The organism is Thermosynechococcus sp. PP555 (assembly GCF_031583225.1).
Lineage (GTDB): Bacteria > Cyanobacteriota > Cyanobacteriia > Thermosynechococcales > Thermosynechococcaceae > Thermosynechococcus.
Window position 1 is genome coordinate 229,468 of sequence record NZ_CP134168.1, and the last position, 57,671, is coordinate 287,138.

The 57,671-nt window shown below is 54.3% G+C and carries 48 protein-coding genes, 2 tRNA genes and 1 pseudogene (2 of these 51 only partly in view); 22 read left to right on the forward strand and 29 right to left on the reverse strand.

Features of this window, described 5'->3' with window-relative positions:
* The 4 genes from RHH27_RS01040 to RHH27_RS01055 all read right to left on the reverse strand — a co-directional run.
* Positions 1-1,252, reverse strand: partial view of a BPTD_3080 family restriction endonuclease gene (locus tag RHH27_RS01040; RefSeq protein WP_302678618.1) — the 5' portion only. Its footprint begins 1,637 nt before the window's first position; the window shows 1,252 of its 2,889 coding nt (coding positions 1-1,252); its start codon is at positions 1,250-1,252; its stop codon lies off the left edge, out of view.
* Positions 1,252-3,189, reverse strand: coding sequence for an ATP-dependent endonuclease (locus RHH27_RS01045; RefSeq protein ID WP_302678619.1), 1,938 nt, complete (start codon positions 3,187-3,189; stop codon positions 1,252-1,254). Before RHH27_RS01045 ends, RHH27_RS01040 begins: the two co-directional genes overlap by 1 nt.
* Positions 3,186-6,122, reverse strand: coding sequence for a site-specific DNA-methyltransferase (locus RHH27_RS01050; protein WP_302678620.1), 2,937 nt, complete (start codon positions 6,120-6,122; stop codon positions 3,186-3,188). The genes RHH27_RS01045 and RHH27_RS01050 overlap by 4 nt, the downstream gene beginning before the upstream one ends.
* Positions 6,123-6,559: 437 nt before the next feature.
* Positions 6,560-9,403, reverse strand: coding sequence for a UPF0182 family protein (locus RHH27_RS01055; RefSeq protein ID WP_302678621.1), 2,844 nt, complete (start codon positions 9,401-9,403; stop codon positions 6,560-6,562).
* A gap of 102 nt (positions 9,404-9,505) precedes the next feature.
* On the opposite strand from RHH27_RS01055, the gene RHH27_RS01060 reads away from it, so the two are divergent.
* Positions 9,506-10,045 carry a peroxiredoxin gene (locus RHH27_RS01060; protein ID WP_302678622.1) on the forward strand — a complete coding sequence of 180 codons (540 nt, stop codon included), beginning with the start codon at positions 9,506-9,508 and terminating at the stop codon, positions 10,043-10,045.
* Positions 10,046-10,049: 4 nt separating this feature from the next.
* On the opposite strand, the gene RHH27_RS01065 is transcribed toward RHH27_RS01060, so the two are convergent.
* Positions 10,050-10,895, reverse strand: coding sequence for a lipopolysaccharide assembly protein LapB (locus RHH27_RS01065; protein WP_206200691.1), 846 nt, complete (start codon positions 10,893-10,895; stop codon positions 10,050-10,052).
* 135 nt (positions 10,896-11,030) lie between these two features.
* Here RHH27_RS01065 and RHH27_RS01070 point away from each other — a divergent pair, with 135 nt between their 5' ends.
* The 3 genes from RHH27_RS01070 to RHH27_RS01080 all read left to right on the forward strand — a co-directional run bounded on the left by RHH27_RS01070 (position 11,031) and on the right by RHH27_RS01080 (position 12,813).
* Positions 11,031-11,258, forward strand: a complete 228-nt coding sequence (locus tag RHH27_RS01070; RefSeq protein ID WP_206200692.1) for a hypothetical protein — start codon at positions 11,031-11,033, stop codon at positions 11,256-11,258.
* Positions 11,259-11,279: 21 nt separating this feature from the next.
* Positions 11,280-12,305 carry an ABC transporter permease gene (locus RHH27_RS01075; RefSeq protein WP_206200693.1) on the forward strand — a complete coding sequence of 342 codons (1,026 nt, stop codon included), beginning with the start codon at positions 11,280-11,282 and terminating at the stop codon, positions 12,303-12,305.
* 70 nt (positions 12,306-12,375) lie between these two features.
* Positions 12,376-12,813, forward strand: coding sequence for a peroxiredoxin (locus RHH27_RS01080; protein WP_206200694.1), 438 nt, complete (start codon positions 12,376-12,378; stop codon positions 12,811-12,813).
* A gap of 60 nt (positions 12,814-12,873) precedes the next feature.
* On the opposite strand, the gene RHH27_RS01085 is transcribed toward RHH27_RS01080, so the two are convergent.
* Positions 12,874-12,960, reverse strand: a tRNA-Ser gene (locus RHH27_RS01085).
* A gap of 94 nt (positions 12,961-13,054) precedes the next feature.
* Here RHH27_RS01085 and RHH27_RS01090 point away from each other — a divergent pair.
* From RHH27_RS01090 to RHH27_RS01100, 3 genes and pseudogenes are all read left to right on the forward strand, one after another.
* Positions 13,055-13,324: a hypothetical protein gene (locus RHH27_RS01090; protein WP_302678623.1), complete on the forward strand. Its 270-nt coding sequence runs from the start codon at positions 13,055-13,057 to the stop codon at positions 13,322-13,324.
* An 83-nt stretch (positions 13,325-13,407) separates the two neighbouring features.
* Positions 13,408-13,533, forward strand: a pseudogene (locus RHH27_RS13345) (hypothetical protein); the annotation flags it as partial.
* A gap of 48 nt (positions 13,534-13,581) precedes the next feature.
* On the forward strand, positions 13,582-13,737 hold the full coding sequence (locus tag RHH27_RS01100) for a hypothetical protein (RefSeq protein WP_302678624.1): 156 nt from the start codon (positions 13,582-13,584) through the stop codon (positions 13,735-13,737).
* Positions 13,738-14,132: 395 nt separating this feature from the next.
* On the opposite strand, the gene cbiD is transcribed toward RHH27_RS01100, so the two are convergent.
* The 4 genes from cbiD to RHH27_RS01120 form a co-directional block, all read right to left on the reverse strand.
* Positions 14,133-15,236 carry a cobalt-precorrin-5B (C(1))-methyltransferase CbiD gene (gene cbiD, locus RHH27_RS01105; protein ID WP_302678625.1) on the reverse strand — a complete coding sequence of 368 codons (1,104 nt, stop codon included), beginning with the start codon at positions 15,234-15,236 and terminating at the stop codon, positions 14,133-14,135.
* A gap of 5 nt (positions 15,237-15,241) precedes the next feature.
* A complete protein-coding gene (locus tag RHH27_RS01110) occupies positions 15,242-15,922 on the reverse strand; it encodes a HEAT repeat domain-containing protein (RefSeq protein ID WP_302677043.1) in 681 nt (226 codons plus the stop codon).
* 107 nt (positions 15,923-16,029) lie between these two features.
* Positions 16,030-18,468, reverse strand: coding sequence for a phosphoenolpyruvate synthase (ppsA, locus tag RHH27_RS01115; protein WP_302678626.1), 2,439 nt, complete (start codon positions 18,466-18,468; stop codon positions 16,030-16,032).
* Between the two features lie 360 nt (positions 18,469-18,828).
* Positions 18,829-20,124, reverse strand: a complete 1,296-nt coding sequence (locus RHH27_RS01120) for a glutamate-5-semialdehyde dehydrogenase (protein WP_302679139.1) — start codon at positions 20,122-20,124, stop codon at positions 18,829-18,831.
* 121 nt (positions 20,125-20,245) lie between these two features.
* On the opposite strand from RHH27_RS01120, the gene glgA reads away from it, so the two are divergent.
* The 5 genes from glgA to RHH27_RS01145 all read left to right on the forward strand — a co-directional run bounded on the left by glgA (position 20,246) and on the right by RHH27_RS01145 (position 26,301).
* The gene (glgA, locus tag RHH27_RS01125) at positions 20,246-21,670 is read left to right on the forward strand and encodes a glycogen synthase GlgA (RefSeq protein WP_302678627.1); all 1,425 of its coding nucleotides are present in this window, start codon (positions 20,246-20,248) and stop codon (positions 21,668-21,670) included.
* A 20-nt stretch (positions 21,671-21,690) separates the two neighbouring features.
* Positions 21,691-22,989, forward strand: a complete 1,299-nt coding sequence (locus tag RHH27_RS01130) for a recombinase family protein (protein WP_302678628.1) — start codon at positions 21,691-21,693, stop codon at positions 22,987-22,989.
* 136 nt (positions 22,990-23,125) lie between these two features.
* Entirely contained in the window at positions 23,126-24,184 is a 1,059-nt protein-coding gene (hrcA, locus tag RHH27_RS01135) for a heat-inducible transcriptional repressor HrcA (protein ID WP_302678629.1), read from the forward strand.
* A gap of 93 nt (positions 24,185-24,277) precedes the next feature.
* Entirely contained in the window at positions 24,278-25,426 is a 1,149-nt protein-coding gene (carA, locus tag RHH27_RS01140; RefSeq protein ID WP_206200704.1) for a glutamine-hydrolyzing carbamoyl-phosphate synthase small subunit, read from the forward strand.
* Positions 25,423-26,301, forward strand: coding sequence for a carbohydrate ABC transporter permease (locus tag RHH27_RS01145; protein ID WP_206200705.1), 879 nt, complete (start codon positions 25,423-25,425; stop codon positions 26,299-26,301). The genes carA and RHH27_RS01145 overlap by 4 nt, the downstream gene beginning before the upstream one ends.
* On the opposite strand, the gene RHH27_RS01150 is transcribed toward RHH27_RS01145, so the two are convergent.
* The 8 genes from RHH27_RS01150 to RHH27_RS01185 form a co-directional block, all read right to left on the reverse strand.
* Complete coding sequence (locus tag RHH27_RS01150) at positions 26,294-28,321, reverse strand: IMS domain-containing protein (RefSeq protein WP_302678630.1); 2,028 nt, start codon at positions 28,319-28,321, stop codon at positions 26,294-26,296. The two genes, RHH27_RS01145 and RHH27_RS01150, sit on opposite strands and share 8 nt — an antisense overlap.
* A 224-nt stretch (positions 28,322-28,545) precedes the next feature.
* Positions 28,546-29,004 (reverse strand): hypothetical protein, encoded by a 459-nt coding sequence (locus RHH27_RS01155; RefSeq protein WP_302677050.1) that lies wholly within the window; start codon positions 29,002-29,004, stop codon positions 28,546-28,548.
* A gap of 25 nt (positions 29,005-29,029) precedes the next feature.
* A complete protein-coding gene (locus RHH27_RS01160; RefSeq protein ID WP_302677051.1) occupies positions 29,030-29,560 on the reverse strand; it encodes a hypothetical protein in 531 nt (176 codons plus the stop codon).
* 42 nt (positions 29,561-29,602) lie between these two features.
* Complete coding sequence (locus RHH27_RS01165) at positions 29,603-30,196, reverse strand: 2OG-Fe(II) oxygenase (protein WP_206200709.1); 594 nt, start codon at positions 30,194-30,196, stop codon at positions 29,603-29,605.
* Positions 30,197-30,229: 33 nt separating this feature from the next.
* Positions 30,230-31,459 carry an LPS export ABC transporter periplasmic protein LptC gene (gene lptC / locus RHH27_RS01170; protein ID WP_302678631.1) on the reverse strand — a complete coding sequence of 410 codons (1,230 nt, stop codon included), beginning with the start codon at positions 31,457-31,459 and terminating at the stop codon, positions 30,230-30,232.
* A gap of 15 nt (positions 31,460-31,474) precedes the next feature.
* The gene (locus RHH27_RS01175; RefSeq protein ID WP_302678632.1) at positions 31,475-32,140 is read right to left on the reverse strand and encodes an NYN domain-containing protein; all 666 of its coding nucleotides are present in this window, start codon (positions 32,138-32,140) and stop codon (positions 31,475-31,477) included.
* 65 nt (positions 32,141-32,205) lie between these two features.
* Entirely contained in the window at positions 32,206-33,795 is a 1,590-nt protein-coding gene (metG, locus tag RHH27_RS01180) for a methionine--tRNA ligase (protein ID WP_302678633.1), read from the reverse strand.
* Between the two features lie 13 nt (positions 33,796-33,808).
* On the reverse strand, positions 33,809-35,875 hold the full coding sequence (locus RHH27_RS01185) for a hypothetical protein (RefSeq protein ID WP_302678634.1): 2,067 nt from the start codon (positions 35,873-35,875) through the stop codon (positions 33,809-33,811).
* Between the two features lie 60 nt (positions 35,876-35,935).
* Here RHH27_RS01185 and pxcA point away from each other — a divergent pair, with 60 nt between their 5' ends.
* Positions 35,936-37,321 carry a proton extrusion protein PcxA gene (pxcA, locus tag RHH27_RS01190; protein WP_302678635.1) on the forward strand — a complete coding sequence of 462 codons (1,386 nt, stop codon included), beginning with the start codon at positions 35,936-35,938 and terminating at the stop codon, positions 37,319-37,321.
* Here pxcA and RHH27_RS01195 read toward each other — a convergent pair whose 3' ends face one another.
* Positions 37,322-37,738: a heavy metal-responsive transcriptional regulator gene (locus tag RHH27_RS01195; protein WP_302678636.1), complete on the reverse strand. Its 417-nt coding sequence runs from the start codon at positions 37,736-37,738 to the stop codon at positions 37,322-37,324.
* Between the two features lie 123 nt (positions 37,739-37,861).
* Between RHH27_RS01195 and RHH27_RS01200 the strand changes: the two genes are divergently transcribed.
* Positions 37,862-37,942 (forward strand) — tRNA-Leu (locus tag RHH27_RS01200).
* 4 nt (positions 37,943-37,946) lie between these two features.
* Here RHH27_RS01200 and cax read toward each other — a convergent pair.
* On the reverse strand, positions 37,947-39,017 hold the full coding sequence (cax, locus tag RHH27_RS01205) for a calcium/proton exchanger (RefSeq protein ID WP_302678637.1): 1,071 nt from the start codon (positions 39,015-39,017) through the stop codon (positions 37,947-37,949).
* Positions 39,018-39,029: 12 nt separating this feature from the next.
* On the opposite strand from cax, the gene folB reads away from it, so the two are divergent.
* From folB to RHH27_RS01225, 4 genes are read left to right on the forward strand one after another with little or no spacing between them, the layout of a single operon-like run.
* Positions 39,030-39,413 carry a dihydroneopterin aldolase gene (gene folB, locus RHH27_RS01210; protein ID WP_255521478.1) on the forward strand — a complete coding sequence of 128 codons (384 nt, stop codon included), beginning with the start codon at positions 39,030-39,032 and terminating at the stop codon, positions 39,411-39,413.
* Positions 39,397-41,433: a thioredoxin domain-containing protein gene (locus RHH27_RS01215; protein ID WP_302677058.1), complete on the forward strand. Its 2,037-nt coding sequence runs from the start codon at positions 39,397-39,399 to the stop codon at positions 41,431-41,433. The genes folB and RHH27_RS01215 overlap by 17 nt, the downstream gene beginning before the upstream one ends.
* Positions 41,426-42,502, forward strand: coding sequence for a glycine cleavage system aminomethyltransferase GcvT (gene gcvT / locus RHH27_RS01220; RefSeq protein WP_302678638.1), 1,077 nt, complete (start codon positions 41,426-41,428; stop codon positions 42,500-42,502). Before RHH27_RS01215 ends, gcvT begins: the two co-directional genes overlap by 8 nt.
* 49 nt (positions 42,503-42,551) lie before the next feature.
* Positions 42,552-43,094, forward strand: coding sequence for a hypothetical protein (locus tag RHH27_RS01225; RefSeq protein WP_302678639.1), 543 nt, complete (start codon positions 42,552-42,554; stop codon positions 43,092-43,094).
* Here the strand turns inward: RHH27_RS01225 and RHH27_RS01230 are convergent.
* The 9 genes from RHH27_RS01230 to RHH27_RS01270 form a co-directional block, all read right to left on the reverse strand.
* Positions 43,091-43,558 (reverse strand): EVE domain-containing protein, encoded by a 468-nt coding sequence (locus RHH27_RS01230; RefSeq protein WP_302677061.1) that lies wholly within the window; start codon positions 43,556-43,558, stop codon positions 43,091-43,093. The genes RHH27_RS01225 and RHH27_RS01230 overlap by 4 nt on opposite strands.
* A 23-nt stretch (positions 43,559-43,581) precedes the next feature.
* On the reverse strand, positions 43,582-44,529 hold the full coding sequence (locus RHH27_RS01235) for an NAD(P)-dependent oxidoreductase (protein WP_302678640.1): 948 nt from the start codon (positions 44,527-44,529) through the stop codon (positions 43,582-43,584).
* A complete protein-coding gene (gene hemE, locus RHH27_RS01240) occupies positions 44,529-45,560 on the reverse strand; it encodes a uroporphyrinogen decarboxylase (RefSeq protein ID WP_206200720.1) in 1,032 nt (343 codons plus the stop codon). Before hemE ends, RHH27_RS01235 begins: the two co-directional genes overlap by 1 nt.
* Before the next feature lie 158 nt (positions 45,561-45,718).
* A complete protein-coding gene (locus tag RHH27_RS01245) occupies positions 45,719-46,297 on the reverse strand; it encodes a hypothetical protein (RefSeq protein WP_302678641.1) in 579 nt (192 codons plus the stop codon).
* 105 nt (positions 46,298-46,402) lie between these two features.
* Entirely contained in the window at positions 46,403-47,002 is a 600-nt protein-coding gene (locus tag RHH27_RS01250; RefSeq protein WP_302678642.1) for a hypothetical protein, read from the reverse strand.
* A gap of 305 nt (positions 47,003-47,307) precedes the next feature.
* On the reverse strand, positions 47,308-49,011 hold the full coding sequence (locus tag RHH27_RS01255) for a R3H domain-containing nucleic acid-binding protein (RefSeq protein ID WP_302678643.1): 1,704 nt from the start codon (positions 49,009-49,011) through the stop codon (positions 47,308-47,310).
* Positions 49,004-50,032 carry a circadian clock protein LdpA gene (ldpA, locus tag RHH27_RS01260; RefSeq protein WP_302678644.1) on the reverse strand — a complete coding sequence of 343 codons (1,029 nt, stop codon included), beginning with the start codon at positions 50,030-50,032 and terminating at the stop codon, positions 49,004-49,006. The genes RHH27_RS01255 and ldpA overlap by 8 nt, the downstream gene beginning before the upstream one ends.
* 19 nt (positions 50,033-50,051) lie before the next feature.
* Entirely contained in the window at positions 50,052-50,837 is a 786-nt protein-coding gene (locus RHH27_RS01265; RefSeq protein ID WP_206200725.1) for an RNA polymerase sigma factor SigF, read from the reverse strand.
* A 233-nt stretch (positions 50,838-51,070) separates the two neighbouring features.
* Positions 51,071-51,892 carry an undecaprenyl-diphosphate phosphatase gene (locus tag RHH27_RS01270; protein ID WP_302678645.1) on the reverse strand — a complete coding sequence of 274 codons (822 nt, stop codon included), beginning with the start codon at positions 51,890-51,892 and terminating at the stop codon, positions 51,071-51,073.
* Positions 51,893-52,049: 157 nt separating this feature from the next.
* Here RHH27_RS01270 and RHH27_RS01275 point away from each other — a divergent pair, with 157 nt between their 5' ends.
* The 4 genes from RHH27_RS01275 to folE form a co-directional block, all read left to right on the forward strand.
* Positions 52,050-52,898 (forward strand): hypothetical protein, encoded by an 849-nt coding sequence (locus RHH27_RS01275; RefSeq protein ID WP_302678646.1) that lies wholly within the window; start codon positions 52,050-52,052, stop codon positions 52,896-52,898.
* Between the two features lie 15 nt (positions 52,899-52,913).
* Positions 52,914-55,301, forward strand: a complete 2,388-nt coding sequence (gene recG / locus RHH27_RS01280; protein ID WP_302678647.1) for an ATP-dependent DNA helicase RecG — start codon at positions 52,914-52,916, stop codon at positions 55,299-55,301.
* A gap of 61 nt (positions 55,302-55,362) precedes the next feature.
* Entirely contained in the window at positions 55,363-57,258 is a 1,896-nt protein-coding gene (gene ftsH2, locus RHH27_RS01285) for an ATP-dependent zinc metalloprotease FtsH2 (protein WP_302677071.1), read from the forward strand.
* A gap of 183 nt (positions 57,259-57,441) precedes the next feature.
* On the forward strand, positions 57,442-57,671 hold the start of the coding sequence (gene folE / locus RHH27_RS01290) for a GTP cyclohydrolase I FolE (protein ID WP_310437911.1). Its footprint extends 421 nt past the window's final position; the window shows 230 of its 651 coding nt (coding positions 1-230); it begins with the start codon at positions 57,442-57,444; the stop codon falls past the right edge of the window.

A 57,671-nucleotide genomic window follows, 5' to 3' on the forward strand; every position in this document is an offset into this window, starting at 1 on the left:
GGAGGTAGTAGGCGTTCAGCACTAGGTCGGGCAGCGGTTCGTGTGGTTCGGCGCGGCGGTTCAGGTCGTCTTTCACGTCCGGGTCGTTGTAAATGTGATAGAGGCGCGACTTGTAAGTTTTGGCATCGGGGACGGCATCGTCGCGCACCACCACGCGCGGGGTCTTGACTAGGCCAGACTCGATGGCGTCATTCAAGCCGAAGTCGCTAACGATCCAGTCGAAGAGCGCCTCTTCGCTGCTCTTTTTGCCCGAAGGCGTGAAGGGAGTAGCGGAAAAATCATAGCACCTGAGGATGCCCCGCGAGCGGTGCAGGCGATCCAGCCCGCCGATCCACACCGTGGCCTCCGCGGCGCTATCCTTGAGATCCCGCTGCCGCAAATACTTTCCTTCCGCCTCCCAGTTCACACGCCAGGCGTGGTGCGCCTCGTCGTTGATGACCAGAAGGTTGCGCGCATTGGCCATCTCGCCCAGCACCTCGCGCGTGTAGGCCTCGTCGCTTTTGACCCCGCGCTTGTCCACAGACTTGCGTTTCTTGATCTGTTCTTCGCTCTCCCAGGCGAGGGCGTGCCAGTTGCGCACCAGCACTTTGCCTTGGCGCAATTTCTCGAGCAAGGACGAGGGCACGATGTCGAGGGCTTCGTAGTAATTGCCGTCCGCGGCGGGGTAAAGCACTTCCAGACGCTTTTTGACCGTCAGCCCCGGGGCGATGACCAGCACGTTTTTGGAGAAACGGGCATCCTGCGGGTTGGCCACCTTGTTCAGGACCTGCCAAGCGATGACCAAGGCCATGACGATGGTCTTGCCCGAACCGGTGGCCATCTTGCAGCATTGGCGGATGTACTCGCCGCCATCGCCGGGGATTTCGATGCCGGTGCGCTCAGCGGGGGCGGCCTCGGTCAGCCAGATGAGCGTCTCCACCGCCTCCAGCTGGCAGAAGAAGAAGCGCCGCCGGTCAAAGTTTTCGGGGTCGGTCCAATGTTCCAGCAGCCGCTTGGTGATGCTGGTGACGCCCGGATAGCCCGCCTCGCGCCAGGCCTTGACGCGCGGGCGGATCTGGTTGACCAGCGGAATCTCGACGAAGATGCCCGGGTCATCGAAGGCTTTTGAGCCGGGCGTCGCCACCACGTACCCCGCCGGGCGGCGGCCCTCCACCAATTCGAAAATACGCGTCTCGCGGTCGTAACGCCAGTGCCGCTGCGGCTCCTCGTAGGGCGAGTTGATGATCAGGCGGTCAATGGTGGTGCTGGGCATCAATTTTCCTCTCTATTTTCATTCTTATTAGCAAACTCCATGATCTTATTGCAAAGCTTCTCGAGAGAATCCGATTTCTTGCCAGCATCCCAAGCTATCTGGAGTCTCGATGCAATGTGCAACGCGTTCTTCTGTAGATTCCCGGCAAACCCGTATTCAGCATCTGCCTTAGATCGAAACTCATCCCAGTTCTCTTTTCCAATCTCTTGCTCAACCACCTTCCCGATGTCTGAGGACCACATGACTACAGCGGCCCCCCAGAACGTACTGGTCGGGAACGGCTCAGGATCAGATACACCGCATAACTTGAGGATTGCGCTGTTGTTTCTGCGGTGTTTCTCCCTGCTTCCGTTTTTGTCCGGCTTGTCGCCGTCCGAATCCAGTACCGCGAGAGTCGGGATCTGCAGGCACTTGGCTACCGCGAGAGGTTGAAGCATCCGACTTTTTCCACCGGTGGGGACAATGTGACAGCCGAGTCGTCTGAACTCATCCCACCGGTTGAGCAAGTGAAGGTAGGTGGTCAAATATGCAGTATCCTCTAGCCCCTCGACGAATACGATCCTAGACGCGAAGAATATTTCGCTGAGCTCAGGCTGGAGTGCTTGATGGATCTTTGCCAACTGCTCGCTCGGTTCGACAGGTTGCTGGCCTTTCACAGCCGCAATTTGATTTGCCACCTCTTGATGGGTGGTCCTAGTAATAGACGAAGCACCATTGACCTTGCGGACCATCCGGACACTCTCGAATCTCTCACCTGATATGAAGTATGGACTGTGGGTTGTAACCAAGATTTGAGAGTTCTGTTCGCTCAGCTTCACGAGCACGTTATAAAGATGCCTTGCTTGTGGGGGATGCTGATAGAGCTCCGGCTCCTCACAGGCGAGAATCAGCCGTGGATCTGCGTCGTCTCTGTCAGAGAGTTCTTGGAGCAGTGCGAGAATAAACGAACGTTGAAGCCCGTGCCCGAAACGTGTAAGCTCCCCTTCAAACCCTGCCTCACCGAGAATGGCCTGAGCAAAAGGCTCATCAACACGTACCGCCTTTTCGGGGTCCTGGTACCATTGCACTCGAAGCGTTGCGTCTTGATGCGCCCACTGCACAAGCCGATTTCGCAGAGCTGTAGATATTTCGGTTAGCTGTGCCTGACTATCGGCAAGGAGTTGTCTGTACTTCTCCTGCATTTCCTTGCGGATGGGATCAAATGACTCCTTGAGGTTGACTTTGGACCGAACCGTGCGGCTCAAAAGCTTCCCTAGGGCTGTGTCCTTAGACTCTTTCTGCTCGCTAGCCGCTTCCTTCACTGCGGGCACGTACACCCACTGGATGTATTTCTCGAGAAGGTTTTTACCCTTTGATACACCATAGAACTCGTCCGCACTAGGGAGTTCTTCGCACAATTCCGGGTGCTTTTCTTCATACTCACGAAGTGCTTGGACCATTGCATCCTTTGTGCCAGGATGCGGAAGATCAGGGTACTTCTCTCGCACCCTGGTGTATATATCCTTCAGCTCAGCAACCTTTTTCCCAGCTTTTTCGGCTTCAAAAAACAGCGCGAAATCCTTGATAACCATCCGGCGACCGTACTGCTTTACTTCGGCTGTGTTTGCAACAGGATCAAATTGTGCCTCAACTGAGACAACCAATTGATCATGGCGCACATAATGCTGGAGTTCATTCTTAGCTTCCTCTGAGAAGTCTGTAAAAGTGATCGTTATCTCGATAGGATCCGTTGTGTTTTTGGCATGGAAATCCTCCTCACTGAGCGAACGCGTGTTGAGACCGGGTATCCCTGATTCACCAAAGAAGACGTTGAGGGCATGCAGGACACTTGACTTCCCTGAGCCGTTGGCTCCGACGAAGCACGTGTAGTCATCAAGTTCGATAGTCTGTTCCTTTATCGAGCGGAAGTTTCGAATGCGGACGGATTTGATCTTCATGTGTCAATCTCCATAATCTTCAAACTCTCGATCCCCCGGTCGTCCACGATCTTGACCGCGATGCGCTTGTGCTCGCCCGGCTCGAATGGCAGCGACACCGTGCCGCGATAAGCCTCAATCAGTTCCTCGTCGATCTCGGCCTTGAGATTGCGCGCCAGTTTCGCCCAGCCTTCGCCCTCGCCCGCCATCGGGAAGAAGACTTGACGCGGGTAGAGGCTGCGCCCATCATAGTCGGTATCCAGCATCCAGACGGCAATCTTGTCCGCCCCGCCCGATTCGACCCCGCCCGTTTTCGTGTTGTAGTAGTCGAAGCCATGCACGGCTACGACGTACTTGCCGTCTTTCTCCTTGCGCACCTCCACATCCGGCTGGCCGATGAGCCAGAAGGAGTCGTTGCTGGCGCGCTTCTTCTTGAGATCGTCGGTGAGCAGATCGGCGTTCATCTGCACCTTGAGCAGCGTCACCCCTGGCCAGTGGGTCTCGTCAATGTCTTTGGCCGCCTCGGGGTCGAACTGGAAGGCGGCGAAGACGATGAGCTTCGGCCTGGGCACCAGCGTATGCGCTTCTTCGATGGCCTGGGCCACCTGCCGCTGCTCCAGCGGTGCGTGCTCGGAACCAAAGGAGACCACCACGCGCATCGGGCTGTCGGCCGGGCCGGTCTCGCGCACCGAATCGGCACCTTCGTCGCTGGGGCGCGTCTCGCCGTCGGCGTGCAAAAAGCGGCAGCCGGGCAGCGGCTCTAGGCGCGCGAAGCGGATGTACTGCCCCGCCTTGCCGCGGATGCCGGCGCGCAGCAGTTCGTCGCGCCATTCGGCCTGGCGCAGCGTCTCGCCCGAGCGGGCGATGGATGTGTCGGCTGGTTGGGATCTGGCTTCGAGAATCTCCTCCGGCGACTTGACCGCAATCTCCTCCGGCGACTTGACCGCCGGCGCGGGCACGGCCTCCACCGTGAACGGGCCAGTGACGCGCACCTTCTTGCGGTCTACGAAGGGCTGGTCGTAGAGCGTCTCCTGCGACGCATGGCGGGCGATCGCCTTATCCATGGCCTTTTGCATCGCGCGGCGGGCGGCGTGGAAGGCGTCAAAGGGCTTGCGAGCCGCTTCCGGCCAGTCGGCAGGGAACTCAAAGGGCACCTCCCACTCCACCAGCTCATTGACCTTGACCGCCTGGCCGGCGGGCATAGTGAAGGTGGCGCTGTCCGGCGCGGCAAAATCCACGAATTGCCCGGCGCGGCCCCCTTGCGTGACCTTGAAACGGGGATAGCCCTCACCCCCGGCCCATCTCCCAGGGGGAGAGGGGAGACGCAGCGCGGCGTTGAGGTCCGCCAGCGCCTGTTCGATGGCCGGATGCATGCGGGCGTAGATGCCGTCGATCTCCGGGTTGTTGGCGATGGACTTGAGCGTCACATGCGGCACGGTCTTGTACTTGAAGCCGCTGCCCACGCCTTCTTCGGGATGCGCCAGCTCGTAGTAGTCGAAGACCGCGGTCATCAGGCGCTGGCGGGCGAGCGTGAGCGCCACGCGCGAGGTGTCGCAGGTGATCCAGCGCCGGCCCCATTGCTCGGCCACGTAGGCCGTCGTGCCGCTGCCGCAGGTGGGGTCGAACACCAGGTCGCCCGGGTCGGTGGTCATCAGGAGACAACGTTGGATGACTGTAGTTGTTGTTTGCACCGCATAAGTCTTATCTATCTCCCCTCGCGTATCGTTCCAAACGTTCGGAATCTCCTGAACGGGGTAATCCTCATGGAACAGCACGTAATAAAGATTGTTACCGATTGGGAACAACCTATTTGCTGTAACAAGACTTTTCATGCCTTCGAGATTTGTCTTCCAGCTTTTGCCTCTCGTCGGGCGAAAAACACGGCCTTCATACGCAAAATCGAACACGCAGCTTTCGGTACGACCGGCAGAATTCAAATTCTCCGCAACATACGGCCTTGCGCCGTTCGGTATGCTTGCTTGCCCACCTTTCTCTTCGCGTGTCATATATCGGCGGGATCCATCTGGCATTTGAAGCAAGCTGAAGCGCCCTTCATCTCCAATGCCTTTGTCAGTATATAGCTTCCTAAATTTCAGCCGCCCCTTGCTGCGCGCGTACCACAACAAGTAATCGTGCACATTCGCAATCAACGTCGTTCTAAGCGGTATCTTTGTTCTGAACGAAATCTGACTCACAAAATTCCCCGCCCCGAACACCTCATCCATCAACTCCCGCACGTGGTGCACGTTCTCGTCACTGATCTGCACGAAGATGCTGCCGCTCTCGGTCAAGAGTTCCCGCGCCAGAAGCAGCCGGTCGCGAAGATACGTGAGGTAGGAGTGGATGCCCAGCTCCCAAGTATCGCGGAAGGCGCGGATCTGCTCCGGCTCGCTAGTTAAGTCCTCGTCCTTGCCGTCCTTCACGTCGCGTTTGTTGACGAAGGGCTGGAAGTTGGAGCCGTAGCGGATGCCGTAGGGCGGGTCAATGTAGATCATCTGCACCTTGCCGGCCATGCCCTCCTTTTCCAGCAGCGAGTTCATCACCAGCAGCGAGTCGCCGGCGATGAGGCGGTTGCTCCAGTCGTGCTTGTGTTGGTAGAACTCGACGACCTTGTGCAAGGGTTCTTGGCGCTCGACCTCGAACAACCCCAGTTGCACCGGTTCCTGTTGCCCATTTTTCTTGCGCACCGCCTCGATAATTGTGCGCGGGTCAATGCGCTCGTGGACGTGCAGGGAGACGGTAGGAACTTCAAACGAGGTATGCTCGGCTTTGCCCGCCCAGACCAGTTGCGGGTCGAGGTGCGGGTCGTAGGCGTAGCGCTTTTTCTGCTGTCCGGTGTCGGGGTCGGTTTCGGGCGTGACCAGCCCAACGGGCGGGTTGTTGACGCGCGCTTTGTCCCGATGCTCGTAGGGTGCGATCGGACGCTTGGTCTCGGTCTTCTTTTTTCGGGCCATCAAGTCCTGTCTGCAGATTGGTGGTTTTGAAAGCTAAACAGTAATTAAACTGCAATAGTAGATACGTATGCAAGGACTTAATTTGTAACGATAAACAGCATAGAGACCCCATACTTAACCTGCTATCTAAGCAAAATACCCAAACAGAACAATGGCCTGAGTATCGAAAGTGGGTGCGCTTTTACCTGCATTTCTGCAACAAGTATGGGTCGGATTCTGGCAGCCTGCACTAGCTTCCAAGAGACAGACGGTGAAATAACAGGCCGAAGCCCAGTAGTCGATTGGTTATTACAGACCCCTCCTCTCGCCATTTAGTCAACCAAGGGGAAAAGCCCACTCCGAAACCATGGAATCTGTCACTGCTGATGAGAAATCAGGTGCTCCCATTACGGAAGTAATACCAATTAAACTATCTTTCAACGTTTCTGCGATGAAAGTTAATCAGGAAACAGTTTTTGCAAAGCCTCCTCTAGGGTAGGTGCCATCACAATCCGCTGATTGTCCATAACAATGACCCGTGCCAAGGTGGGCAGTTGATTTTGATCGGCTTCGAGGTAAATGGGTTCGACGTAGAGGAGCGATCGCTCGATGGGGATAATGAGGAGATTTCCCTGCACCGATCTTGACCCTTGGCGATTCCAGAGGGAAATTTGCTGTGAAATCATTGGGTCTTGATTGATCCGCGCCTCCATTTGTTCAGGGCCAAAGACCAGTTCTTGCTTGGGAAAGACGTACAGCAGGAGCTTGCCATAGTTTTGACCATCGGAGCGAGCCGCTAGCCAACCAATGAGGTTGGGACGATTCACGGGCGTAAAAGGAACAAGCAGAATAAACTCCTCAGTGTAGCCAATGGGCAGCTTGGTAATCAGATAGTAAGGGGCAACGGCTTGGGGCTTTTCGCGGTAAATCTCCTTGGGAATTTGCCAGAGGTCTTCGCGGTTGTAAAAGACCACGGGATCCGTCATGTGGTATTTCAGGAGTTGTTCCGACTGCACCTGCATCAAATCAATGGGATAGCGAATGTGGCGGTAGAGGCGGTGGGGCATGGCACTCAGGGGATGAAAGAGGGTTGGAAAAACCCGCTGCCACGTGCGAATTATGACATCGTCGGGTTCCACCACATAAAACGTGACATCGCCGTTATAGGCATCCACCACCACTTTGACAGAGTTGCGAATGTAGTTAAAGGAGTGCTCGCCGGGATCGCCATAGGGATAGTAGCGACTGACGGTATAGGCATCAATAATCCAGTAGAGATAGCTCACCCCTGTGGCGCTAGGACTGGCAGCAATGTCCTGTTCAGAGCGTGGATCGGCGACCACAAGGTAGGGTTCACTGTCAAAACGTAAAAAGGGGGCGATCGCCCGCACCCGCTCTTGAATTAAGCGACGAAAAAGTACCCGTGAGTCCGGTCGTAAATTGGGGGTCAACAGCAGTTGCCAGTCACCAAAATAGACACCGTAGACCAAGCGCCGCCACCAACTGGCAATGGGAACCCCCCCCGTACCGTCGTAGTGGTTATAGACATTTTCGGCGCCACGGGGAAAATCCAGCTCTAGAACCGCCGAAGGGGCAAAGACATAGGTATGGGTGAGTTCACCGTAGTAGATCCGGGGGTAGAAAAAGGGAATGCTTTCACGGATTTGCGGCGGATCGACCAGTAGCTCACCCGTATCGCCAATATCGCGGACAAAGTATTTGGGCAGACCATTGGCTTCGGCGGTATTCACGGGACTCATGGTGAAGCCATAGCCGTGGGTAAAGACCAAGTGCTCGTTAATCCAAGTACGGGCAAAGCGCTGAACCGCACTGTAGTCCACTTCGCGAGCGGCAATGAGGACTTGGCGAATTTCTGATTGGTCTTGCTCAGGGGATAGTTTGAGATAGTAGCGATCCAAAAAGGCCGCTGGAAACCGATAGTAGGAGCGCAGTTGTTGCAGTTGCCGGTTCGTTTCTAAAAGGGGGCGGGTATCCCAAAGGCGGATATTGCGGGTGGTGGCGGCGTTGGCAGCAATGATCTCGGCGTTGAGGTTATTTTCCGGCTGAAAGGGTTCGACCCGCATTTTTTCAAGGTTAAAGCCTTCGCGGGTGTGGGTAATGGTGCGTTGAATGTAGGGGAGTTCCCGTTGCAGTTGATTGGGTTGAACAATGGCCGCTTCAATGGCTGTGGGCAGGAGCCAATCGGCAATCAGGATGACCACTAAATAGCCCAATGTAAAGCCAAAGAGGCCGGGGGCGATCGGTCCTAGCCGCCGCTGCCCTTCGCCGCCCCGTCGAATTGCTGACCAAGCCAGTAAACAGGCGACGCCAAAGGCCGAGGCTGAAAGCCAACCATAGAGGGGTAAGCGTACAGTGACGTCGGTATAGCCGGCGCCAAAGGCAGCCCCATTGGTCGAATAAAGAAGTTTGTAGCGTTCTAGCCAGAAGCTAAAGGCCACTGTGGCAAAGACAAAGGCACTTAAGCCCTGTAAATGCCGCCGTTGCGATCGCACGAAGCCGAGGAATTTGCCATGACTGAGACTTTCATTGGCAAGGAGATAACCCAAGGCCGTTCCCCCTAAGCCGACAACACTGAGGTTCACCAGCCATAGGCGCAACAGTTCCCACAGGGGGATTTCAAACAGGTAAAAGCTAATGGAATGGCGAAATAGCGGTTCCGTATGGGGATCACTGGCGGCAAACAGTCCCTTGAGCACCACCGGCCAGCTCAGGCAGGCGATCGCCCCCATGGCAACGCTCAAGAGAATTGCAACCCCCTGAAAGAGGCGCAGGGGCAACCACAACCCCAGTACCAATGCCGCCAAGCTCGGCACGAGTAGCCAAGGATTCTGCACCACTAGAAGTGATAGCTCTGCCACCCGCCAGACACTCAATTGCGGCAGCAGAGGGCTGTTAAAGGTGATTTCTGAACGCTGTTGCCACAGTTGCAGCGCGATCGCCCCAATGTGGTAAGTAGCAACAATTAGCAGCCAAATGAGACCACTGGCACACAACAAAAGCCGCCACAGCCCCAGCCCCCGATAGGTACTCTGGGCGGTCAGGGTGGGATCGAGGGTCACGGTGCGTTGCCGCAGGAGCCAGTGTTGCTGCCAGCCATAGAACAGTGCCGATGCCCCCGCAACCGCCAGAAACAGTAAAGCTTGGACACTCCAGCGCTGCCAGACCACCGCCAAATAGCCCAGTTGATCAAACCAGAGGCTTTCGGCAATGAAGCGACACAAGCCAACCCCAAGGGCGATCGCTAGAACCAGACCACCCAGCCAGCGCAGCCAGCGGGGCATCAACTGTACAAGAGGGAGTGACGGCATCAACCTCGAAAAATCGTTAAAACTACGGTACAGTGCAGCTAGATGCTTTCCTAAGGCCAGTTTAGCGATTTAACTATGTGCTTGCGCTCCCTACTTGTTAGCCTTTTGAGTATCATTTTGCTTCTTGGCGCCCCTGCTCCAAGTTTGGCCCTTGGCGGTGAATTGCCGCCCCTCAATGCCCCAGCACCCGACTTTTCTCTTCCCAGCAGTGTCGATGGCCAGCCCATTTCCCTGAAGGATTATCGCGGCAAGTGGGTGGTGCTGTACTTCTACCCCAAGGACTTTACCTCTGGCTGTACCCTCGAAGCCCAACGCTTTCAGCGGGATATTGAGCAATTTCATGCCCACAATGCTGAAGTCATTGGCGTCAGTGCCGACTCCGTGGACTCCCATGAAGATTTCTGTGACAGTGAAGGCTTGACCTTTCCCCTCCTCTCTGACCCCGATGGCCGCGTCAGCAAGGCCTATGGCTCTTGGTTGGGGTTTGTCTCGCTGCGCCACAGTTTCATCATCGATCCTGAGGGGATATTGCGCGAGCGGTTTGTCAAAGTGAATCCCGCGATCCACAGTCAGGAGGTACTGGCTCGCCTAGAGGAACTGCAACAGCAAGTTTAGGCCTCTATTGCTGTGGCGGGGGTTCAGGGGTTGCTGGAGATTCCTTTTGCACCTGCTGCGCTGCCTGCTGAATGGCATCTTTATATTTGGCGGGTGCAAGTTCCACGGCTTTGGCATACAGAGGCGCAGCTTCTGTCTTTTTCCCCTGTTCCGTCAGTGCCATCGCTTGGGCAAGCACCGGGCGAAAATCGTTGGGGTTTTCTTTGCCCAGATTTTGGAAGAGGGTCAGCGCCTCATCGTAGCGTTTTTGCGCCATATAGACATCGCCAAGGAGAAGTTGTACCGCCGTGACATCGACGCTCCCTGGTTGGACTTTGTTGGCTTGCTCTGCCCCTTGCAGGGTCTCTTCAATGAGGCCAATGGCCGCTTGGGGGCGATTTTCCTTCAAGTAGAGATCCACTAAAGCCCGCAGGGCATTGAGATTGCCGGGGGATTTGGCCAGAACCCCTTGAAAGGTTTGGGCAGCCCCCTCGCGATCGCCCGTTTGCTGCTGTGCCTGTCCCAGCAGAATCGCATAATCGGTTTGTTCGGGGCGCTGAGCAGCTAAGCGGCGCAGGGGGTCAATGACGCTAGCAATTTCTCCTTTGCCCAGTTGAATCAGTTGCAGCCGAGCCAGCACCAACCCTTCTAAGGCTGTGGCATTGTTGGGTTCACGCTCCAGCACCAGTTGGTAGCCTTTTTCTTGGGCTTGCAGTTCGGCAACTTTGTCAGTGGCGGCAGGACTGGTCACGGGGCTTGGCGTGGGTTGCGCTGGGCTAAAGGCACTGCTGAGCAGGGGCATCACCGAAATGGCAATGAAAGGAACCACGCCCAACAGCAAAACCAAAAGGGTGAGCCACTTCTTGCGCATTGTGCCTCCTTGAGGGTGCCCAGCATTTCCAGTGCCAGTATGATTCTAGCCTAGGAGCCGAGGGGAATCACGGCCAATTTTCAGGTCGGCCACCTTCCCCCTGTTAAAATTTGAGCAATTCCTCGGAGAGCTGCCATGGGTGAACTAACGCCAGAAACCATCAATTGTGCAGAGGCCTGTGTCAATGGCTGTGTCTTGGGCGATCGCTGTCCCAACCGTGAGTACATTGCTGCCGCCACCAAGTTTATGAATGATACGCCCCTCGATCAAATTCTGCAAATTGCAGCGGATAGCTATCCCAAACGTCTTTTGGCCGCGATTGAGCGCGATCGCCAGCGAGCGGCGAACCCACCCCAAGAATAGCTATTTCCAGATGCTGTGATCATGTCTCGTCTGCGTGCATTGCAGGGGTACCTGCTCCTGCGGCTTTTACTTGCGCCGCTGATGCTGTGGACGATTGTCACCGTCGTCTTTTTGCTGCTGCGAGCCACGCCGGGGGATCCCGTGGATGCGATTTTAGGTCCCCGTGCCCCGGTGGCTGTCAAGGAAGCCTTGCGAGAACAATTGGGCTTGGCTCAACCCCTGTGGCAGCAATACTTGACTTACTTAGGGCAACTCCTGCGATTTGATCTGGGAACCTCCCTCACCAGTCAAGGGGAAGCCGTCACGAGTATCATTGCTCAGCATTTCCCTGCAACGGCAGAATTAGGCCTCGTCAGTCTAGCGATCGCCTTTGGTTTAGGGGTGCTCATTGGCAGTCTGGCTGCGGTCAAATCTGGCACTGCTTGGGATATCGGAGGGCGTCTCTTTGGCATCATCACCTATGCCTTGCCCCTCTTTTGGCTGGGGATGCTCTTGCAACTGCTCTTTGCGGTGAATCTGCGTTGGCTTCCCTTGGGTACCCGCTACCCAATCACGGAAACACCCCCCCAAGGTCCTACAGGGCTGTACCTGCTGGATGCGCTCCTGAATGGTAATCTCCACCAACTGGGAACTGCTTTTAGTTACTTGCTCCTGCCTGCGTTGACGCTGGCGATCGTCCTCAGTGGTATCTTTGAGCGCATTGTGCGGGTGAATCTCAAGCAAACCCTAGTGGCCGATTATGTGGAAGCCGCCCGTGCCCGTGGTATCCCTGAGCATCGGATTCTCATTCACCATGCCCTCAAGAATGCCTTGATTCCAGTGATCACGGTTTTGGGGCTGACCCTTGCCAGCCTCTTGGGGGGAGCCGTGTTGACAGAGGTGACGTTTTCTTGGCCGGGGCTGGGTCAGCGACTCTACGAGGCCATTGCTCTGCGGGACTATCCAACCGTACAGGGCATTGTGGTTTTCTTTGCCGTGATTGTGGTTGCCGCCAGTATTCTCATTGACTTGCTCAATGCTTGGATTGACCCCCGCATCCACTACTAACTTTTTGGCATCTGCCGATAAAATAAAGAACAAGCACGTAATAAAACTTAACATTAGGAGGTTATCCCCCATGGCTTTAGCCGTTGGTACACCCGCCCCTGCCTTTACTGCCAAAGACACCCATGGCAATACGGTGTCCCTCAGCGACTTTGCGGGCAAAACTGTGGTGCTCTACTTCTACCCTAAGGATGACACCCCCGGCTGCACCAAAGAGGCCTGTAGCTTCCGTGACAACTATGCCGCCTATCAGGGCAAAGAGATTGTCGTTTTGGGGGTGAGTACCGACGACGAAACCTCGCACCAAAAGTTCACTGAAAAATACAACCTCCCCTTTCCCCTCTTGGCAGATGTGGATAAATCCATTATCAAGGCCTACGACGTGGATGGTGGCGGCTACGCCAAGCGAGTTACCTATGTCATTGATGGCAATGGCATTATTTCCCACGTCTATACCAGCGTCAAAACCGATACCCACGCCACCGACATTTTGGCAGATCTTGGTCTGTAAGGGTTTCCAAGAGTGATGTTTCGGCGGCTAGAGCAGTTCTAGCTGCCTTTTTTCATCCAACGGAGAGAGAGGGATTCGAACCCTCGGTGACATCACTGCCACACTCGATTTCAAGTCGAGCGCATTCGACCACTCTGCCATCTCTCCCAGTATCCTATATTGTAACCTCAGCTAGGATAAGGTAGAGCCACAAGAAGTCGCTGCCGGAAATACTCCCATGAGTTTTAGTCCAGAGTACCTAATGACAACAGAAGCCTTAGCCCATAACCAGAAAAGAATGGACGGCTATTTTGGGGATTTTTTTGGCCTGATGCGGAAGGCACTCGTTGCTGGTGGTTCAGAGCTGGGGTTGGGGATGACACTTTTTTCTCTGGCGGTGAGTATTCGTGCTACTCGGATCATTGAAATTGGACGTTTTAAGGGCTTTTCAACACTGTGTTTAGCAAGTGCACTAAGATTTATTGATATTGCTGGCAGGAACCGCAACAGCACAAGCAGCGACCTGACATAGACTACAGGGAGTTCGAATCACCCAAAAAGCGACAACTCCTCTCAATTGATCCTTTTCCAACTCGGGAAGCTGAGCAGTTAATCATTGAAGCAAACCTTGAAAGTTATGTTGATTTTATTAATGCCCGTTCAGATGAAGTCACGATTGACGGTTTAGTTGATCTCATTTTCATTGATGGTGATCACAGTTATGAAGGGTGCAAAGCGGATGTCTTCAATTATGTACCGTCGTATTTACGACCGGGTGGCTACTTTATTTTGCATGATTACTATGGCTGGTATGATGCTGAAGGTAATAATAACTCACCCGTGAAGCAAGTTATTGATGAATTGATTGCAGAGGAACTATTTGAGCATATCTTAATTGATACTGGCTATCAATCTTTTACCGTCTTTAGAAACCCCAATCCTTAGTAGACTGCTTTTCTTAGCTTCTATGAGATCAACCCTAACTCTGAGATAGATATTCGTTAATGTTCAGTTCATCACTAACATTGATATTGGGATTTTCCTCATCGGGATAGAATACAATTTCTAATCGCACTCTACCCTTATGCCAACCCGTCTTATCGAGCATCATAACTCTTGCTGAGCAACCTCTAACTAATGGTGGAATCAATCTAGCATCATTAAAAATAAAAAATAAGATTTAGAAATTCTTCTGGATAAGTAATATCAGTATTACGGTGTTTGTAAATAATTCTTGAGTTATCATCTTCATTCGGGATAAAACGAATGACCTCTTCGCGATCAAGAACATGGCAGTTTGTATTCATAAGTGCTGGTACACATTTTATTGAGTCTTTCACTTAGTATAGCCTAATCCTTGTCAAAATTAGGTTTCCTGCCTCGCTGATGGCAACAATTTGGCGATCGCGCCCAAACAAGGCACATCCTACCTGTAATGACCGCCCCATGGGAGCAGCACAATGGGCATGGATATAGGTAATGGCGCGCTCATCAATGCGGTTGGCAATGTGGCTGAGAATCTCAGGCAAGGCTTGGGGAGCCATTGTTGCTAAAAATTTGAGGGCAGCCTCAACCGTTGGTGCTTGCCACACCTGATGCAGAGTCTCTGGGTCTAAGCCTGCAAGGGCACAAAAGGCGGTGAGAATTTCTTGGCGAGCATCCGCAAGGTGGTGATGGGTATGGAAAATGCCGCCAGCGAGTTTAATTAATTTGCCGTGGTAGCCCAAGAGGAGCAACTGTTGAACCTTGTGTTGAGCAGCGGCCACCAGCATTGGCCCTAGCCAATTGGCAGTTTTTACACACAGGGAAGGGGGAATCTGGAGTTGCTGCGCCACCTGAAGGCCGTTCTCGCCAATACAAAAGACGAGGATGGGAGATTTTGCTGCCTTCTGGGCTAAGTCCTCGCGATAGCGATCCAGTTGCTCCGAGGCTGTGAGGGGTTGGGCTAAGGCAGTGGTTCCCAGTAGGGAGAGTCCCTCAACAATGCCAAAAGCCGCATTCGAGGTGCGCTCTGCCAAATCTCGCCCTTGGGGCAGGAGAATCGTGACGGCGATCGCCCGCTCCTTAGGACAATAGAGCAACAGGTTAGTGGTTAACAACAAGCGGGCATAGCGGTAGATAGCTGCCTCGCCCGTGGCGCGATCGCGCCCCACCCCAAAGCCTCCCTCAATGTGAATTTTGGGAGCAGTTGCAGGGTCTTGCCAGCGCACCCAAGCCCAGATCGGGGTATGGCGGGTGAGATCAAGGGGATCACTGGGTTCACTGTAGGTAATGGCCAAAGCCTGTTGGGCATCTAAGCATGCCCCTTGGGCAATCCTAAAGGTTTCACAGCGGTTGGGGCGCAGCAGCGCAAGGGTGATTTCCTTAGGACAGGTTCCTTCCGTAAGGCAACGCAATGCCGCCACCGCCGCCGCCGCCGCAAAAACTGGTAGCGTATAACCCACGGGTGTTAAGTAGTTAACTGAGCCAAACTAGTGCGAGCCGCTTCGGCAACCGCTTCCGCAGAATCAGTGGTCAACTGTTCCAGCAGGGGGCGAGTCTCTGGAGTGCCAATTTGGCCAAGGGCGATCGCTAGGCGATGGCGGACTTGCCAATCGGGATACTCGACAAACTGCCGCAGCTGGACAATGCTTTCTGGTTGTTTCAGTTCACCCAAGGAACCAATGGCGGCTAATTTCACCAATTCTTGGGGATTATTGAGGGCTTCCGTGAGCAGCCCAACAGCAGCAGGATTGCCTAGGGCACCCAAGGCGGCAATGATACTAAACTGCAACAGCCAATCATCGGTACTGTGGTAGGCCGTTTCTAAATCTTCAAGGGCAAAGGGAACTTGTAGGGCAGCCATCGCATCCGCTGCAGCAGCACGGACATCCGTTTCGCTGTCATGGAGCAGGCGATCGCGCAACAGGTCATGGGCTTGATTGAGATTGACGTGCCCAAGGCTGGCAATTTGACTCACCGCAGCGTAGCGGACACGGGAATTTTCATCTTGGCTGAGGGGTTGAATGAGCCGAAAGGCATCGTTGGGGTCAAGGCTACGCAGTTGATTGATGCCCCGCAGGCGATCGCCCACATCCGCTGAGGTAATGAGTTCCTGAATTGCTGCTGTGTCCACGCCAATATTCTCCACCTGATTCCTTTGATCCTACTGGGTTGCGTCACCCACAGAAAAGGGCAGAGCGATCGCGGCTTCAATTCTCTGCCCTCAGCTTAGGCGTTGTCACTGGGTTGTGCACTCTAGGCCTGTTTTTCAGCCTCAGCAATTTGCAGCATCGTCTTCAGGACGGAGTCGGGGTTGAGGCTAATGGAGTCAATCCCTTGCGCTACCAAGAATTGAGCAAACTCAGGATAGTCACTGGGGGCTTGACCACAGATGCCAATTTTGCGCCCCTTGGCCTTCGCCGTTTGAATCGCTTGCGCCACCATGCGTTTGACCGCTTCATTGCGTTCATCAAACAGGTGCGCCACCAAGGCCGAATCGCGATCCAACCCCAGCGTGAGTTGCGTCAGGTCATTGGAGCCAATGGAGAAGCCATCAAAGACCTCGGCAAAGGCATCCGCCAACACCACGTTGCTGGGGAGTTCGCACATCACATAGACTTGCAGACCATTTTCCCCTTGCTTCAGCCCATGTTTGGCCATCTCTGCCAGTACTCGCCGTCCTTCCTCTGGGGTACGACAGAAGGGAATCATCAGAATCACGTTCGTCAGCCCCATCTCATCGCGGACTTTCTTCATGGCGCGGCATTCAAGGGCAAAGCCTTCGGCATAGTTGGGGTCGTAGTAACGGGAGGCGCCCCGCCAGCCAATCATTGGGTTTTCTTCATGGGGTTCAAACTGGCGACCGCCCAAGAGGTTGGCGTACTCATTGCTTTTGAAGTCGGACATGCGCACGACCACAGGCTTGGGATAAAAGGCGGCAGCGATCGCCCCAATCCCCTGAGCCAACTTATCGACAAAGTATTCCGCCTTGTCGGTGTAGTTTTGAGTCAGCTCGGCAATTTTCAGCTTCGCCACCTCATCGGTCAACTCATCGTAGTGGAGCAATGCCAAGGGATGGGTCTGAATGTGGTTAGCAATAATGAACTCCATACGTGCCAACCCCACCCCATCATTGGGAATTGCCGCCAAGCTGAAGGCTTCCTCGGGGTTACCCACATTCATCAGGATTTGGGTGCGGGTTCGCGGCAGATTTTCCAGAGCCACTTCCTCCACATGGAAGGGCAGTAATCCCTGATAGACGTGCCCCTCTTCCCCTTCTGCACAGGAGACCGTGACCTCAACACCATTGGGAATGGTTTCGGTGGCATCGCCACAACCCACAATCGCAGGAATGCCCAACTCACGGGCAATAATCGCCGCATGGCAGGTGCGTCCCCCCTGATCGGTGACAATGGCACTAGCTTTTTTCATGATGGGCTCCCAATCAGGATCCGTGCGGTGGGTCACCAGCACTTCCCCCGCTTGGAACTGATCGATATTGCGGACATTGAGAATGACGCGGGCACGGCCTTGGCCAATCATTTCGCCAACTGCCCGACCTGTGGCAAGGAGCGTTCCTTTTTCTTTGAGATGGTAGCTGCGCAGGACGTTCGTGGCTTTTTGGGATTGGACGGTTTCGGGGCGCGCCTGCACGATAAAGAGTTCACCTGTGAGGCCATCCTTTGCCCACTCAATATCCATCGGGGTGTAGGTTCCCCGCAGAGCAGAGTAGTGCTCCTCAATGAGGCAGGCCCAGCGGGCTAGGGTGAGGATTTCTTCGTCGCTGAGGGCAAATTGTTTCCGCAGTGGCTCAGGCACGGGTTCATTGCGGGTGAGCTTCGTCCCGCCAAGGGCATAAACCATGCGAATTTCTTTGGTGCCGAGGGCTTTTTTCAAGATGGGTTTATAGCCCGCCTTCAAGGTTGGCTTAAAGACCAAGTATTCATCGGGGTTGACGGCGCCTTGAACAACGTTTTCGCCCAAGCCATAGGCGGCCGTGATCAGGGCAGTGTCCTTAAAGCCCGTTTCTGTGTCAATGGAGAACATCACCCCAGAGCAGGCCAAGTCGGAGCGCACCATTTTTTGCACCCCCACCGACAGGGCCACATTGAAGTGGTCAAAGCCTTTGATCTGGCGGTAGGAGATCGCCCGATCCGTAAAGAGTGAGGCAAAGCAGCGATGACAGGCGTCGAGAACGCCCTTGAGACCATGGACATTGAGGTAGGTTTCCTGCTGACCGGCAAAGCTAGCATCGGGCAAATCTTCAGCGGTGGCACTGGAGCGAACCGCCACGTCCGTATTCGGGCCATAGCGATCGCACATTTTTTGGTAGGCGGCAGCAATCGCATCCGTCACTTCTTGGGGAAACGGCGTGTGCAAAATTAGCGAGCGAATCGCTTGCCCCACGCGGTGGAGTTCTGTGACATCCTCGACATCGAGACCTTCAAGGAGCCGCCGCAGTTGGGTATCAAGATTTCCCGCTTGGATAAAGTAACGGTAGGCATAGGCTGTGGTCGCAAAACCATCGGGGACATTAATGCCTTTGGGCGTCAGTTGTTGGAGCATTTCCCCCAAGGAAGCGTTTTTGCCCCCCACTAGGGGCAGGTCTTTGCAGCTCAAGGAATTCAGTTCTAAAACAAACGCTGTTTCCCGATGGGTCACTTCACTGGTTGGTCTAGGGATGGATTGAGTCATTGTTATGCTCCCAAACATTAAGTTTCATTGATTAAATTGCCGTTTGCTGTCCCTCTGGGGATGCAACAGCAGTGCTTGAGCCGTTAAAGTTTTGAGTGTCTTTGGCTCCCTTTGCTATCGTGAATCTGTGAATCACCTAACTGCACGCAATTCCCAAGTCAGACTTGTCCGTTGCCAAACGCAGGCTGCTCCTTTGCTCAGACACTGGGTAAAGCACGCAACACATTTCCAACGGAGACTGGATAGGCAAAGTTTGCAGCGGTCATCATCTGCACGGTGGTTAAATCACTATTGCCCTATATCTCCATTCTGAAACAGAAAAATTGGCTGTGTTTGTTGCTTAACAATCCCTTAAATTCGTTAGGATTCCAAATCACGATGGGTAAAGGGTTTGGCATTGGCGCCGCTATAGGTTGCCACAATGTGGCCATTCCCCACCAGTTGGTATTTGTAGGTAACTAATCCCTCTAGCCCCACCGGGCCTCGCGGCGGTAGTTTGTGGGTACTGATACCGACTTCAGCGCCAAAGCCATAGCGGAAGCCATCGGCAAAGCGGGTGGAGCAATTGTGAAAAACGCCAGCGGCATCCACCTCTTGCAGAAAACGGGCGGCGGCGGCAGCATCCTCGGTAACAATGGCTTCAGTGTGCCCCGATCCATAGGTGGCAATGTGATCCAGCGCGGCATCGAGATCGGGAACAACTTTGATAGAGAGGATCAAATCGCAGTATTCTGTCGCCCAGTCGGCTTCACTGGCAGGGGTCATGGGCACAAGGTGGCAGGCGATCGCATCCCCCCGCAATTCCACCCCTGCTTTCTCAAGGGCAGCAGCCACTTTGAGTAAAAAGGCCTCGGCAATGCCCCGATGGACAAGAAGCGTCTCAATGGCGTTACAGGCAGCCGGGTACTGGGTTTTGGCGTCGAGGGTAATGGCGATCGCCTTCTCCAGATCCGCAGCGACATCCACATAGAGATGACACAGACCATCGGCGTGCCCCAGCACAGGAATCCGCGTGTTGTTCTGGATATAACGTACAAATTCATTGGAACCCCGCGGAATGATCAGATCAACCCATTGATCCAGTTGCAGCAATTCCGTAATTTCTGCCCGCCGCATCAGGAGGGCGATCGCCCCAGCGGGCACTGCCGACTTCTCTAGCCCTCTGTGAATGGCCTGCATAATCGCTTGGCACGAGCGACTCGCCTCCTGTCCTCCCTTGAGAATGGCGCCATTCCCCGATTTAATTGCCAAGGAAGCAATTTGCACGACGGCATCGGGACGCGCTTCAAAAATTACCCCCAGCACCCCCAAAGGGCAGGTGACGCGACTGAGAATTAAGCCTGTATCCAATTCGCGATGGAGTTGGCGCTGACCTAGAGGATCCGCAAGGGTCGCCACTTGACGCACCCCGGCGATCGCCGCCGCTAGTTTACTGGGACTCAGTTCCAACCGCGCATAAAGAGAAGGATTGAGCTGATTGGCCTTGGCCTGCTCACAGTCGGCAGCATTGGCCGCCAGAATCTCCTCCCGCGCCGCTTCAAGGGCACAGGCCACCTGCTCTAGGGCATCATTGCGGGCAGTGGCATCCAGCTGAGCCAACAGACGCGCCTGCTCATGAACTTCTTTGACCCGTTGCACGAGGGGAGAATCTGCCATAGGGGTTGCCAATTCCAAAGACGTATAAAAGCGATCGTACGCCAAATTGTCCCGCACTTGTGGTAGGTTAACGGCAATTGCGTTGCCCTAGAATTGGCCAAAAAACAGGTTCAGGAGGATCATGCGAATTCTATTTGTTGCTGCTGAGGCGGCACCGCTGGCGAAAGTGGGGGGCATGGGAGATGTGGTGGGTTCCCTGCCCAAGGTGTTACGCCGCATGGGACATGATGTGCGCATCTTTATGCCCTACTATGGCTTCTTGCCCGACAAGGTGGAGATTCCCAAGGATCCCATCTGGATTGGCCATGCCATGTTTCAGACGTTCCATGTCTATGAAACGGTGTTGCCGGGGTCGGATGTTCCCCTTTACCTGTTTGGCCATCCCTGCTTTAATCCCCGCCGCATCTACTACGGGGAGGATGAGGACTGGCGGTTCACCTTCTTTGCCAATGGGGCAGCAGAATTTGCTTGGAACTACTGGAAACCCCAGATTATCCATTGCCACGATTGGCACACGGGAATGATCCCAGTGTGGATGCATCAGGATCCCGACATCACCACTGTGTTCACCATTCACAACTTGGCCTATCAAGGGCCCTGGCGGTGGCGCCTCGAGCAAATTACTTGGTGTCCGTGGTACATGCAGGGGCACAATACGATGGCAGCAGCACTGCAGTATGCCGATCGCGTCAATACGGTTTCGCCTACCTACGCCGAACAGATTAAAACCCCCGAATATGGTGAGAAATTGGAAGGGCTGCTGTCGTTTATTAGTGGCAAGCTCTCCGGTATTCTCAATGGCATTGATACAGAGGTCTTTGATCCCAGTACCGATCGCGCCCTTGTGCAAAACTACACCGTAGATACCCTTGAGCGGCGTAAGGCCAACAAAATTGCGCTCCAAGAGGAACTGGGGTTGGAGGTGAATTCCGGTGCTTTCTTGGTGGGGATGGTCACCCGCTTGGTGGAGCAAAAGGGGTTGGATCTGTTGATTCAGGTGCTGGATCGCTTTTTGGCCTACACCGATAGCCAGTTTGTCCTCTTGGGAACGGGCGATCGCTACTACGAAACCCAAATGTGGCAAATTGCCTCACGGTTTCCGGGGCGCTGTAGTGTCCAGTTGCTCTACAGCGATGTCCTGTCGCGGCGGATCTATGGCGGTGCCGATGCCTTCATCATGCCGAGTCGCTTTGAACCCTGTGGCATTGCTCAGATGATTGCCCTGCGCTATGGCTGTGTGCCGATTGTCCGTCGCACGGGTGGCCTTGTGGATACCGTCTCTCACCATGATCCAGAGCGGCAAACGGGAACGGGCTACTGCTTTGACCGCTATGAACCCCTTGACTTCTACACCTGTCTAGTGCGGGCGTGGGAAGGGTATCGCTACAAACGGGAGTGGCACACCCTCCAGCAGCGGGGTATGCGCGAGGACTTTAGCTGGACAAAATCAGCACTAGCCTACAATGCCCTCTATAACTCCATTTATGGCTTGCCGCCAGAGACCATGCCCAATCCTAGTCCAACCCTAGTACCGGCAACGACCTGATCCTCAGGACGATGTAATGTGTGGTCATTATTGCCTACGAGTACATTGATCCCCTCTGGCAGCCCCTCCCCGATCCCCAAGGGTGGGGGCAGGAGATTGACCACTGGGTACTGGATGTGGAGGCTGCTCGGCCGCAGTTGCGGTACTGGTTGCAGCGGTTAGCACCGGGCTATTGGCTGTTACACCAATTAAGTGCCCTTGGCCAAACGGTGATGGAAGTGAGCGATCGCCTGCGGCAACTGGAGGCAGCGGGTATTATGGTGATTGCCCTAGCCGAAGGCTACGTGAGCGATCGCCCCCCCAGCGGAGATCAGCTGCTATCCCTTTGGGATCAAGTAAAGCAGCAACTCCATCACCACACTCTCTGCCATGGCCATGCCCGCAATCGCCTCAAGCACCGTCCGCCGCCGGGTCGTGCTCCCTATGGCTATCGCCGGGGCAAAGAGCACTATGTCATTGATCGAGCGGCAGCCGTTGTCGTCAAGGATTTTGTCGAGCATTTTCTCCTTTATGGCTCCCTCAGTGCAGCGGTGCGCTTTATTGCCACCACCCACCACAAGCAGATTAGCGTAGCGACCGGTCGGCGCTGGTTGACCCACCCCGTCTATCGCGGCCATCTCTACTACCAAGGGAAAACGGTGACTCCTCAGACCCATGCCCCCCTGATTGCCCCCGATGAAGCGGCTCAGGTGGATCGGCTGTTGCGACGCCAACGCTCTCTGCCTCGTCGCAGTGCCAGTGCCCCCCATCCTCTGGCGGGATTGGTGATTTGCCGCCAATGTCAGCAACGCTTTGGCCGGACTCAGGTGCAGCCTTACCGCCAACCGAGCCAATATGCCTACTTGCGTCCCCTGCACTGTCCCCTCTCCCCCAAATGTCGCAGCATTCCCTACGACGCGGCCTTGGCTGCTGTGATTGATCAAATTGCTGAGCGCCTGCCGCCCGCGATCGCCCAACTGTCGCTGCCGCCGCCACCGTTGACGGCTCAACTGCAAGCAATTGAAACCCAACTGCACCGCCTTGCCGAACTAGAAGCCCAAGGCCTCTTGGATCCCGAAACCGCTCAACTGCGCCGCTATAAACTGGCTGGGGAACGGGCACAAATTGAGGCACAGCAGGCCCAATTGCCCCCTAGTAATCTTTTGCAACTGGCGGTGACCCTTGGTCAGCCGCAATTTTGGTACCAACTCTCGGCAGCAGAGCAACGGTTCTATCTACGGGAGTTTTTACATGCCATAGCGGTCACCAGCCGCCCGCCACAGCCTTGGTCGATCCATCTGCAATTTATTTGGGAATCCCCCATTGGCAGTACTGCTTAGCCATTTCTAGCTGAGTTTTTAGTCACAAAAGACCAATCGCCATAGCCGCAAGTTGCAACTCAGAATTGCTGAAATACAAAGGCTAGTTTATAGATAGATAAAAAACACAGATAACAAGTCACAGGTGTAAGGGGTTATGACGATTGAACTCAGCGATCGCCAAAAACAAATTCTTGGCGCCACGATTAACCATTACATTGCCACGGCAGAACCCGTCGGCTCAAAAGCGATCGCCACGGAATACAACCTCAACGTCAGCCCGGCCACGGTGCGCAATACGATGCTGCTCCTCGAAAAAAGTGGCCTGCTTTACCAACCCCACACCTCCGCAGGGCGGGTGCCCTCTGATTCTGGCTATCGCGTCTATGTGGATGAACTGATCCAGCCCATTCCCGATGTGGCTCGCAAAGCCGAGAGTCTCTTGAGTGAGCGGTTTATCTGGGGACAACAACGCCTTGAGGTGATCTTGCGGCAAGCGGCGCAGTTGCTCTCGGATCTCAGTGGTTACATTACCCTGATTACGCTCCCCAATCGTTTGGAGCGGCAGATTCGGGTGATTCAACTGGTCGCCTTGGATTCCCAGCAGGTGATGGTGATTCTTGTGCTCGATACCTACGAAACCCAGTCGGCACTGATCCAATTGGATCAAGGGGAAGAAGACCCTGAGCTACGGGAGCGCACCCTACAGGTACTGACTAACTTCCTCAATCATCAGTTGCAGGGGCGATCGCTGGTGGAACTCAGTGCCATTGACTGGCAAAAACTGGATTTGGAGTTTCAGACCTACAGTCAGCAGCTTCAGACCCTACTGCGGCAGTTGAGCGATCGCTACAGCCACCAAGGCACTTCCTTTGTCATCAGTGGTCTTGCCGATGTTCTCCAGCAGCCAGAGTTTTCCCAAGTGGAGCAGGTGCAAATGCTACTGCATCTTCTCGAAGACCAACAGGATCAACTGGCTCCCTTGATCAGTGGCGATAGCCAAGCCCCCTCGCAGGTGCAAATCCGCATTGGCAGTGAAAATACCTTAGCGCCGATGCAGTCCTGTACACTGGTTTATTCCTGCTATTGCTATGGGGACTCCCCCGTGGGCAGTATTGGCATTCTAGGGCCGACGCGGATGCCCTATGCACGGATTATTCCCCTAGTGGCCACAGCGGCAGATTATCTAACTGAACAGGTGAGTCGCCGCAAGTAAGAAAATCAAAACATCCGAGAATTCTTGTGCAGTCAACGGCCGGCTTTATCATGCACAATAAACTATTGGGCTTTCCCAGTTGGAGATATTGAAATGCCGACACCCGCCTTGCTGGTTCTTGCCGATGGTTCAGTCTTTCGCGGTTTTTCCTTTGGGGCACCGGGAACAGCCATTGGCGAAGTGGTCTTTAATACCGGCATGACGGGTTATCAAGAGGTACTCACTGACCCAAGCTATTGTGGTCAAATCGTGACATTCACCTACCCTGAGTTGGGCAATACTGGAACCACGCCCGAAGACGATGAATCCGATCGCCCCCAAGTGCGCGGTGCGGTTGCTCGCCATATCTGTGACATTCCCAGTAACTGGCGATCGCAACAATCCTTACCTGATTACCTCAAAGCCCATCGCATTCCCGCCATTTACGGGATTGACACCCGCGCCCTCACCCGCAAAATTCGTACTGTCGGTGCCATGAATGGCGGCATCTCCACGGAAATCCTTGATCCCGTTGAACTGCTGCAAAAAGTCCTTGCCGCTCCCAGTATGCAGGGACAAAATCTAGCCAAGGTGGTGACCACCCGCACCCCCTATGAATGGACAGAACCGACGCCCCCGGCTTGGGAATTTCGTCCCCAAACAGCCACCGAAGAGCCACCCTTGACGGTTGTGGCCATTGACTTTGGCGTGAAGCGCAACATTCTCCGTCGCTTGGCTAGTTATGGTTGCCGTGTGATTGTTGTGCCGGCGGATACCCCAGCGGAAACGATTCTCAGCTATGACCCCGATGGCATTTTCCTCTCCAATGGCCCCGGCGACCCTGCGGCGGTTCAGGAAGGCATTGAAACCGCACGCAAATTACTGGCGGCTCAGCGTCCCATGTTTGGCATTTGTCTGGGGCATCAGTTGTTGGGACTTTCTTTGGGGGCGGAAACCTTCAAACTGAAATTTGGTCACCGCGGGTTGAACCAGCCCGCTGGCCTGACCCGGCAAGTGGAAATTACCAGCCAAAACCACGGCTTTGCCATTACTGAAGAATCCCTTGCCCAAACCCCCGTTGAGATTACCCACTTTAACCTCAATGACAAAACCGTTGCCGGTCTGAAGCACCAAACATTGCCGATTTTCTCAGTGCAGTACCACCCTGAGGCCAGCCCCGGCCCCCACGATGCTGATTATCTCTTTGGCGACTTTGTGGCGCAAATGCGTGCCTATCGTCAACAACACCCCCGCAGCCAATGAAAGGGCGATCGCTCACCCCCTATCTCTTTCTTGCCCCGGCCTTGGGGTTACTCACACTGACGGTCTTTTGGCCAGCCCTACAGGCCTTTTTCCTGAGTTTCACCCGCTATGAGATGGATCTCCTGAGTCCGCCTGTGTGGGTGGGATGGGCCAACTTTGCGCAATTGTGGCGCGATGGTGTTTTCTGGAAAACCTTGGCCAATACTTTCCTCTATTTAGTGGTCGTGGTGCCGATTCTGGCGATCGCCCCCCTGCTGTTGGCGATTCTGGTCAATCAACCTCTGCGGGGCATCCACTGGTTTCGTGCTGCCTACTACAGCCCCGTGATTATCTCAATGGTGGTGGCGGGGATTGCTTGGCGCTGGCTCTATGCCCCCAATGGCCTCTTCAATCAACTGGTACAGGGTCTGCATCTGCGGGACACCCCGATTCCTTGGCTGACAAGTCCCCAACTTGCCCTCTTTAGTGTCATGGCCGTCACGATTTGGAAAGGCTTGGGCTACTACATGGTGATCTATCTGGCGGGACTTCAGGGGATTAGTGGTGAACTCTACGAAGCGGCAGCACTCGATGGCAGTGACGGCTGGCGACAGCATTGGGATATTACCCTACCGCTGATGCGTCCCTATATTCTTTTGGTGAGCATTATCTCAGCAATTTCTGCCACGAAGGTCTTTGAAGAGGTCTATGTCATGACCCAAGGGGGGCCCCTCAATAGCTCCAAGACAATTGTTTATTACATCTATGAGAATGCCTTTCAGCGCTTAGAGATCAACTACGCCTGTACGATGGGACTGGTCTTATTCCTATTTATCCTGTCGTTGTCTCTCTTGAATCTCAAGTTTGGCCGACAGGTGGAAATGCCCCTTAGCTAACCACCTGCATGCGTTGAATCAACCATTGATTGCCGCGACGGGTAAAGGTGTAAATGACGCGGTAGGGATCGCTATAGGAAATATCATTGCGTAGGGTTCCCTGTTCATAGAAACGGGCATCCTCATTGACTTCCACCAATACATCCACGCGATCGCTGCCTCGGGGACGGACTTCCTTCACTTCTAGGTTCCGCAGGGTATAGACCCAATGGCTGCCCTCGGATTTTAAGCTCTGTGCCCGCGATCGCCAGCGGCTGAGTTCTGGCTCCGCCAAAATCGTTGCTAGTTTGTCCATCTCAAATGCCGTGCCAAGGGCTTGGGCTTTAATTTGCTGCCACGTGCGGAGGCGATCGCGTGCCATCTCCGGCGTTAAGGTGGTGGCTAAGGTCGTTGGTTGTGGCGTTGGGGTTGGCGTTGCCACAGGAGTTGGCGTCGGGGTCACTGGCGGTGGTGGTGGTGGGGCTTCAGCCGTTTTGGCTGGCCAATAGACTTTTGCCAAGGCGCCTAACCCAACAAGAACAACCCCTGCACCCATCCAAAACCAAGTCTGACGTTTTTTGTGGTGACTGGTTGGAGGGCGGCGCCGTTTGCGAGTGGATGCTGGGGGCGTGTCGGTCTCCGTTGCGGTTGAAGAGCGGGTAGCAGCCGCTGCCGAAAAGCCTTGACCCAGCCCAGTATGATACTCCAAGGGCAACGTTTCCGCTGTGAAGGAGACGGGCGGCGGCACGGCCACCGTTGGTCTAATGACTTCGGGGAGGGCAGAGGCAGTGGTGCTGGGCGGTTCAGGGGCAAAGGAGTCGTCACTGAGAGCCTCTAAGTAGGTTTGGATATCGGGATCCGCAAAGTAGGCATCCAAGGCCACCGGCGTTTCCCCCAAATCCCGAAAAGCAGGATAAATTTCTTCCCGTAGCCATTGCTCTGTGTAGTAGTACAGGCCCGGCAGCAGATCGCTGGAGTCATGGGAATGACGGCGGATAAAGGCGAGACTCTGCTGATCTTGAGATTTATCGAGAGCGGCCAAGGCCTCAGCAGGTTGTCCCAACAGCAGTAAACAACTGGCCAGTTCGAGGTAGATGTCTTGATTGGGAGAGAGCCGCTCTAGTAAATTCTTGGCACGGCGAATATAGCTCGGCTGAAGTTCCTGTACGCCCCGTGCCACCAGCGCATGCACTGCCAGATAGGTCGCTACTGCTGAGGGACGGCGGGATTCTCGTTCAAAGAGTTCCTGTTGCTCTGCTACGGTGAGATGGCTGCGCAGTTGCAAAATAAATTTGAGAAAATCCTCAACCCCTAGGCCAGAGTGATCGTCATGACGACCTTCAATGCCCCCGCGATCGCTGAGCATCTCCCGCAGCAATAAAATACCCCGCTGCCGATTCACACTATCGGATAGAGGCAGTGCCAGTAACTCCAGAATGCGGTAGGGACGCAGCCGATGCAGTTCCGTCTCCAACTGCTCCTGGAGGTCGGGAAACAGGTTCGCCCGCTGAAGTACCTCTAGACCGGCTTCGAGGCGAGAGGCGGCTGCTTGGTAGGACTGCCGCTGCCATTCCTCGCGTCCCAATTCCAAATAGGCCAAAGCCACAGTCAGCGTAATGTCAGCAACGGCGGCAGAGGAAGTATAGGGGCGGTTGAGATCAAAAGCATCCTCCTTTAGGAATTGTTCTCCCAGTTTGACCACTTGGGAGTAGTTCCCCAGTTCATAGAGCAGGAGGAGCGCCCCCGAAAATTGCTGATCACTAATTTCAAGGTGGGGAGCGGTGGCATCGGGATCCAACTGGGCAATCAAATCATTGGGGTCAACGGCACAGCAGTGGCGATCGTAGGCATGGCGCTGCTCAGGTTCTCGCAAAACCGCATAGGCTTGCTCAATGAGTTCACGACGGGTGGAAACGGTGGTGGGGGAGTGTTGATGGGTGGGCAGTTGCAACAGCCGATCCTGAAACGCTTGCTCGATTTGCTCCGGCGTTGCCTGAATTGGCACACCCAGCACTTGGTAATAGTCGAGGGGAATGCGCACCTGAACCCAAACCTCTAGAGATAAACCAGTCCATCAACCGCAACACGTGCCTTGATTTAGGAAGAACAGGGAACCCCTCCAAAAATGGCTAAGGGTTTAGAAATGACACCAGAACCCTTTGGGAATAACCCTACAGAGGATTCCCAGAAAAAAGGGAGCATCAAACATTCTAGGATATCACAATTTTTGCCCCTCAGTGCGAGTTTGCGCAGAGATTGGCTGGCTTAGCCGCGCACTTTTGCTGTAAAGCCAGAGGCCTTAAATTGCTCCAACTGCAAAGGTGTTGGTTGGTCGTAGGGCACGCTAATGCGAATTTCAAAATCGCTAATGCCGGGTGGAATCACATCAATTGCCCCAACCCGTGTGCGGTTTTGCAACACTGGATTGCCATTGGCATCGTAGATGCGGCCAAAGACATCGGCATCCACCACTGTTTTGCCGGATTTATTCTCTGCTTTGCCAGTAATCAGGTAGCAGTTGGCCTTGAGGGTCGTGCCCCCGGGTGTGACTGAACCTTCACCAATTTCTGGCGGGCATTCGTGGTAACTGAGGTCAAAGAGCCGCACTTGAATAGCGGCGATCGCCGGCAGCGGGGCGATACTTGACCAGCACAGGACACTCAGGAGCAAACACACCACTCCTCGACGCAGATATGCCACAAACCGATTCGCACTCATGGTCATCGCTCAGCACTTCAACACGCCCCTATTATCCCACAGTGGTCAAAATCCACAGATCAACCGCTCCCAATAGCAGCGTAAAGACGGCCAAAATACCGTACATCCAAGGCTGAGCAAGGGGCTTAATCACCTCTGTGGGCAATCCCGTATGAGCTTCAATGGCACGCATCATTTGGGCAAACCCCGCCACTCGCATCGGCAGAAGATACCCCTGACCTGTGGCAGTGACTAGATAATAGACCAAGCCCCCTTGGCTGGTACTGCGGGGCTGAAGCCCTTGAATCTCTGACCAAGCCAGTTGCCACTGCCGCCGCAGGAAGGGGGGCACCCAACCGGGATAGGTGAGGCAAATCCCTTGCGCGTCCAGTTCTACCCGCTGACTCAGTGCCCCCCAGAGCAAAATGCCCCCACAGGCGATCGCCCCCCAAAGCAGCAGGGGTGAAACAGGCGCCGCCGTCTGTGCCGCCAAAAAGGGGAGAGGAAGTGTGAGTGCGCCATAGAGGGCAATGAGCGTTCCAGAAATCAGGGGCGAGGTTTTGAAGCGCAGAGGTTCAGTCATGGTTGTTGCTGAGTTATTGCCTCAAGGGTTCATGATCATCCATCAATAGAATAGCCAAGTGGCAAAGGCATATTTAGTCCCCTGCACCACGGGCAAAGCCGTATGGGGATGGGTGTAGTAGGCGGGAAAGACAACGACATCACCGGTGCGGGGTGTGACCTTCACCCCTTGGCGATCGAAATAGGTTTCTCCCCCCTGAAAGTCCTCGTTGAGATAGCCCACTAAACTCACATCCCGTGTTGGGATACCTTGCGCCAGTTCCATTTGCCGACTGGCCAGCAGCAGGTTGTCCACATGGCGGCGATAGCCCTCGCCCACGCGATAGCGCAGGATCGAGAAGTTCTCAATTTCAGGAAAGCGAATGCCATAGTGCTGGTAGAGAACAATCTGAATCGTTTGTGTGGCTTGAAGCAGAATCTGCCGCATTGTCGCCTGTTGGGGATCTTGGGGATCAAAGCGGAGCAAACTGCCGCCGCGCACTGAGCGATCGACCGTCCCCATGAGAATTTGTGCATCCTCAAACCCCACCTTCTCAGCCGTAGCAATCACCTGCTGACACTGGTGAGCCGGAATCAAACGCTGAAAAAGGAGAATCTCACCCCCCAAGTCAAGAATTTGCAATGGTGCAGCACTCATAGGGCAAAGATTGTTGCTATCTCTACCATCGGTTTAGGGGAGGCGTAGTTGCAGCGGTACTTCACTTTGGACATTGCCACTGACAATCACCTCTTGGCGATCGAGCCACCCCTTTGCCCGCTGTCCCTGAATTTGAATGCGGGGATTGCGCTGGCGGTAAAAGACGCCCCCTTGGGCTTCCACTTCCTGTTGAGGAATCCGCCAAATCAGTTGAGCCGTGCGCAGGTGGGCATTGGGGCGCTGAATTTCCACTTGACCGCTGGCTTCCACCCGCTCTTGGGGAATCCACCAATTGAGGCGTTGGGCACGCAGTTGTGCCTGTTGAGGTTGGCTATTGATCTGGGCATTGTCAAAGATGGCGCGGTTTTCAGCCATCAGGAAGACACCACGATTGGCCTGCCCTTGAATGCCTTGAGTGGAGGACTGCACCCGCACCGGGCGATCGCTCACCAATTGCTGCTGCGGAATCAACCAGCGTACCGTTTCTCCTTCAACCCGTAGGGCAGGGTTGGGAAGCTGCACTTGAACACCCCCCTCAAGGGTAACTACCTGATCGCTAATCGACCAGATGGCCCTTTGGGCTTGCAGCCGCTGCCCTTGGCGATCGCCCGCCACACCGCGGACGGTGACCCCCCCTTGACCAATCACCCCTGCCAACAGTCGATTGGGTTGCTGCTGCCACACTAGACTCTCCGTACTGAGTCGCAAATCCTTGGCCTCCTTGGCTGACGAGGTCACCTGAACGGCATTGAGGGCACGCAGTTCTTGGCGTTGGCTATCGGCTTCAAGGCGCTTAGCAGTGACAGTGACTTGGGGATAGCGGGCTTGCAAGTTTTTCTGGGCAATGAGAACGCCGCGATCGCCCTGCCAGACCAATTGATCGGCCACAATCGTCCCCTTTTGCTGGAGATCAGTGACGGTGGTGCGGCCTTCAATCCAGAGTTGTCCATCCCGCTGCCGCACATTGACTGCCTTAGCTTGCACCTTGTAAGCAGTTTTGCCCTCTGCCTTTAATTCCCCCGTCAGGTTTTGAATCTCCAATTGCTGGCGATCGTCATCGCGATAGCGCGCTCCCGCCGCTTGTAATAACCAGAGAAGTTCACCTTTGGCATTGGTTTGCCGTAGGGTCAGATTTTGCAGCTTGACATCCCCCGTGATTTCTGGTTCTGGTGAGGGTTCCTCGCCCACCCATTGATCCACCCAGCCGCAGCCTGTCAAGGCCAGTACAAGGCAAAGGGGGAGGAGGGGTCTAGGCAGAGGCATTGTTGTCTAGGTTCTCTAGGGTCTCGGGGACTTATTGGGCGCAGCTTCATCTTTCCCTTCGGCGGTATCTTGCTCCCAATGGGGAGTCACAATGGGGGGCGGCGTCAGGCTACCCGTGACGGGGCGATAGGTATAGGTTGGGCGGGGTGCTTTTTGGATTTCTTCGCGGATGCTTTCGAGATCAATGTAGCGATCGGCAACGTTAATCAGGCTATCGCTCGTCATCGATCGCAAGCTCACCACCTCGACCCGTGCCCCCCGATAACTCACAGCATCCACCGCATAGGCCAAATCCCCATCGCCGCTAACCAAGATGGCCGTATCATAGCAGCCCACCAGTGCCATCATATCGACGGCAATTTCCACATCAAGGTTGGCCTTTTTCGAGCCATCCGGCAGCTGCACCAGTTCCTTGGAGACGACACGGTAGCCATTGCGGCGCATCCACAGCAAAAACCCCTGCTGTTTTTCATTGGTGGGGTCAACCCCTGTATAGAAGAAGGAGCGAAAGAGACGGGAACCTTGGGTCAAGTAGCAGAGGAGTTTTGAATAGTCAATTTCAATGCCCAGTTGCAGTGCTGCATAGAAGAGGTTGGAGCCATCAATAAAAATGGCAACGCGCCCGCGATTTTGTAACACCTGTTCTGGCGTGTAAATAGCTGAAGACGAAGATGTAACCATGTAGAAATCATCTCAAAAAAAGTGTGTTATCGAAATATGAAGTCATACCTCTAGCGTATCGCGCGTCAAGGGGAATCAGCGACAGTTGCAGGCAGCGACAGTTTTTGGAAAATCGGCTCTGGATTGGCCAGAGGTTGTGACGCAGGTAAAACACCCCACTGGGCTTGGCGATCGCCCAAAAGGTCGGGGTCAACTGATCCGTTAAATTTAATACTATAGCCCAACTGCCCATAGATAGCCTCACTCAGTTGGGGGATAATCGGGGCAAGGACATAGGCCACAAGGCGCACTGACTCCAATACACAGTAGAGAATCTCCGCCACCGCTTGCGTTTCCCCAGCCTTATAGCGTTTCCACGGTGCCTCTTCATCAAGGAACTTATTCCCCGCCCGTGCCAGCGTCAGTGCCTGTTGACACACCTCATGGAAGGCCAGTTGCCGATACCCTTGGCCATAGGTTTGGCAGAGGTGCTCCGCCAGTTGCCGCAGGGGATGCTCGCGCGGAATCGCTGACCCTTGGACATTGGGTACTTTCCCATCGGTATATTTCCAAGCCATTTTCAGCGTGCGATTGAGCAAATTGCCCAGATCATTGGCCAGATCCGCATTGAGGATATTGACAAAGCGGGTCTCGCTAAAGTCACCATCGCGGCCAAACTCCACCTCTTTCATGAAGTAGTAACGCACGGCATCGGCACCGTATTGCGCCACCAAGGCAAAGGGATCAAGGGTATTCCCCAGACTTTTGCCCATTTTTTGACCATCCTTGGTGAGAAAGCCATGGACAAAGATCTGCTCTGGCAGTGGCAAACCCGCCGACATTAACATTGCCGGCCAAGAAATGGCATGGAAGCGAAGAATATCCTTGCCAATAATGTGCAGATCAATCGGCCACCAAGTTTTGAGGGCATTGGCTAAGGTTGGCTCATCTTCTGGTTCCAAGAGGGCAGTGACATAGCCCAAGAGGGCATCAAACCAGACATAGAGGGTCTGATCTGGATCCGTGGGCACGGGAAACCCCCATGCCAGATTCACCCGCGAAATGGAAAAGTCCTGCAGCCCCCGCTCAATAAAACTCAGCACCTCATTGCGACGGCTAGGGGGCTGGACAAAGTCAGGATGTTCAGCGTAGTAGTCCAAGAGCGCCGGCTGATACTTCGAGAGGCGGAAAAAATAGTTGCGCTCATCTCGCCATTCCACCGTCCGATTCACGTGGATCGGGCAGCGCCGACCCTCAAGCAGTTCGCGTTCCTCCTTGAATTCTTCGCACTCGACACAGTACCAACCCTGCTGCTGACCGAGGTAAATGTCGCCGTTGTCCCATACCCGCTGAAAAAACTCGTTGACAATGGCGTGGTGGCGAGGACTGGTGGTGCGGCTAAAGCGATCGTAGTGGATATTCAATTGTTGCCACAGGGCTTGAAAACCAGCGGCAATCTCATCGCAGTGGGCTTGGGGACTGAGACCCCGCTGTTGGGCGGTGCGCTCAATTTTTTGGCCATGCTCATCGGTACCGGTAATGAACCGCACCTGATAGCCCTGCAAACGATAGAAGCGAGCAAGCACATCGGCAGCAATGGTTGTGTAGGCACTGCCAATGTGGGGAAGGGCATTGACGTAGTACAGGGGGGTAGTGAGTGAAAAGTGCGGTGACAAGCAGTGTTTCTCCCTAGGAGGACGAGCAAATCGCGTTATTTATCATAGTGCCATCGGTAACAGCTTGGAGGCGATCGCCCACCGCCAGATCCACCCAAGGACTCAGGGGGCCTTCTTGCTCACTGCCATTGGCAGCCAAGTCACTGTGGCAAAGGAATAGGCGATCGCTCACCCGTGAACATAGATCCACCAGTAAATGCTCCAGACGTTCTGACTCCAATTGCCACACCCGTGCACTGGGACTCGCCGCCCCCTGCCGCAAAAAGATCGGCGCCTGCCAAAGACATTGCAAGCCGCCATCCTGCCAACGCGGACTGCCGACATCTAACCAAAAATGCCAGCGATGAGCCAGTTGGGCACTGCGATATTGAAATGTGGTTGCCAGTAAGACCCCTTGGGGCTGCCGCAGGGGTGGAGCGGGATCAGCGGTTACAATTCCCCGCCGCAGTAGGGCGATCCATTCCCGTAGTCGCTCAGCCGTTGGCGTAGCTCGGTGTTCTGGGAGGTGATCATAAATTTGCCAGTAGGCGGCTGTGCCCTCAAGGAGCGATCGCAGGGGAGCCAATTCACTGGCTGTCAGGTTGTGTGGCCAGAGATAGCGTTGAATCGCCGCCTCTAGGAGATACACAGGCATTTGGCTAGGATCTAGTGTGCTCAGCCAATGACGCAAGTTCTCATAGGCGTCCGTGGCACGATGACCAAAGCGATCCCAATGGCTGTACTGGGTTGTACTCAGCAGTTCGGCTTTCTCCAGACCCGGCTGAAAACAATAGCAAGAGAGCAGGCCTGCCCGCACAGGATCAATCGCTCGCGGCAGCAAAACCGTTAACATCTCCGCAACCGCCGTTGCCTCTGGGATCATTCCCGTTCGCGGATAAACAAACAGCAACAGCGTCAAAAGGGCACGCACAAAGGGGGATTGAATCAGAGGGCGCTGCTCATTCCAGATCACCAAGGGAATGTCGCGTTTTTTTAACTCAGTGCTAAAGACATGGCGGGCAACGCTATCTAAACCGGGGGCAAGGATGGCGATCTCGTTTGGTTGCACCATCCCTTGATGAATGGCGGTGGCGATCGTTGCAACCACTTCCTGCAACAGTTGCATCCGCGAAGTGGTCTGAATAGCCGCGATGTTTTCGGGCAGCGTAGCTTGGGGCGTAGTGAGGCGTTCTTGAATCTCAGTTTGGAGAGGGGTGTTGCCAAAAATCGTTTCGGCAGGGCAGGGTTGCTCAATGACGGTGGCTTGGTTTTTCAGGCTGAGAAACGCATCGGGATCAGCTCCCAGACCGAGACGGACAGCGCCAATGGGTTGGTGAGTCAGGACAATCTTGATCCCCTGTTGGTTGAAGCGGGCGATCAAATCCGCCATCACCGCTGGATAGTTGTGGGTGTTGTCAGCCAAAAGACACTGAAACCGTTGCCCCAAGGAGGCTTGGTATCGAGGATGGTCAAGGAGAACTCGGCCAAATAAATCCGTGGTAATGCCGTAGGTGAGAAGGCTGTGGGCAGTACACCAACTTTGCCACTGTTTCAGGGCAGTGACGATCGCCCCCACGGTTTCTGAAGGCATCTCAAGCTGATGATCCCAAATGAGTTGGGGTAGATCATCAAGGCTGAGGCGGGCAAAGGCAGCCAATTGAAAAATATCAAGCAGATGGCGAGTGGCGCGATCGCGATTTTCACTGAGGACAGCAAACGTCTGGTTGGCAAGCCAAGGCTGCCACAACCGCTGTGCCCATACCAACTCCGTTTCTGGTTTCAGACGCAAAGGGGGATGCGGATCGACGGCCTTCGCCTGCACCAGTAGTGGCCAAAAAAGTTCCACCTCATCCTGCATGAAGCCCACTGGCGTGGTGATGTAAGGTCTGTAGCCACTGCCCAACTGTGACTCAATTTCCCGTTGGATGGCTTGGCGGCCTTCTACGCTATCCGTCAAAAAGAGGAGCGATCGCTCACGGGGAATCACGGACTTGTCCTGCCCGACCCACTGGGCAAATTCCCTTACCAGTGCACAGGTCTTGCCACTGCGACTACCGCCACTGATCCACTGCAACACCGCCAACAAAGCCCGCAAAGCCAATTTGCTACGATTCTATCTATCCTATCGATTTATTGCTGCTGCGGTAAGAGAACAATAGCAATGTCCAGCAACCCCTTTATTCGCCTCAGAGACTGGATCAAGCGTGCAGAGCAGTGGTATCGCACAACTCCGAACCGCGCCCTACAGGAAGCCTATGAAGCCGCTCTGAAAATTCGCGCCATTGAACTGGAACACTTTGACGGTCAACCGATTAGTCTCCTCAATCTGCCCGTGGGAGAAGTCTCTAGCTACTTCGAGACAGAGCTAAAACAACTGCTAAAAACCATTCGTATGCGGATGATGGAGTTTCGCGCCAGCCGTCAAATTTTGCCCCTTGCTCCCCCCCAAAGCCCCCCCACTCCTGTCAACGATAGTGTCAATGGTGCAACGGCAACCTATACGGTGACGGCTACCGTCAGTAGCACGACCGAGGAACCCAGCGTTTATGAAAAGCTGCGGGTGATTGATGCCACCCTCAACCGCTATAAACGGCAGCGTGAAAAGGAACTCAATGCCCTTGCCCGTCCCAGCCTCAGTCGCCAAGATCCCCAACAACGCCAGCAGGCGGCTGCCCTCGACAAAATTGAGGATGATTCCCTTTATCTCTCGGAATATATCAGTGATGATCTCACCGATGATTCCAAGCTGGACAGCAGCAGCTTTATTCCGCGCTCGATTTTGCGCACCGCCGATCGCTTTCGCCGTGAACTCAATTCTGATGAAACCACCGAAGCTGAAGTCGTTCGTGATTTTCGCACCTCAAAGCTGCGCACCCGTCTGGCGGTTCGTTTTATGCTCTTGCTGGTGATTTTGCCCCTGTTGACCCAGCAAATTTCCAAGGCACTCATTGTCAGCCCCCTCGTCAACCACTTTAAGGCGGTGGGGCAAATTGAACGCATCATTAACTCCCAACTGGAGGACAACATTCTCGATGAACTGGCTCGCTTTGAAAATAAAATTCGCTTTGAAAGTCTGGTGAGCAATGTTCCTGTTTCTGCAGAGGAAATTCAAGACCGCATCCGCGAGAAGGCGATCGAGCTATCCACGGAATACCAAAAGGAACTGATTGAACCCCTGAAAAACATCCTTTCCGATGCCTTGGGGTTTACCGTCTTTCTGGTGCTGGTTTTCACAGGTCAGCGGCAACTGGCCATTGTCAAGGCCTTTTTGGATGAAGTGGTTTATGGCCTCAGTGACAGTGCCAAAGCCTTTATCATTATCCTATTTACGGATGTCTTTGTCGGATACCACTCCCCCCACGGCTGGGAAGTGTTGGTGAACAATACCCTCGAGCACTTTGGCTTTCCGCGCAATGAGGACTTTATCAACATGTTTATTGCCACCTTTCCGGTGATGCTCGATACGGTATTTAAGTATTGGATTTTCCGCTATCTCAACCAGATTTCCCCTTCGGCAGTGGCCACCTACAAGAATATGAACGAGTAGTTAGGAGCACACCACTGGCTGGAGAATGGGACAGATCCTGCCCTCTTGGAGTTGCGCGGGCGATCGCCAGCCGGAGAGGAGGCCTTGCAATTCCTGTTTAAGAATCTGCAACTGCTGAATTTGTGCCTCAATGGCCGCCAATTTTTCCTCTAACTTTTCCTTGATGTGATCACAGGGAATCTCACCGCGATCGTATACCTCAAGCAAGGCTTTGATGTCGCTCAGGGTGAGGCCAAGGGACTGGGCACGTTTGATAAAACTTAGGCGAGCAAAAACATCCTCAGCAAAGAGGCGATAGCCCCCACTGGTTCTGCCAACAGTTCGCAACAGCCCCAATTCCTCGTAATAGCGAATGGTCTTGACGGGCAGGCCACTACTGTGGGCAACGGTACCAATCAAGTAGGCAGCTGCATTCATGGCAGTTCTCCCAAGATCAGCAAGACAGCGATTTTAGAGAAGGGCACTTTAATTTTCTGCCATCGAGAGGCCAGATCACCACTTTCAGAAATTCAGCCATCTGCGCTATAATCATAAAGCTACGCGGATGTGGCGGAATTGGTATACGCGCACGTTTGAGGGGCGTGTGGCTTTGCCTTGCGAGTTCGAGTCTCGCCATCCGCATTGTTTATGGGTGAATAAAGAAGGCGATCGCCAGCACGAGGTAAGTCATTATCAGCAGGACGCCCTCTAGCCAATTGCTGCGCCCATCACTACTAATGGAGTTAGTGATCGCGACAGCAGCCACAACTGCCAGTAGCTCAAAGAGGTTAAAGCTCAGGTTCATCTCCCGTTGTCCCAAGAGCCAGCCCACCAGCACAAGCACCGGCGCCACAAAAAGGATAATCTGCAGGCTAGACCCAATCGCCACCGCCACTGCCCCTTCCATACGATTATTGAGGGCAAACTTGATACAGGTGATGAACTCAACCACACTGCTGAAAATGGGAATGAGAAACACGCCTGTAAACAATTGGGTCAACCCGATTTCACTAATGCTGTCCTGCAAACTATCCACGAGGATGTCGGAAACAAAGACTAGCAAAATCGTACCCACCAGCAGAATGGCAAGGGGCACCTTGAGATTGACAGTGGGAGAGGGTTCCTGACCAGCGATCGTCTCATCCATCAGGTAGAGGTGACGATGGGTTTTCATGGAAAAGAGCAACATCAGACCGTAAAAAATCAGCAGCAAAATCGCCGACGCATAGGAGAAGTGATCAATCAAGTGAAGCGGCACACTGGGTGCCGCCGCCTGAATCGCGGTCGGGGTCATCAGCACAATCACCGATAGGGTGAGGGCAGAGGCATTAATGCGTGCCACAGGTGCTGAGAACTGTTGCTCTGGAAATCGGATGCCCCCAACAACAATGGCCAGACCCAATCCCAAAAGCAAATTGGCAATAATGGCACCGCTGAGACTGGCTTTTACCACCTCTGCCAGACCCTGACGCAGGGCGACAATGGCGATAATCATCTCAGTGACATTGCCAAAGGTGGCATTCAAGAGTCCGCCAAGGGCAGGGCCAATGACTTCGGCGATCGCCTCTGTGGAATTGGCAATCCCAGCCGCAAGGGGCACAATGGCGAGACCACTGAGGATAAAGCTCACCATTGGCGGCATTTTGACGATAAAGTTAAGGAGGGCAAGGGGCACAAAAATCAGTAGGCCCAGCAGAATTTTTTCCTGTGTTGTCATGGATCGATCCCCTTGAGCGAATCATCAACTGACTGTCTCCACCTCTCGGGAATTCGCTACTACGGCTATACGGGCGCCCTACCAGAGGAACAAATTCTCGGCCAGTGGTTTGAGATTGATATTAAGCTCTGGTTGGATATGGCACAAGCGGCGGCCAGCGATCGCCTTGAGGACACCCTTGACTATCGCCCCCTCTTGCAAGCCATCGAGCAGTTAATGCAGCAGCAACGCTTTCACTTAATTGAGACCCTAGCAGCAGCAATTATGAAACTGTGCCTAGCGCCCCCCCAAGTGCAGCGAGCTGCTGTGCGTGTAACCAAACTTGCCCCCCCCGTGCCCAATTTTACGGGTCAAATTAGTGTTGAAATGGTGCGCTGCCATGCCGAATCGCCTTAGCCAGTGCCAAAGTCTCTATTTGCGCAAGCATGCCGAAAACCCCATTGACTGGTGGCCGTGGTGTGATGAAGCCCTTGCCAAAGCAGCGGCAGAGGATCGGGTGATTTTTCTCTCGATTGGTTACTCCAGTTGCCACTGGTGCACTGTCATGGAGGGGGAAGCCTTTTCGGATCTGGAGATTGCCGCCTATCTCAATGCCCATTTCCTGCCGATTAAGGTGGATCGCGAGGAGCGACCCGATCTGGACAGTATTTACATGCAGGCACTGCAACTGATGACGGGTCAAGGGGGTTGGCCGCTCAATGTATTCCTGACGCCGCAGGATCGCCGTCCCTTTTATGGTGGTACCTACTTTCCTGTGCAGCCGCGCTATGGCCGTCCGGGCTTTTTACAGGTGTTGCAGGCGGTGCGCCGCTTCTATGACCAAGAAAAGGACAAGCTCGCTGCCCAACAGGCCACGCTCTGGCAATATCTCGCTCCCCCCCCTGAGATGGGAGAAGCCGTCCCCTTGACTGAAGAACTCCTAAGGGCAGGGATTCGCCAAGTGACGCCGATTTTGCGCGATCGCCCCCAAGGCACCTGCTTCCCCATGATGCCCTATGCCCAAATGCTCCTACAGGGGCTGGCGTTCAGTCCCGATCCCCCAGAACTGTTGCAGCTGTGTCAGTTGCGGGGACACAACCTCTTGCGGGGGGGGATCTATGACCATGTGGGCGGTGGTTGGCATCGCTACACCGTGGATCCCCAATGGACAGTGCCCCACTTTGAAAAAATGCTCTACGACAATGGCCAAATTGTGACCTATCTAGCGCGGCTGTGGCAGCAGGGCGATCGCGCCCCCCAGATTCCCGCTGCAATTGCCCAAACGATTCAATGGCTTGATCGCGAAATGACGGCCCCTGAGGGATACTTCTATGCAGCACAGGATGCCGATAGCTTTATCAGTGCCAATGATCCTGAACCCGAGGAGGGCGCCTTTTATTGCTGGCAATATGCAGAGCTAGAGCAGACCCTAACCCCAACGGAATTGGCACAACTGCAAGCCCACTTTGACATCTCTCCCAGGGGCAACTTCGAGGGCAAGATTGTGCTCAAGCAAGTGCGCCCGCCGGCGAATCCTGAGGTGCTAGCACCGATTCTGCGTAAATTCTTTGCTCGCCGCTATGGTGCCGATACGCCCATGGATCAACCCTTTCCCGTGGCCACGGATAATGCAACCGCAAAGGGACAGGCTTGGCCGGGACGGATTCCGCCGGTCACTGATACAAAAATGATTTTGGCTTGGAATAGCCTGATGATCACTGGCTTAGCAACGGCAGCCCAAGTCTGGAGAGAGCGCACCTACTGGCAGCGAGCGGCTAAAGCGGCACAATGGCTCCACGAGCATCAATATCAAGAAGGCAAACTCTACCGCCTCAACTATGGCGGCACCGTGGCCGAAGTGGCGCAGGCCGAGGATTATGCCTACTGGATCCAAGCCCTGCTTGCCCTGCATCAAGCCAGTTTAGCGGTGGGGGAGGCGGCTCAGCCGTGGTTGGAATTGGCCACGCAGTATCAAACCCTCTTTGATCAGGAATTGGCGGCAACAGAGGGGGGCTACTACAATGCACCGGAGCGCGCCGATTTGATTGTGCGCCAGCGGGAAGGTCTCGATAATGCTACACCTTCTGCGAATGGGGTGGCGATCGCCAACTTGGTGCAACTCTTTTTGCTCACAGAGAATCCCGCCTACCTCGAACAGGCAGAAAAGGGATTGCGTTTCTTTAGCCCGTTGATGAAGGAGTCTCCCCAGAGTTGTCCGAGCCTTTTGGCGGCGTTGCAGTGGTATCTGCGTCCTGTCTGTGTGCAAGCGCGGCCTGATCAGGTTACAACCCTCTGGGAGCGCTACTTGCCAACGGCTGTCCTCAAAGTTCGCGATGACCTCGAGCCAGTCGCCCTTGTCTGTGAAGGCTTGCGCTGCCGCGAACCGGCACTGACCCCCACCCAACTACAACAACAACTGGATAATCTCTATGGCTGAAGCGTTGCGTCGTACGCCCCTCTATTCCCTGCATCAAGGGGCACGGTTTACCCCCTTTGGCGAGTGGGAGATGCCCTTGCAGTACAGCAGCATTTTGCAGGAACACCAAGCGGTGCGGCAGCGGGTGGGGATGTTTGATATTTCCCACATGGGCAAGTTTCTGCTGCGCGGCTCTGAGGCGATCGCGGCACTCCAAGAACGGGTACCCACCAATCTCAGTCGTCTCCAGCCCGGCCAAGCGAAATACACCGTTCTCCTGAATGAGGCCGGGGGCATTGTCGATGATGTCATTCTCTACATAGGCGAGGGTCAAGTGCGTTGTATTGTCAATGCAGCCACCACTGCCAAGGACTGGGCATGGTTGCAGACGTATTTACCCGCCAGTATTGAGTTCATTGATGAGTCAGCGACACAGGTACTGATTGCCCTTCAAGGCCCTGCCGCGACAGCGACCTTAGCTCCCCTGTGCGATCGCCCCCTAAATGACCTCAAGGCCTATCGCCATGCTCAAGTGAACCTGTTGGAACAGCCCGCTTGGATTGCGCGTACGGGCTACACCGGCGAAGACGGTTGGGAAATTCTTGTGGCACCAGAATTGGGGCAACAGTTGTGGCAAACCCTGCTGGCGGCGGGTGTGACTCCCTGTGGCTTGGGGGCGCGGGATACCCTGCGCTTGGAGGCGGCCATGCTCCTTTACGGCCAAGACATGGATGAGCAAACCACTCCCCTAGAGGCGGGTCTCGATTGGCTGATTGATTGGCAAAAGCCCGATTTTGTGGGTCGTGCGGCTCTCTTAGCCCAAAAGCAGCAGGGGATTGAGCGGCAATTGGTGGGGTTAGAACTGGTGGGCAAAGGCATCGCTCGCCACGGCTATCCTATCTATGCGGGGGCACAGGCTGTGGGGGAGGTTACCAGTGGCACCCTATCTCCCACCTTGGGGAAGGCGATCGCCCTTGGCTATGTCTTTCCAGAGTTTGCCCACATCGGTCGTGAACTGGCGATACAGGTGCGCGATCGCCAAGTCCCAGCCGTGGTGGTTCCTCGCCCGTTCTATCGCCGTCCTCGGTAGCCGCTGCAATTCCGCTAAAATTTGATTCATCAGTCGTAAAGTGCAACGAATGCTGGAAATTTGCCCTCGCTGTGGTGCTCGTTTAGGAAAGCCCTTGTCCTCTGGCCGCCAAGTGTGTAGTGCCTGCGGTTGGAGTACAGTGGTTATTGAGCGATCGCCGCCACCGCCCCCCACGGGATTGTCTCTCCTTCTCAGTCAAATCAGGCGGCTGATCAAGCGTTTTTTCCAGTATCTAGGAGGACAACTGCAACGCTTGTGGCGATCGCTGACCGCTCGTTCGCAGCAGCAACAGCCCCGCCGCAATCTCTGGGAAAGCCTCGTCACCAAGCTCAAACACCTCGAGGAAAAAATTCCCACCGGTGATCCCAGTAAGGAGTGGCTGACTCCTGAAGAGGCCTTTCAACTCTTGGGCGGCAACCCAGATAACCCCAACTCCAAGGTGAGCACCCTCGATGGCAAGCGGCGGATTGGCTTATCGGCCTTTCGGCGACTGGTGAATACCGCCGAATATGCGGATTTTGGCTTTCAATACTCTAGCGATCGCCACCTGAAAAATTTACCCTATTTGCGCCGTCTGCCTCGCCAACCCTAGGGCGATCGCAAACCGAGAATAATCTGCCACTCCTGTTCGGTGACCGGTTGTACCGAGAGACGGCAGCCCTTTTGCAACAGCAGCATCCCCTCTAGGCCGGGCGTTTGCCGCAGTTCTGGAAGTGTAATTGGCGGTGAAAAATCGCGGCGATACTGAATATCCACCATGAACCAGCGGGGATTGTCAGGCGTACTTTTGGGGTCAAAGTAGCGACTGTCCGGATCCCAAGCAAAGTGGTCGGGATAGGCGGCCTTGACGACTTCGGCAATGCCCATGATGGCTGGTGGGTTGGCATTACTGTGGTAAAAGAGCACGCGATCGCCCACCTGCATGTGATCGCGGATAAAATTGCGAGCTTGGTAGTTGCGTACCCCTTCCCAACAGGTGGTTTGTTGTGGGGCTGCCTGCAAATCCTGCCAAGAAAAAACGCTTGGCTCCGACTTCAGTAACCAAATCCCTGCCATCAAAGATTCCGCAATGGTTAAGTTTAGAGGTCTGCCGTGCCCAAGCTACAGCGTAGCAAATCCTCAACGGTTGCACAGTAGGGAGTTAGCCCCAAGGTTTGAGGATTAAGCACGGTGTCATAGGTGAAGTTACGATAGTTCAAGCAAAAATAATCCCACGGCGACATTTGCACTCGAAATACCCGCACAAAGAAGTTGATCACTGGCAGCGTCAAGGGGACTTGCAAATAGATGGGCAGCTTTGCCGCAGCGCACAACTGCGCCAACATCTCATTGACAGTAATTGGCGGGTTACCCAGAGCCACCCGACGCGGTACGGGATACTCAGGATGCTGCAACAGGTAGAGAACCACTTGGGCAATATCGCGGGCATGGACAAAGTGAAAACTGGCATCAGCACGGAAAAAGCGAGCCAACCACAGCCACTTGAGCACTTCGCGCATGCCTTCGGTGATAAACGAGGGTCGCTTGCCATCGGCGCCACCACCAAAGACCATCGTGGGAAACAGTTCAATCACGCGATCGCCCACCGGCAACTGCTCAATGGCATGGAGACACTCATACTTAGAGCGAATATAATCCGTTCCCAAGGTGCCTGCTTCCGGCAGCGGTTCCATTTGATGATTGAGGATACTTGCCGTTGAAAAATAAAAGACCCGCTGGCAGCGTTGCGGATCCAGTTGCTTGAGGAGATGGCAGGTTTGCTCGTAGTTGATGGCAAAGACATTGTTCCCTCCCCAAGCGGTTGCCGTTAGGATTGCAAGATCGAGGGTGGGCAGTAGCGGTTCCAAGGGGGTCAAATCCATGAGATCCGCCTGAATCACGTTCACCCCGGCTCTTTGGTGAGGATCAATCTGCAACCGTGCTGGATGCCGCACCAGCAAAAAGAGTTCATGATCCGTCTCTTGGATCAGCGCCTCAGCGATGTACTGGCCAATGCAACCACTGGCACCCGTGATTAAGATGCGCATTAGCCGAGGGACTTCACCAGATCAAAGAGAAAACCCACATTCTCCTCAGGGGTTCCTTGGAGAACGCCATGGCCAAGGTTAAAGATATATTTGCCCTTGCGACCCGCTTCGATAATGGCTAGCGCTCGTTCCTTGAGCACTGGCTGGGGGGCAAAGAGCGTAACGGGGTCTAAATTCCCCTGCAGACCGACACTGGCAGGAAACTGCTGGCGAATCGTGCCGATGTCCACAGTCCAGTCAAGGCTGACAATATCTGCCCCAGTTGCTGCCATGCGATCGACCACTGCGGCACTGCCATTGATATAGAGGATGATTGGCACATCGGGATAGACGGCTTTGACCTGCTGAACCACCTGCTTTTGGTAGGGGAAGGCAAAGGTATCGTAGTCCTGACGGCTGAGTTGACCCGCCCACGAATCAAACAGTTGCACCACTTGGGCACCACAGTCAATTTGATAGCACAGGTAGTCGGCAATGGCAGTGGCCAAATGGTTTAAGAACTTGTGGAGCAACTCTGGCTCACGGTAGGCCATAGTTTTGATTTCAATGTAGTCCTTGGAGCTTTTGCCCTCAATGGCATAGGCGGCAAGTGTCCAAGGGGCACCGGCAAACCCCAGCACCGTGGCGCGATCGCCCACCTCTTGGCGCAGGGTCGAGAGAATTGGACGAATAAAAGGACAGGCCACTTCCGGTTCCAAGGGATGGAGTTGTTGCACCTGCTCAAGGGTACGGATGGGTGGATCAATGATCGGCCCTTTACTCTCGACAATGTCAAAGGGAATACCAATCCCCGGCAAGGGCGTGAGAATATCCGAAAAGAGAATCACACCGTCGGGGGCAAAGGCACGAAAGGGTTGGAGTGAAATTTCAATGGCCAGTTCGGGGATTTCCGATCGCTCACGAAACGAGGGATAGCGATCGCGCAGGTCACGGTAGACCTTCATGTAGCGTCCAGCTTGCCGCATCAACCAAATGGGGGGACGCTCAACGCTTTCACCACGGGCAGCACGTAGGAGTAAAGGGGTGGTCATCCTAAAATGTGTAATTCCAATCGTTTTCAATGGCTCTGGAAGACTCGCTCAGCAAGCCCTATTGAAGTCAGGTGTTGCCTGCGATTCACAGAGTTTAACCCTACAATCATACCCTAGGGGGCGATCGCTCCCACACCTCAGAGGAGAATTCCCTTGCTTTACCACGCGCGGGGCTGAAACTGCGGGTCGTTGAGAATTGCCACGCCATCCCCCGACTGTGCCAACACAAATAGACCCTGCCGATAGGCATAGTGAGCCACCTCAGGCGGCACAATCATCCCCGCCACGGCTCCCAAGAGTTTTGTGCCCCGATACTGATGAGCCAAACGGCGAAATTTGGCAATCCGCTCTAGGTGTTCATCCACATCACTTTGGCTGAGCTTGGTTTTCACCTCAACGAGAACGGCTTCATCGGTGTTAACGACCAACAGATCAATCTCTAGGCTCTCATTCCCATCTTGGAGGATCACATCGCTGTAGAGTTGGGAGACAGCAATCCCCCGACTCTGAAATAAGCGCAGCACGGCTGGACGTACCTGCCATTCCACAAATTCCCCAAGACGGTTACCCAGTTTGCCAATCTGTTGGTTAAGTTGGCGAGCTTCTTCTCGCAGTAACCGTTCAGTCTCTTGAAAACGCCGCTCAGTTTCTTGAAATCGGCGTTCTGTTTCCTTTTGAGCTTCCAGCAGCTCTCCCAATAACCGCCAAACATCCTCAGGGGTATGGGCTTGTGTCATGATCTTGGTCGGGTTTTCTAGGCTACAGCTAACCCTCTCATCATAGCCTAGGAGGCGCTCAGAGAATTTCCATCATAAACTGCGCAAGGGCACTGCCACTGTGCTTTACCACGCGCGGGGCTGAAACTGCAGGTCGTTGAGAATTGCCACGCCATCTCCCGACTGTGCCAACACAAATAGACTCTGCCGATAGGCATAGCGAGCCACCTCAGGCGGCACAATCATCCCCGCCACGGCTCCCAAGAGTTTTGTGCCCCGATACTGATGAGCCAAACGGCGAAATTTGGCAATCCGCTCTAGGTGTTCATCCACATCACTTTGGCTGAGTTTAGTTTTCACCTCAACGAGAACGGCTTCATCGGTGTTAACGACCAACAGATCAATCTCTAGGCTCTCATTCCCATCTTGGAGGATCACATCGCTGTAGAGTTGGGAGACAGCAATCCCCCGACTCTGAAATAAGCGCAGCACGGCTGGACGTACTTGCCATTCCACAAATTCCCCAAGGCGGTTGCCCAGTTTGCCAATTTGTTGGTTGAGCTGCCGTGCTTCTTCCCGTAGTAAACGCTCAGTCTCTTGGAAACGCCGGTCAGTTTCTTGAAAACGCCGCTCAGTCTCCTGAAATCGACGTTCTGTTTCCTTTTGGGCTTCCAGTAACTCCCCCAATAACCGCCAAACATCTTCAGGGGTGTATGCTTGTGTCATTGAATTGATTATTGACTTGATTATTGACTTGATTGAGGATTGCCGCCAAGCTCAGGTATTTTCTATACGATCATAGCCTAGGGAATAGAACCCATGAATGATCCACTACTCGCACAATTTCTAAACCTCAGCCGCTGACAAACAGGAACCTGCATTCATGCCCAAACTATACTTACTGCGCCCAAGATGAGGCCACCCGTGTCATTTTTGGCATCCCCAAGCAGGCCATCGCCCTTGGCGCTGTGCAGGATGTTTTGCCCATTGGGCGCAGAGGTGCCTTTTTGCAGGCGCCGGTAAATCCCTAATTAGCGTGATAGATTCGGGTAAATCCGCAGCCGCCGATTCGGCTCTTCACCAAAGCTACAGGAGGTCAACTGGTAGTGCTCAATCAACTCGTGTTGCATTCGCCGAATGTTGGCCGATCGCGGGAGTAGCTCCACTGCTTGCCCCTTGGGAATAACAATTTCTTCCACAGCTAAGCGCGCCTCCTCAAGGGCTTCCAATTCGTCATCACTGCCCGTTGGACTAAAGAGGGAAAGATCTGCTGACTCGGCTGGACTGGGGTCTTCAATGCCAAGCAAATGCCGTAACCCCCGCACAATTTGCGCCATACTATTTGTCTTAATGGCATGGACGGGGAGATGGTGAATATGGGCAAGGTGCCGCAGCTTGCTTTCCCCCTTGAGATGGGAGCGGAGCGTCAAAATCACATCCGCTTGATCAATATCCTTAGTGACAATAATGGGTAGGTTGAGAGTGCGAATGGCTTGCTCTAAATGATGGCGGCTGACGGCATAGGGAAAGACGTGGAGGGGGAGTTCTTCGCCATTCGGCCCAACCGTGGGGGTATCCAATGTGGCTTCGAGCAGTTGGGCAAAGTTGGCTCGCAGAGGTTCTTTGTTGGCATCGACGACGGGTAGCATCTGGCCACTCTCACGCCAAGAGGGACGCTGAGGCACAGATTTGACCTCCGATCGCTGGGAAGGAGGCTCAGGACGACTAATCACCACTGAGCCATCGGCAGCAACACTGCGAATTTCAGGTGAGGGTTGGCGACCCCGCAGTAGGAGATCCACACTGGCGGCCACATCGAGATGCACAACCCAGCGATCGCGCTCCAGCATTTCCACGGCTATTTGAAAAGTGGGTGGAGCTTTGCGTTCAAGAACACTCTTTTGGGTGCCCCGCCGCCGCGCTTCTTCATCCCCAAGGGTGACCGATTGAATGCCCCCCACCAAATCCGCGAGGGTCGGGTTTTTCATCAGGTTCTCAATTTGGTTGCCGTGGGCAGTACCAATCAGTTGTACGCCTCGCTCCGCAATGGTGCGTGCTGCTAGTGCCTCTAGTTCGGTGCCAATCTCATCAATGACAATCACTTGGGGCATGTGGTTTTCCACCGCCTCAATCATCACCTGATGCTGAAGTTCCGGGCGAGCCACCTGCATTCGTCGTGCCTTGCCAATCGCTGGATGGGGAATATCACCGTCGCCCGCAATTTCATTAGAGGTGTCAATAATCACTACCCGTTTGTGCAACTCATCGGCCAAGACGCGGGCAATTTCCCGTAGTGCCGTTGTTTTACCAACACCGGGGCGACCTAAAAGCAAAATAGACTGGCCACTTTCCACCAAGTCGCGAATCATACCAATCGTGCCAAAGACGGCTCGCCCCACCCGGCAGGTCAAGCCAATAATCGTTCCTTGGCGATTGCGCAGGGCACTAATGCGGTGCAGCGTACGCTCAATGCCAGCGCGATTGTCACCACTAAACTCACCCACCCGATCCACGGCATATTGCAACATCTCACGGCTGACGGGCGTCTCGGCAAGGTATTGGGTGCTGTGGATAAACCGTGCTTCCGGCAATCGCCCCAAATCGAGAACAATTTCTAAGAGTTCTTCCCGCTGTGGATGATCGGTGAGGGACTGTCCAAGGGGCGGCGGTAGGATCGCCAATAATTGATCGAGATCGTCAGTGACTTGGCGTTGTCCAGCAGTCAATTCAACCATAGGGTACAGAGGGTGACGGGACAGATTTCAAAGGAGACACAAGGGTAGCTGCTTCAGCAACAGCCGCTGCAAGGACAGCAGGAACAGTTTGCCAGGGTTGGTCGGCGATCGCGTGGAAAGGGGCAAGGCGTTTGCGAGCATAACTACCATAGGCAACACCAGCAATTCCCTGTGGATCTAGCAATCCCATTGCCCTGAGTTTAGCAACCGTATGGCCATTTGTGCCGCCCGCCAACTGCACAAATCCGGGTAAATTTGCCCCTAAAATGGCTTGACCCAATTGAATGGTGGCTCGTGTTGCACCATCGCCAATATCGCCACTCATGGGACGACCATCCGCCTGCCAAATGAGGGCACACTGCAACGGTTGAATCTGCCCATTGATCCAGCGCAAATAGTCAATTACTCCCTCGCCTTGGGGACAACTGATGGCTAGCACCTGCAAATATCGAACCCAGGGGCGGACGCGCTGCCAAAGCTGGGTAAAGTCATTGTAGCGCTGGGGTTGGGTGTGGATTTCTAGGGCTTGAATAGTGCCTTGGGCAATGAGGGGAGTGATCTGCTCAAACACCGCTGGCTGCTCATAGGTGGAAATCAAACCCAAGGGGCACAGGGGTAAACAGCGGCCACAACCATAACAGCGATCGCGCACCACCCCCTGCACCTGTTCATCAAAGCGAATGGCGGCAGCAGGACAAATGCGTTCACAGGGGCGATCGCACCTTGGGGGACAGCGACTCGGATCAAACGTGGCCTTACGAAAATGCGGGTCAGCCCCATCATTAATACTCACCATCAGCAGGGGGCGAGTGGCCCCAAGGCTTGCCGCAACTGTCAAAGCGTGATTAGCCGCGTAAATCACGGCAGGGTCGGCGGCCACATCAATACAATCAGCCCCTGCCAGTGCATAGGCCAACGTCAAGTTATAAATTTGGGCAACATCTTGGAAACTGGCACCGTTAATGAGTTTGAACCAACGATGTGCCGCTAAAGCCGCTAGGGGGGCAGCAAAATTAACCATAAATATATTTTATGCGTTTTCAGGATTCAGCGTCGTCGTGACTCATCATCCGTTGTAGGGCTTGCAGGCCTTTTTTAATCTGGCGAGAAACTGTGACCGCACTTAGACCCAAGAGTTCAGCAGTTTCTTTTTGACTCAAATCGTGCAAAAAGACAAATTCCAGAATCTGACAGGTGCGGGCTTCTAGTTTTTGCAGACACTGCTGCAAACGAATGCGATCTTCTTGGGCGAGTTGAAAACTTTGGTACCGTTGATCGGGCACGATGTCACCGAGGGAAACGGCATCTTCCTCACCCTCAAAGGTGGGGGCATCTAGGCTGACCGGGGTGGTGTGGTAGTTGGCAAATTTTGCCGCTTGCCATTCTTCAAGGGGAACATCGAGCGCTTGGGCAATTTCGTTATCGGTGGGGGGGCGATGCAGTTGTTGGCGGAGTTCTTGAATCACCCGCTTTCCTTGGCTTTGGAGGGCTTGCCAACGGCGGGGGACGCGAATTTGTGGACTTTTGTCGCGCAAATAATGTTGAATTTCACCGCGAATGTAGGGAATGGCAAAGGAACTAAAGGCCACGCCCTTACTGGGATCAAAGCGTTCAATGGCGTGAATGAGGCCAAGGGTGCCCACTTGCATCAGGTCGTCAAAGCTTTCTTGGGTGCACTGTACCCAGCGATGGGCTTCCTTGCGTACCAGTCCCATGTTCAACTCGACAAGGCGATTCCGCAATTCGCGTGCAGGGTTGTCTTGGTATGCCTGCAACAGCGAGAGGGTGGAATGCTTGAGGTCAGTATTGGCTGTCGTGCTGAACATAGAACACACCGTACCTTAAATCCCCCACAGCTTCAAAATGAGCAGATCAATGAGCACATCCTACGGTCTTCTTGGGTTATTGAACAACAACTTAAATAGATACCTGAACTAGATATCAACTGCGACTATGAAATCGCCTATTCTTACGATTCCACATCTAGTATGGCAAGGCATCCGTAGTTTCCCTGTGATCTCGACCACAGGTTAGGTTAAATTTTGCTAAATGTTGTTCCTTAGGTTCGCAGACTACCGAGGGCGATCGCGCCCCACAATGCAGTTCCCAAGCCAATGCGATACCAGATAAAGACCCAAGTGGAATGGCGTTGCAGGAATCGCAGCAGCCAAGCGATCGCCAAATAGGAAAAAACCATGCTCGAGAGTGTGGCAATCACAAGAGGAATAAACAGCGTCCCCTCATCAAAAACATCTTTGGCTTGAACAAGGGTGGCGATCGTCAGTGTGGGAATGCCCAACAGAAAAGAAAAGCGCGCCGCTGTTTGCCGCTCCAGCCCTAAAAATAAAGCTGTCGTTAGCGTGGAGCCTGAACGCGAAGCCCCCGGCAGCAGGGCAATCATCTGGCCACAACCCACTAGAAAGCCATCTAAAATGCCAATGTCTTGATAGGTGCGTTTGCGGGAACCCCATTTTTCTGCGAATCCCAAAAGAATTGCCATGGCGATCGCCATCGTGGCAATGATCTGAGGCCGATCCAACTCAGCTTTGGCCCATTTCAGAAGAAGTCCTGCCGCTAGTGCGGGAATCGTGCCCACCGTGATCCCAACCAACAGTTTCCATTCTTCCCGCTGCCAATCCCGCTGTTGCCATGCCTGCCAAGCCCCTTGGACAATTTGGCGAATATCCTGCCAGAAATAGCCAAAAACCGCGATCACGCTACCAAATTGCATCGCATCTAGGGCAGTTTTATGCCAGACACTTTTCCACCCCAAGAGGTCACTAAAGAGAATCAAGTGAGCGGTACTGCTAATGGGCAAGAACTCTGTAATACCTTGCACGAAGCCGAGGATGACTGCTTGCAGCCAGAGAATAATATCCACGTTTCTGTCTCACCTTTGCAACCTCACCATCTTGCCATGAGTCGGTGAACAGGCTATCCTCGCCAAGATGTTGTAATAGATTGTAGAAACAGTCTTCTTAAACGCAGCAGCACTGTTTTGCCAGTTAGGCGTGTATGTCTTTGCCAGTTAGGCGTGTATGTCGGGTAACTTAGAAGCCGTTGAGCGGGAAATTTTAGGGTTACAGGGGATGCTATTGGCCGCCTTGGCGGAAATGCGTCAGCTTTATGATGTTTATCTAGAAATGCTCGCCCCCATTGCCCGCCAGCAGTTGATCACCGTCAGTTATCAGGTGTGCACTCAAGTCTTTCCAGAGAAATTTTTGACCCTTGAAGACCTAGAGCGACAGGACCTTCAGCGTCAGATTGTTGAACTGGCGATCGCCTTGGAAACCACGATTTTAGGCCTACAGCCCCGTCGCCAAGAAGACTCAACTGCAAAGCAAGAGGCGACGAATGGGGAAGAAAACGCAACCAAGGAACAGGAACCCCCCTCCCTATCGGAGCAATTGAGCCAAGTTCTTTATCAAAGTTCGCTCAAGATGAACCATCTACTGCAACGGGCGGCTATCTTACCGCCTGCCCCAATCGCGGTCATTTTAGAGATTGCCAGTAAGGCGGAAAATCGTCCCCTTGGGCGGATTCCCCATTTGTTGACGATGATGCTAGATGAGCAGAAACTACAAGAGGAGGGCGAAGAGGAGCGAGACACCAGTGAGTCCCCAAGGGAATCTTCCAGTCATCACCCCATGGCAGCCATTTACCTGCAACTTGAGGAACTGGAGTTTCAGCATCCTCCCCTCGGCAATCAGCGCAGTCAAATTCGCCAACTGGAAGCACGTCTGGCCACCCTCCAGAAGCAACTGCATAAAAAACAGCGGCAATATCTGGTTCTCAAGGCCAGTCGGGCATGGTGGCAAACGTGGAAAGCCAATGAAGCCGCAGACGCGACCGCCAGTGTCCCCGAAGCAATGGATGGTGAGCAATAGGGAAGGAGGCCTGCTGTGTCCCTTGACTGGCCACGCCTACAACGCGCCCTTGCCATTGAAACGGAGCGGGGTTTTTGCAACCTTCAGGGCAATACCTATCGGTTTAATGAGTATTTACACGCAGCGTTAACGCAAGCCCCTCTGCAACAACTCCCCCTTCAGGTGCGCGATCGCTGGCAGGAAACGGCGGCAGCCTATGCCCACTACAACGATCTCTCCCCCAGCCAACGACAACACCTCGTGGTGAAAACGCGCCAACTGCTCCACGATGTCCACAAACAACTCACGAGTCCACCCCCGCGCCCCCGTCCCCTCGATCAAGCGCTCAAAACAGTGAATGGGATTGGTGAGCGCACTGCGGCGAAACTGGAAAAACTTGGGCTTTATACGGTTGCGGATCTCATTTACTACTTCCCCCGCGATCACATTGACTATGCCCGCCAAGTGCCGATTCGGCAACTCCAAGCTGGGGAGACCGTCACCCTTGTGGGTAAAGTCCGCCGTTGCAACTGTTTTACCAGTCCCCGCAATGCCAAGCTGACGATCTTAGAAATTGTTCTTCAAGATCGCACCGGGCAAATTCGCCTGAGTCGCTTCTATGCGGGTGCCCGCTATGCCCAACGGGGGTGGCAAGAGCAGCAAAAACGCCTCTATGCCCCACAGACCATCGTTGCTGCCTCTGGCCTCGTGAAACTGACGAAGTATGGCCTTACCCTTGAAGATCCGCAGTTGGAAGTGCTGGATCATGCTGGGGCAGAAATAGACTCCCTCACGATTGGCCGTATTGTGCCGGTCTATCCCTTAACGGAGGGAGTATCTCCCGATGTGATTCGCCGTGCGGTCGATCGCGTTCTGCCCTTGGTGCAGGGCTATCCTGATCCCCTACCGCAGGCGCTGCGCCAACGTCATCAACTCATGCCCTTAGACATGGCGCTGCGGCACATTCACTTTCCCGCGGATCAAAGGCGACTGAGTCTGGCACGGCGGCGGCTGATTTTTGATGAATTTTTCTACCTGCAACTGGGATTGCTCCAACGGCGGCGCCAGCAGCAACAGCAGGCCAGTGCCCCCCTCAACCCCCAAGGGGAACTGATTGAGCAGTTTTACCAGGGGCTGCCCTTTCAACTCACAGGGGCGCAGCAGCGGGTGGTGGCGGAAATTTTGGCGGATTTAGAGCGCCCGATTCCCATGAATCGCCTTGTCCAAGGGGATGTGGGATCCGGCAAAACCGTTGTCGCTGTGATTGCGCTATTGGCGGCTGTGCAGTCGGGTTACCAAGCAGCTCTGATGGCACCCACAGAGGTTCTGGCGGAGCAGCACTACCGCAAGCTCTTGGAATGGCTCACCCCTTTGCATGTGCCGGTGGAACTGCTCACAGGATCGATACGTACAGCCAAGCGCCGCCAGATTCTGGATCAATTGGCAACGGGGGAATTGCCGGTGCTGGTGGGCACCCATGCTCTGATCCAAGAGGGGGTGACGTTTCAGCGCCTCGGTCTCGTGGTGATTGATGAACAGCACCGCTTTGGGGTGGCACAACGGGCAAAGCTGCAAGCCAAGGGACTCCTGCCCCACGTGTTGACTATGACGGCGACACCGATTCCCCGCACGCTTGCCTTGACCCTCCATGGGGATTTGGATGTGAGTCAAATTGATGAATTGCCCCCCGGTCGGCAGCCGATTCAAACAACCGTCTTGGGACGGGGCGATCGCTCCTGCGCCTACAATTTAATCCGCCGTGAAGTGGCCCAAGGGCGGCAAGCGTATATTGTCCTGCCTTTGGTTGAGGAATCGGAAAAACTAGATCTGAAATCCGCCATTGCCGAGCACGAGCGATTACAAACGGAGATTTTTCCCAATTTTCGCGTCGGGCTGCTCCACGGTCGCATGGCATCGAGTGACAAGGATGCCACGATTCAAGCCTTTGCCAAGGGGGAATTGGATATTCTGGTGGCTACCACGGTGGTCGAGGTGGGGGTGGATGTCCCCAATGCCACGGTGATGCTCATTGAACATGCTGAACGCTTTGGCCTATCCCAACTCCATCAACTGCGGGGGCGGGTGGGGCGGGGTGCCCAACAGTCCTATTGTCTGCTGCTCAATAGTTCTCGCAATGATGCTGCCAAGCAACGGCTGAATGTGCTGGCGCAGTCTCAGGATGGCTTCTTTATTGCAGAGATGGATCTGCGGCTGCGCGGTCCGGGGGAGGTTTTGGGGACGCGGCAATCGGGATTACCGGACTTTGCCCTCGCTAGCCTTGTTGAGGATCAAGATTGCCTAGAGGCGGCGCGATCGGCGGCCAGTGAACTGATCGCCCAGGATCCTGAGTTACGGGGCTATCCTCTGCTGCAAGCAGTTCTCCAGCAACGGCGCGATCGCCTGCTTGAGGGCATGATGAACTAATACTCCCCCTTTGGGAGGGATATGTTAAATTTAGTTAAGAACCTGATAAAAAGCGCCGCCAATGAAAGTCTCTTGGAAAACTGTTCTCCTTTGGTCAATCCCCCTACTGCTCATGGGGGTTCTCCTCTGGCAGGGGGCGAGCAACTTTATGCTCAATCAAAGTCAGCCTCCTCTGAATACTGCCAGTACGCGCATGAGCTATGGGCGATTCCTCAACTATTTAGATGCGGGTCGCATTAGTAAAGTGGACATTTTCGATAATGGTCGCACCGCCATTGTGGATGTCTCTGATCCGGAACTGATTAACGGTCGCCCCCTGCGGGTACGGGTAGATATGCCGGGGACGGCTCCAGAAGTCATTAGTAAACTGCGGGAGCAGCACGTAGAAATTGATGTCCATCCCGCTCGCAATGATGGTGCCCTGTGGGGACTCTTGGGTAATTTACTCTTCCCCGTCTTGCTCTTGGGGGGACTCTTTTTCCTCTTCCGCCGCTCCAGCAACGTGCCCGGAGGACCAGGTCAGGCGATGAACTTCGGTAAGTCTCGCGCCCGCTTCCAAATGGAGGCCAAAACGGGTGTCATGTTTGACGATGTTGCTGGTGTCGATGAAGCCAAGGAAGAACTACAAGAGGTGGTCACCTTCCTGAAGAAGCCCGAGAAATTTACAGCGGTGGGTGCTCGCATTCCCAAAGGGGTTCTCCTAGTAGGTCCCCCCGGCACGGGGAAAACGATGCTCGCCAAGGCGATCGCGGGTGAGGCAGGGGTACCCTTCTTCTCCATCTCAGGTTCAGAATTTGTCGAGATGTTTGTTGGTGTTGGTGCCTCCCGCGTCCGGGACTTGTTCCGCAAGGCCAAGGAAAATGCTCCCTGTCTCATCTTTATTGATGAAATTGATGCTGTGGGTCGCCAACGCGGGGCTGGCATTGGCGGCGGTAACGATGAGCGGGAGCAAACCCTCAACCAACTGCTGACCGAAATGGATGGCTTTGAGGGGAATACCGGCATCATCGTGATTGCGGCAACCAACCGTCCGGATGTCTTGGATGCGGCTCTCCTGCGTCCGGGTCGCTTTGACCGACAGGTGGTGGTGGATGCGCCGGATATTAAGGGTCGCTTGGCGATTCTCAAGGTGCATGCCCGCAACAAGAAATTGGCGCCCGAAGTTTCCCTTGAGGCGATCGCTCGCCGTACCCCCGGCTTTACGGGTGCCGATTTGGCCAACCTCCTCAATGAAGCGGCGATTCTCACGGCCCGGCGGCGGAAACCCGCCATCACCATGCTGGAAATTGACGATGCCGTGGACCGGGTTGTTGCTGGTATGGAGGGCACACCGCTGATTGACGGCAAGAGCAAGCGCCTCATCGCCTACCACGAAGTGGGTCATGCCATTGTCGGTACCCTCTTGAAGGATCACGATCCTGTGCAAAAAGTGACATTAGTGCCTCGTGGTCAAGCCCGTGGCCTGACTTGGTTCATGCCTTCAGAGGATTCCGGATTGATCTCGCGATCGCAACTGATGGCGCGGATGGCTGGTGCCTTGGGCGGTCGGGCTGCTGAATACGTCGTCTTTGGCGATGCTGAAGTCACGACTGGTGCTGGCAATGACCTGCAGCAAGTGACAGCGATGGCACGGCAAATGGTGACCCGCTTTGGTATGTCAGATCTAGGACCTCTCTCCTTGGAAACCCAAAACGGTGAAGTGTTCTTGGGGCGGGACTTGGTGTCTCGAACAGAATACTCCGAAGAAATTGCGGCTCGCATTGATGCCCAAGTGCGGGAGTTGGTGCAGCACAGCTACGAACTTGCCATCAAGATTATCCGGGACAATCGCGTGGTCATTGACCGCCTCGTCGATCTCCTAGTAGAGAAAGAAACCATTGATGGTGAAGAGTTCCGGCAAATTGTTGCTGAATACACCGTTGTTCCCGATAAAGAGCGCTTTGTACCGCAGCTTTAGATAAGCTAAATTAGTAGATTCAATCGCCCTAACCCCTCTCCCAGTGCGGATGAGGGGGATTTTATTTTGACTGCTTTTCCTCTGTAAATTCTATGCTCAACTAAACCGACTTTCATGTCAGTTTCCTTGACACCATTTCCACCAGTAAATAGAATGATAATCGTTATTATTTTTAGGTACCCTATGTCCCAGCAATCCCGTAACCAGTTGTTAACCGTGCAAAGCAGCCTTGAAAGTATACCCACCTGCGTCTCGACCCAGGTGTCAGATGCTGAGATGGAGCAGGCGGTTCGCACACTCCTCATCGGGCTAGGGGAAAATCCTGATCGCGAAGGCCTGCGGGATACCCCCAAACGGGTTGTTCAAGCCTTGAAGTTTTTAACCAGTGGCTACCGCCAATCCTTGGATGAGTT

What these genes read in the sequence shown, in the direction of transcription:
- lptC (WP_302678631.1), bottom strand. Translation starts at nt 31,459, where the DNA reads ATGCCTCTGCCTAGACCCCTCCTCCCCCTTTGCCTTGTACTGGCCTTG.
- pxcA (WP_302678635.1), top strand. Translation starts at nt 35,936, where the DNA reads ATGTCCAGCAACCCCTTTATTCGCCTCAGAGACTGGATCAAGCGTGCA.
- hrcA (WP_302678629.1), top strand. Translation starts at nt 23,126, where the DNA reads ATGACGATTGAACTCAGCGATCGCCAAAAACAAATTCTTGGCGCCACG.
- cax (WP_302678637.1), bottom strand. Translation starts at nt 39,017, where the DNA reads ATGACAACACAGGAAAAAATTCTGCTGGGCCTACTGATTTTTGTGCCC.
- RHH27_RS01045 (WP_302678619.1), bottom strand. Translation starts at nt 3,189, where the DNA reads ATGAAGATCAAATCCGTCCGCATTCGAAACTTCCGCTCGATAAAGGAA.
- ldpA (WP_302678644.1), bottom strand. Translation starts at nt 50,032, where the DNA reads ATGGTTAATTTTGCTGCCCCCCTAGCGGCTTTAGCGGCACATCGTTGG.
- RHH27_RS01165 (WP_206200709.1), bottom strand. Translation starts at nt 30,196, where the DNA reads ATGAGTGCTGCACCATTGCAAATTCTTGACTTGGGGGGTGAGATTCTC.
- RHH27_RS01245 (WP_302678641.1), bottom strand. Translation starts at nt 46,297, where the DNA reads ATGACACAAGCCCATACCCCTGAGGATGTTTGGCGGTTATTGGGAGAG.
- gcvT (WP_302678638.1), top strand. Translation starts at nt 41,426, where the DNA reads ATGGCTGAAGCGTTGCGTCGTACGCCCCTCTATTCCCTGCATCAAGGG.
- RHH27_RS01275 (WP_302678646.1), top strand. Translation starts at nt 52,050, where the DNA reads ATGTCGGGTAACTTAGAAGCCGTTGAGCGGGAAATTTTAGGGTTACAG.
- RHH27_RS01065 (WP_206200691.1), bottom strand. Translation starts at nt 10,895, where the DNA reads ATGCGCAAGAAGTGGCTCACCCTTTTGGTTTTGCTGTTGGGCGTGGTT.
- RHH27_RS01235 (WP_302678640.1), bottom strand. Translation starts at nt 44,529, where the DNA reads ATGCGCATCTTAATCACGGGTGCCAGTGGTTGCATTGGCCAGTACATC.
- RHH27_RS01255 (WP_302678643.1), bottom strand. Translation starts at nt 49,011, where the DNA reads ATGGTTGAATTGACTGCTGGACAACGCCAAGTCACTGACGATCTCGAT.
- RHH27_RS01090 (WP_302678623.1), top strand. Translation starts at nt 13,055, where the DNA reads ATGACAACAGAAGCCTTAGCCCATAACCAGAAAAGAATGGACGGCTAT.
- hemE (WP_206200720.1), bottom strand. Translation starts at nt 45,560, where the DNA reads ATGACCACCCCTTTACTCCTACGTGCTGCCCGTGGTGAAAGCGTTGAG.
- carA (WP_206200704.1), top strand. Translation starts at nt 24,278, where the DNA reads ATGCCGACACCCGCCTTGCTGGTTCTTGCCGATGGTTCAGTCTTTCGC.
- RHH27_RS01055 (WP_302678621.1), bottom strand. Translation starts at nt 9,403, where the DNA reads ATGCCCCGCTGGCTGCGCTGGCTGGGTGGTCTGGTTCTAGCGATCGCC.
- RHH27_RS01070 (WP_206200692.1), top strand. Translation starts at nt 11,031, where the DNA reads ATGGGTGAACTAACGCCAGAAACCATCAATTGTGCAGAGGCCTGTGTC.
- ppsA (WP_302678626.1), bottom strand. Translation starts at nt 18,468, where the DNA reads ATGACTCAATCCATCCCTAGACCAACCAGTGAAGTGACCCATCGGGAA.
- RHH27_RS01145 (WP_206200705.1), top strand. Translation starts at nt 25,423, where the DNA reads ATGAAAGGGCGATCGCTCACCCCCTATCTCTTTCTTGCCCCGGCCTTG.
- RHH27_RS01215 (WP_302677058.1), top strand. Translation starts at nt 39,397, where the DNA reads ATGCCGAATCGCCTTAGCCAGTGCCAAAGTCTCTATTTGCGCAAGCAT.
- RHH27_RS01160 (WP_302677051.1), bottom strand. Translation starts at nt 29,560, where the DNA reads ATGACTGAACCTCTGCGCTTCAAAACCTCGCCCCTGATTTCTGGAACG.
- RHH27_RS01195 (WP_302678636.1), bottom strand. Translation starts at nt 37,738, where the DNA reads ATGAATGCAGCTGCCTACTTGATTGGTACCGTTGCCCACAGTAGTGGC.
- glgA (WP_302678627.1), top strand. Translation starts at nt 20,246, where the DNA reads ATGCGAATTCTATTTGTTGCTGCTGAGGCGGCACCGCTGGCGAAAGTG.
- RHH27_RS01120 (WP_302679139.1), bottom strand. Translation starts at nt 20,124, where the DNA reads ATGGCAGATTCTCCCCTCGTGCAACGGGTCAAAGAAGTTCATGAGCAG.
- RHH27_RS01265 (WP_206200725.1), bottom strand. Translation starts at nt 50,837, where the DNA reads ATGTTCAGCACGACAGCCAATACTGACCTCAAGCATTCCACCCTCTCG.
- RHH27_RS01230 (WP_302677061.1), bottom strand. Translation starts at nt 43,558, where the DNA reads ATGGCAGGGATTTGGTTACTGAAGTCGGAGCCAAGCGTTTTTTCTTGG.
- RHH27_RS01080 (WP_206200694.1), top strand. Translation starts at nt 12,376, where the DNA reads ATGGCTTTAGCCGTTGGTACACCCGCCCCTGCCTTTACTGCCAAAGAC.
- RHH27_RS01155 (WP_302677050.1), bottom strand. Translation starts at nt 29,004, where the DNA reads ATGACCATGAGTGCGAATCGGTTTGTGGCATATCTGCGTCGAGGAGTG.
- RHH27_RS01050 (WP_302678620.1), bottom strand. Translation starts at nt 6,122, where the DNA reads ATGGCCCGAAAAAAGAAGACCGAGACCAAGCGTCCGATCGCACCCTAC.
- RHH27_RS01250 (WP_302678642.1), bottom strand. Translation starts at nt 47,002, where the DNA reads ATGACACAAGCATACACCCCTGAAGATGTTTGGCGGTTATTGGGGGAG.
- RHH27_RS01175 (WP_302678632.1), bottom strand. Translation starts at nt 32,140, where the DNA reads ATGGTTACATCTTCGTCTTCAGCTATTTACACGCCAGAACAGGTGTTA.
- RHH27_RS01060 (WP_302678622.1), top strand. Translation starts at nt 9,506, where the DNA reads ATGTGCTTGCGCTCCCTACTTGTTAGCCTTTTGAGTATCATTTTGCTT.
- RHH27_RS01225 (WP_302678639.1), top strand. Translation starts at nt 42,552, where the DNA reads ATGCTGGAAATTTGCCCTCGCTGTGGTGCTCGTTTAGGAAAGCCCTTG.
- RHH27_RS01075 (WP_206200693.1), top strand. Translation starts at nt 11,280, where the DNA reads ATGTCTCGTCTGCGTGCATTGCAGGGGTACCTGCTCCTGCGGCTTTTA.
- ftsH2 (WP_302677071.1), top strand. Translation starts at nt 55,363, where the DNA reads ATGAAAGTCTCTTGGAAAACTGTTCTCCTTTGGTCAATCCCCCTACTG.